Annotated in this window: 43 protein-coding genes and 8 pseudogenes (2 of these 51 cut by a window edge); 14 read left to right on the plus strand and 37 right to left on the minus strand. The window is 57.1% G+C overall.

Going from position 1 to position 57,671, the window contains the following annotated elements; all coding sequences use genetic code 11:
* On the minus strand, nt 1–217 hold the 5' portion of the coding sequence (locus tag WN73_RS22735; protein WP_271554909.1) for a hypothetical protein. It extends 23 nt beyond the left edge of the window; the window shows 217 of its 240 coding nt (coding positions 1–217); its start codon is at nt 215–217; the stop codon falls past the left edge of the window.
* Between the two features lie 2,639 nt (nt 218–2,856).
* On the opposite strand from WN73_RS22735, the gene WN73_RS22745 reads away from it, so the two are divergent.
* The gene (locus tag WN73_RS22745; RefSeq protein ID WP_271554910.1) at nt 2,857–3,729 is read left to right on the plus strand and encodes a S1/P1 nuclease; all 873 of its coding nucleotides are present in this window, start codon (nt 2,857–2,859) and stop codon (nt 3,727–3,729) included.
* Between the two features lie 160 nt (nt 3,730–3,889).
* On the opposite strand, the gene WN73_RS22750 is transcribed toward WN73_RS22745, so the two are convergent.
* The 3 genes from WN73_RS22750 to WN73_RS44425 all read right to left on the minus strand — a co-directional run bounded on the left by WN73_RS22750 (nt 3,890) and on the right by WN73_RS44425 (nt 5,918).
* The gene (locus WN73_RS22750; protein ID WP_271554912.1) at nt 3,890–4,303 is read right to left on the minus strand and encodes a hypothetical protein; all 414 of its coding nucleotides are present in this window, start codon (nt 4,301–4,303) and stop codon (nt 3,890–3,892) included.
* Between the two features lie 19 nt (nt 4,304–4,322).
* Entirely contained in the window at nt 4,323–4,523 is a 201-nt protein-coding gene (locus WN73_RS22755) for a hypothetical protein (RefSeq protein ID WP_271554914.1), read from the minus strand.
* A gap of 1,131 nt (nt 4,524–5,654) precedes the next feature.
* Nucleotides 5,655–5,918, minus strand: a complete 264-nt coding sequence (locus WN73_RS44425; protein ID WP_333937983.1) for a TauD/TfdA family dioxygenase — start codon at nt 5,916–5,918, stop codon at nt 5,655–5,657.
* Between the two features lie 70 nt (nt 5,919–5,988).
* Between WN73_RS44425 and WN73_RS22760 the strand changes: the two are divergent.
* The 3 genes and pseudogenes from WN73_RS22760 to WN73_RS22770 form a co-directional block, all read left to right on the plus strand.
* A pseudogene (locus WN73_RS22760) lies at nt 5,989–6,226 on the plus strand (transposase); the annotation flags it as partial.
* 477 nt (nt 6,227–6,703) lie between these two features.
* Nucleotides 6,704–7,459: pseudogene (locus tag WN73_RS22765) on the plus strand (SDR family NAD(P)-dependent oxidoreductase).
* A gap of 199 nt (nt 7,460–7,658) precedes the next feature.
* Nucleotides 7,659–8,573 carry a polysaccharide deacetylase family protein gene (locus WN73_RS22770; protein ID WP_271554977.1) on the plus strand — a complete coding sequence of 305 codons (915 nt, stop codon included), beginning with the start codon at nt 7,659–7,661 and terminating at the stop codon, nt 8,571–8,573.
* A 58-nt stretch (nt 8,574–8,631) separates the two neighbouring features.
* Here the strand turns inward: WN73_RS22770 and WN73_RS22775 are convergent, their stop codons facing one another.
* From WN73_RS22775 to WN73_RS22805, 7 genes and pseudogenes are all read right to left on the minus strand, one after another.
* Nucleotides 8,632–10,551 carry a methyl-accepting chemotaxis protein gene (locus WN73_RS22775; RefSeq protein ID WP_271554915.1) on the minus strand — a complete coding sequence of 640 codons (1,920 nt, stop codon included), beginning with the start codon at nt 10,549–10,551 and terminating at the stop codon, nt 8,632–8,634.
* Between the two features lie 744 nt (nt 10,552–11,295).
* Nucleotides 11,296–12,147 carry a pantoate--beta-alanine ligase gene (gene panC, locus WN73_RS22780; protein WP_271554917.1) on the minus strand — a complete coding sequence of 284 codons (852 nt, stop codon included), beginning with the start codon at nt 12,145–12,147 and terminating at the stop codon, nt 11,296–11,298.
* A 13-nt stretch (nt 12,148–12,160) separates the two neighbouring features.
* Entirely contained in the window at nt 12,161–13,033 is an 873-nt protein-coding gene (gene panB / locus WN73_RS22785; RefSeq protein WP_271554919.1) for a 3-methyl-2-oxobutanoate hydroxymethyltransferase, read from the minus strand.
* A 172-nt stretch (nt 13,034–13,205) separates the two neighbouring features.
* A complete protein-coding gene (locus tag WN73_RS22790) occupies nt 13,206–13,433 on the minus strand; it encodes a hypothetical protein (RefSeq protein WP_271554920.1) in 228 nt (75 codons plus the stop codon).
* A gap of 825 nt (nt 13,434–14,258) precedes the next feature.
* Nucleotides 14,259–14,423: pseudogene (locus WN73_RS22795) on the minus strand (DUF3551 domain-containing protein); the annotation flags it as partial.
* Nucleotides 14,423–14,626: pseudogene (locus tag WN73_RS22800) on the minus strand (CoA-transferase); the annotation flags it as partial. The pseudogenes WN73_RS22795 and WN73_RS22800, both read right to left, overlap by 1 nt.
* A 351-nt stretch (nt 14,627–14,977) precedes the next feature.
* Nucleotides 14,978–15,871 (minus strand): TauD/TfdA dioxygenase family protein, encoded by an 894-nt coding sequence (locus WN73_RS22805; protein WP_271554921.1) that lies wholly within the window; start codon nt 15,869–15,871, stop codon nt 14,978–14,980.
* Nucleotides 15,872–16,828: 957 nt separating this feature from the next.
* Between WN73_RS22805 and WN73_RS22810 the strand changes: the two genes are divergently transcribed.
* On the plus strand, nt 16,829–18,016 hold the full coding sequence (locus WN73_RS22810; RefSeq protein WP_271554923.1) for a M24 family metallopeptidase: 1,188 nt from the start codon (nt 16,829–16,831) through the stop codon (nt 18,014–18,016).
* A 774-nt stretch (nt 18,017–18,790) separates the two neighbouring features.
* Here WN73_RS22810 and WN73_RS22815 read toward each other — a convergent pair.
* From WN73_RS22815 to WN73_RS22835, 5 genes are all read right to left on the minus strand, one after another.
* Entirely contained in the window at nt 18,791–19,891 is a 1,101-nt protein-coding gene (locus WN73_RS22815) for an ABC transporter ATP-binding protein (protein WP_271554925.1), read from the minus strand.
* Between the two features lie 11 nt (nt 19,892–19,902).
* Nucleotides 19,903–20,703 (minus strand): ABC transporter permease, encoded by an 801-nt coding sequence (locus WN73_RS22820; protein WP_271554926.1) that lies wholly within the window; start codon nt 20,701–20,703, stop codon nt 19,903–19,905.
* Complete coding sequence (locus WN73_RS22825) at nt 20,693–21,571, minus strand: ABC transporter permease (protein WP_271554928.1); 879 nt, start codon at nt 21,569–21,571, stop codon at nt 20,693–20,695. The genes WN73_RS22820 and WN73_RS22825 overlap by 11 nt, the downstream gene beginning before the upstream one ends.
* Before the next feature lie 94 nt (nt 21,572–21,665).
* Nucleotides 21,666–22,718 carry an extracellular solute-binding protein gene (locus tag WN73_RS22830; RefSeq protein WP_271554929.1) on the minus strand — a complete coding sequence of 351 codons (1,053 nt, stop codon included), beginning with the start codon at nt 22,716–22,718 and terminating at the stop codon, nt 21,666–21,668.
* A 363-nt stretch (nt 22,719–23,081) separates the two neighbouring features.
* Nucleotides 23,082–23,354 carry a hypothetical protein gene (locus WN73_RS22835; RefSeq protein ID WP_271554931.1) on the minus strand — a complete coding sequence of 91 codons (273 nt, stop codon included), beginning with the start codon at nt 23,352–23,354 and terminating at the stop codon, nt 23,082–23,084.
* Here WN73_RS22835 and WN73_RS22840 point away from each other — a divergent pair.
* A complete protein-coding gene (locus WN73_RS22840) occupies nt 23,347–23,832 on the plus strand; it encodes a hypothetical protein (RefSeq protein ID WP_271554933.1) in 486 nt (161 codons plus the stop codon). The genes WN73_RS22835 and WN73_RS22840 overlap by 8 nt on opposite strands.
* Here the strand turns inward: WN73_RS22840 and WN73_RS22845 are convergent.
* Nucleotides 23,829–25,001, minus strand: a complete 1,173-nt coding sequence (locus tag WN73_RS22845; RefSeq protein WP_271554934.1) for a restriction endonuclease — start codon at nt 24,999–25,001, stop codon at nt 23,829–23,831. The two genes, WN73_RS22840 and WN73_RS22845, sit on opposite strands and share 4 nt — an antisense overlap.
* A 182-nt stretch (nt 25,002–25,183) precedes the next feature.
* Between WN73_RS22845 and WN73_RS22850 the strand changes: the two genes are divergently transcribed.
* On the plus strand, nt 25,184–25,447 hold the full coding sequence (locus tag WN73_RS22850; protein ID WP_271554935.1) for a hypothetical protein: 264 nt from the start codon (nt 25,184–25,186) through the stop codon (nt 25,445–25,447).
* Between the two features lie 310 nt (nt 25,448–25,757).
* Here the strand turns inward: WN73_RS22850 and WN73_RS22855 are convergent, their stop codons facing one another.
* A complete protein-coding gene (locus WN73_RS22855) occupies nt 25,758–26,546 on the minus strand; it encodes a hypothetical protein (protein WP_271554937.1) in 789 nt (262 codons plus the stop codon).
* A 496-nt stretch (nt 26,547–27,042) separates the two neighbouring features.
* Here WN73_RS22855 and WN73_RS22860 point away from each other — a divergent pair, with 496 nt between their 5' ends.
* Nucleotides 27,043–27,867, plus strand: a complete 825-nt coding sequence (locus tag WN73_RS22860) for a phosphotransferase (RefSeq protein ID WP_271554938.1) — start codon at nt 27,043–27,045, stop codon at nt 27,865–27,867.
* An 846-nt stretch (nt 27,868–28,713) separates the two neighbouring features.
* Here the strand turns inward: WN73_RS22860 and WN73_RS22865 are convergent.
* From WN73_RS22865 to bioB, 4 genes and pseudogenes are all read right to left on the minus strand, one after another.
* Nucleotides 28,714–29,972: pseudogene (locus tag WN73_RS22865) on the minus strand (adenosylmethionine--8-amino-7-oxononanoate transaminase).
* A 6-nt stretch (nt 29,973–29,978) separates the two neighbouring features.
* A pseudogene (locus WN73_RS22870) lies at nt 29,979–31,129 on the minus strand (8-amino-7-oxononanoate synthase).
* Between the two features lie 21 nt (nt 31,130–31,150).
* Nucleotides 31,151–31,558 carry an aspartate 1-decarboxylase gene (panD, locus tag WN73_RS22875; protein WP_271554939.1) on the minus strand — a complete coding sequence of 136 codons (408 nt, stop codon included), beginning with the start codon at nt 31,556–31,558 and terminating at the stop codon, nt 31,151–31,153.
* A 40-nt stretch (nt 31,559–31,598) separates the two neighbouring features.
* On the minus strand, nt 31,599–32,585 hold the full coding sequence (gene bioB / locus WN73_RS22880) for a biotin synthase BioB (RefSeq protein ID WP_271554940.1): 987 nt from the start codon (nt 32,583–32,585) through the stop codon (nt 31,599–31,601).
* Nucleotides 32,586–33,056: 471 nt separating this feature from the next.
* Here bioB and WN73_RS22885 point away from each other — a divergent pair, with 471 nt between their 5' ends.
* From WN73_RS22885 to WN73_RS22895, 3 genes are all read left to right on the plus strand, one after another.
* A complete protein-coding gene (locus tag WN73_RS22885; RefSeq protein ID WP_271554941.1) occupies nt 33,057–33,362 on the plus strand; it encodes a Dabb family protein in 306 nt (101 codons plus the stop codon).
* A 115-nt stretch (nt 33,363–33,477) separates the two neighbouring features.
* Nucleotides 33,478–34,872: an aminodeoxychorismate synthase component I gene (gene pabB, locus WN73_RS22890; protein ID WP_271554942.1), complete on the plus strand. Its 1,395-nt coding sequence runs from the start codon at nt 33,478–33,480 to the stop codon at nt 34,870–34,872.
* Nucleotides 34,869–35,459 (plus strand): anthranilate synthase component II, encoded by a 591-nt coding sequence (locus WN73_RS22895; RefSeq protein ID WP_271554944.1) that lies wholly within the window; start codon nt 34,869–34,871, stop codon nt 35,457–35,459. Before pabB ends, WN73_RS22895 begins: the two co-directional genes overlap by 4 nt.
* Before the next feature lie 107 nt (nt 35,460–35,566).
* Here WN73_RS22895 and WN73_RS22900 read toward each other — a convergent pair.
* The 5 genes and pseudogenes from WN73_RS22900 to WN73_RS22920 form a co-directional block, all read right to left on the minus strand.
* Nucleotides 35,567–35,994, minus strand: a pseudogene (locus tag WN73_RS22900) (nuclear transport factor 2 family protein).
* Nucleotides 35,995–36,189: 195 nt separating this feature from the next.
* Entirely contained in the window at nt 36,190–36,822 is a 633-nt protein-coding gene (gene bioD, locus WN73_RS22905) for a dethiobiotin synthase (protein WP_271554979.1), read from the minus strand.
* A 67-nt stretch (nt 36,823–36,889) separates the two neighbouring features.
* Nucleotides 36,890–38,145, minus strand: a pseudogene (locus tag WN73_RS22910) (Glu/Leu/Phe/Val family dehydrogenase).
* Between the two features lie 427 nt (nt 38,146–38,572).
* The gene (locus WN73_RS22915) at nt 38,573–39,754 is read right to left on the minus strand and encodes a M20 metallopeptidase family protein (protein ID WP_442870127.1); all 1,182 of its coding nucleotides are present in this window, start codon (nt 39,752–39,754) and stop codon (nt 38,573–38,575) included.
* Nucleotides 39,755–39,891: 137 nt separating this feature from the next.
* Nucleotides 39,892–40,176, minus strand: a complete 285-nt coding sequence (locus WN73_RS22920) for an aminopeptidase P family N-terminal domain-containing protein (protein ID WP_271554948.1) — start codon at nt 40,174–40,176, stop codon at nt 39,892–39,894.
* Between the two features lie 318 nt (nt 40,177–40,494).
* On the opposite strand from WN73_RS22920, the gene tnpA reads away from it, so the two are divergent.
* From tnpA to tnpC, 3 genes are all read left to right on the plus strand, one after another.
* Entirely contained in the window at nt 40,495–40,893 is a 399-nt protein-coding gene (gene tnpA, locus WN73_RS22925) for an IS66-like element accessory protein TnpA (RefSeq protein ID WP_271554950.1), read from the plus strand.
* The gene (gene tnpB / locus WN73_RS22930) at nt 40,890–41,237 is read left to right on the plus strand and encodes an IS66 family insertion sequence element accessory protein TnpB (protein WP_271554951.1); all 348 of its coding nucleotides are present in this window, start codon (nt 40,890–40,892) and stop codon (nt 41,235–41,237) included. Before tnpA ends, tnpB begins: the two co-directional genes overlap by 4 nt.
* Before the next feature lie 71 nt (nt 41,238–41,308).
* The gene (tnpC, locus tag WN73_RS22935; RefSeq protein WP_271554952.1) at nt 41,309–42,940 is read left to right on the plus strand and encodes an IS66 family transposase; all 1,632 of its coding nucleotides are present in this window, start codon (nt 41,309–41,311) and stop codon (nt 42,938–42,940) included.
* 288 nt (nt 42,941–43,228) lie between these two features.
* Here tnpC and WN73_RS22940 read toward each other — a convergent pair whose 3' ends face one another.
* From WN73_RS22940 to WN73_RS22985, 10 genes are all read right to left on the minus strand, one after another.
* Nucleotides 43,229–43,936 carry a hypothetical protein gene (locus tag WN73_RS22940; RefSeq protein WP_271554954.1) on the minus strand — a complete coding sequence of 236 codons (708 nt, stop codon included), beginning with the start codon at nt 43,934–43,936 and terminating at the stop codon, nt 43,229–43,231.
* Between the two features lie 503 nt (nt 43,937–44,439).
* On the minus strand, nt 44,440–45,636 hold the full coding sequence (locus tag WN73_RS22945) for a M20 aminoacylase family protein (protein ID WP_271554955.1): 1,197 nt from the start codon (nt 45,634–45,636) through the stop codon (nt 44,440–44,442).
* A 394-nt stretch (nt 45,637–46,030) separates the two neighbouring features.
* Nucleotides 46,031–47,446, minus strand: coding sequence for an FAD-binding oxidoreductase (locus WN73_RS22950; RefSeq protein WP_271554981.1), 1,416 nt, complete (start codon nt 47,444–47,446; stop codon nt 46,031–46,033).
* 421 nt (nt 47,447–47,867) lie between these two features.
* Nucleotides 47,868–48,830: a D-2-hydroxyacid dehydrogenase gene (locus WN73_RS22955; protein WP_271554957.1), complete on the minus strand. Its 963-nt coding sequence runs from the start codon at nt 48,828–48,830 to the stop codon at nt 47,868–47,870.
* Nucleotides 48,831–48,952: 122 nt separating this feature from the next.
* Nucleotides 48,953–50,041, minus strand: a complete 1,089-nt coding sequence (locus tag WN73_RS22960) for an ABC transporter ATP-binding protein (RefSeq protein ID WP_271554959.1) — start codon at nt 50,039–50,041, stop codon at nt 48,953–48,955.
* A 55-nt stretch (nt 50,042–50,096) separates the two neighbouring features.
* Nucleotides 50,097–51,869, minus strand: a complete 1,773-nt coding sequence (locus WN73_RS22965) for an ABC transporter permease subunit (RefSeq protein WP_271554961.1) — start codon at nt 51,867–51,869, stop codon at nt 50,097–50,099.
* Nucleotides 51,854–52,993: an ABC transporter substrate-binding protein gene (locus tag WN73_RS22970; RefSeq protein WP_271554963.1), complete on the minus strand. Its 1,140-nt coding sequence runs from the start codon at nt 52,991–52,993 to the stop codon at nt 51,854–51,856. Before WN73_RS22970 ends, WN73_RS22965 begins: the two co-directional genes overlap by 16 nt.
* A gap of 679 nt (nt 52,994–53,672) precedes the next feature.
* Nucleotides 53,673–54,773: an alpha/beta hydrolase gene (locus tag WN73_RS22975; RefSeq protein ID WP_271554965.1), complete on the minus strand. Its 1,101-nt coding sequence runs from the start codon at nt 54,771–54,773 to the stop codon at nt 53,673–53,675.
* A gap of 426 nt (nt 54,774–55,199) precedes the next feature.
* Nucleotides 55,200–56,585: an aminotransferase gene (locus WN73_RS22980; protein WP_271554967.1), complete on the minus strand. Its 1,386-nt coding sequence runs from the start codon at nt 56,583–56,585 to the stop codon at nt 55,200–55,202.
* A gap of 10 nt (nt 56,586–56,595) precedes the next feature.
* Nucleotides 56,596–57,671, minus strand: the 3' portion of a protein-coding gene (locus tag WN73_RS22985; RefSeq protein WP_271554982.1) for an NAD-dependent succinate-semialdehyde dehydrogenase. It continues 403 nt past the right edge of the window; only the last 1,076 of its 1,479 coding nucleotides appear in the window; its start codon lies off the right edge, out of view; the stop codon is at nt 56,596–56,598.

Below are 57,671 nucleotides of genomic sequence, written 5' to 3' on the forward strand. Positions count from 1 at the left end.
ACGGGACCGGATCGAGCGGCCTGCGATAGAGTTCAGTGTTTTCAGCGCTGGTAACCCGAACCGAACAGCCTTTAGCTTTCAGCTCCGGATATACAACGGACAGTTCGGTCGCAAGCTGATCCGCACGATCGGTGGCAAGCTCAATATTCTCGAGGATAAGGCCGCCTTGATTCTTGTACTCCTTATCGATTACGAGATCAAAAGAGTAGTACGGCATCCGAATGTCTCCCCAATTCACGAATTGATACCATGAGGCGCATTTCACGAGCCGCTCAGCACTCGTGAGAGGGCGGATCGTTCACATCGAGCGTTATTGGCGCCACGCAAGTTCTTCGGGACTCAGTTCATCTCAATCTCTTGCAATGCCGTTAATGAACCCACGTCCAAGTTTGCTCACGAGGGAAGCGTCTTACCCAAAACGCGCAACCGCGGGATTGCTAAGGTCCTTTGTTCGATCGACGACCGCGTTGGGGTTGTTCGACGCGGGCCTGGCATCGAAATGCCGTTTGGTCGGTACTCGGTTGGAGCTCTCAAGCGGTCGCTGGCACGGTCGACCAGACAAAGGGGCGGTTCCGTGTGGGCTTGGAGCGAGGATGAGCATCAATGGAGAGATCCACCGCTGCGTGGGATGAGGCGGCGACACTGTCAGGCTCGAGTGCAGCACATTCACCGAGCCCGCTCGCAGCGAGATCCCGCGTGCGGGCCGGATGATCACGCGAAGCCGTTCTTGCTTTGTAGATGGGCTCTGCCCTTGACTCCAGAGCGCACGGGACGGTTTCAATCTCTTTCGATCCGCGCTCAAGTGGCTGTCCGGCCGTGCCAAAGGCCCAGTCGGAACACAGCAGTTCGTTCCCGAGCTGCATGAGCTTGCACTGCAATCGGATTCTTCGCAGCGCCTCTTGCTTGCTGTCTCGTACCAACGCCTCTGCATATCTGCACATTCGGAGTCGGTAGAAATGGCGAGACATATCCTACTCCCCCTAGCGCTTGCGTCTCGTGCGCTACGACCGAGACGCTACACAGTAGCGGGATATTGGTACTTATTGGTGCAATGAATGCGGCGTCCACGCTCAAATTCTGCCTTTTAGGTCTCTTTTGGTTTTAGTTTCAGCGCATCGACGATCGTTGCACTCGACGATAAGTGTCGCCTCGACACGCCCGACAGCAACGCCCCAGACGACGCCGTCAACGTCCCTGACCTTTTTCGCTTCAGGTCGAATTATTCCCATTGGCCACTCAGTCCAGCGAAGGCCCGCACATCGAACTGCGCGGACACGTGCTGCCGCCGCAAGGCCATCATACACACACACCTGATCAAGGATCGATTCGATGGCGGTTGATCGTTTATGCCGACCATAACCCCAAATGATTGAAGCGAGGTCCGACTGAACGTCGGACCTTTGTTTTTGCGACCGCGGCGAGATTGACGCTTGCACAGTCGATTGTCACTATCACGTGCCGATACTAAGGGCATGGCATCTGATCGACATACGCTACTTCCGCTTGATGGATCGCTCAACTGAGCTTTTTTGGCCAACAATGTTTGACGTGTACGTAAACGACAAGCATGAGTTGCTGGTGATCGCGAAGGGATCTCCGTTAGCCCGCGTCGGAGCGCCCGGGAAATGGCGACGAAAGAAACACGCGTGATCAGTGTCAGCCAGGAGATTAAGTCGGCTGTTCAGAAGCAGGGCTACTACATCCGAAAGATGACTGACATCAGAAAGCATTAGGCGACCTGTCGGCGCCTTCCGTTCAGCGTGGGCAGTTTATCTCTGCTCTCGAGTGGAAAGGCGCTACTTACGCTGCACGACGCTTCAACGGGGGCCTCGTCAAAATAGGCGCAATCCAAACGCTCGGCGTTCTAGCCATGGTTTCCGCGTCCCAACAAACGCGTGTATTGAGAAGCGGGCGTTGACATCAGGGCGAGAGATACGGCGCGAGGCACACTTGAGCCGGCAAGGGCTCCCCATTCTCCCGCGTAACAGCACTATTGTGAGAGCGCCGCTCTCATTGAAGTTCATCGGCTGACGGAATATCTCGCTTGTCACTAAGAACTCGGTCGATAAGCATTTGAACTCGGCGGACCGCGAGTAATCCTAGCCGCGCTTGAACTCTGCCGGATCTAACCTTGGCCCCGACACTAAAGGAATAGCGCCAATAGCCGACTGACTCCCGTGTAAGTGAGTATGGGCTACCTCGATGTGTCCCCTCGTACTCCTTGGGTTGATCCGTACGACTTGGCACAGCTTGAGCTACAGGCTTCCTCGTCTCACAAGGTAACGAAGCCGCGATCGAGATCGCTAAATCAGTGCAAATGCGACCAGGCTGGAGCAGAGCAACACGACCCCTGCAGCAGTCAGCGCCAAGAGGCTACCTGAGACAAGATCACAATGGTACATGGAATCCCCTCGATCGCCTGAGAGAAAGCGGCCGTTGCTCAGCATTGGTTAAGTGATTTGCAATCAATACTCAAACCCGACGCATTGTTTCTGCTCTTGTGGGGAGACGGTGCATTTTTTCGGCGCGGCCAAGGGACGGTTCGCCGACTTGCGGCGAATAAACACGTTATCGAGTTGGCGCTCATCTCGCAGGCGAGATATTGCTCAGCAATCAGAGCTCATCACCAGTTTCCGGATGTGAGTGGCTTCATAATTTAATTGGGTCATTTCAAGTAGTCTTTTGCAATGCGCGGTCTTCTGATCCTCTTAACGGCCTTTGCCATCATGCTAGCGGCACGCGGCCAGCACCAAAATCGTTTCGAGCCGCTCCCGACCGGTCCGATGCCCCCTGTAAGCGTTCCGTAGCCCGCGCGCCGATGACCTGATTGCGCTTCATCAAAAATGAGGAGGCCTCGTGACACCTCTCAGACTTATACTCCCGATCTGCACGGCAGCCTTCGTAGCAAGCACCTCTTCTGCCCTTGCTTGGGGGCAGCTCGGCCATTCTGTCATTGCAGAACTGGCGCAACGACACTTGCAGCCAGCCACGCAGGCCAAACTCAAGGAGCTCATAGGTGATACCTCTCTGGCAGCCATATCCAACTGGGCCGATGACTACAAATTCACGCCGGAAGGAAAGAGCACCTATCGGTGGCACTTCGTCGACATTGACATTGAAAGATCGGCGTACGACGTAGCACTTGATTGCAAGGAGCAGAACAACCAGGGTACCTGCATTGTCCAAGGCTTGCCGGCAGCTATCGCGACTTTGAAAGATAATGGTCGCAGCAAGGAAGACAGGTTACGCGCGCTCAAACTCGTTGTTCACCTTGCTGGCGATCTCGAACAACCCTTGCATGCGAGCGAACGCAGCAACGATCAGGGCGGCAACAAACTGAACGTCGTCTTGCGTGCGAAGCGCTCTGACGGAACGGCATACACGCGCGCCTCAACATTCCACAGCATGTGGGATGATTCTTTGGTCGACCTGCAAGCGTATTCTTGGGGCAGCTACGCGGACGCGCTTGATGGCAATCCATTGCCGACAGCGGAACTTCCACCATACGATGAAGCACGCATCACTGCCTGGGCGAACGACACGCATGCTTTGGGATTGAAGGCTTATCAACTCCTGCCGCCCGGTACGCCCGACCACAACGATTCGGGCCATGCCATGGAAATCAGTAACGAGTACGCTGTGGCTATCAAAGCGGACCTCGATCGCGCACTGGTTAAAGGAGCAGCGCGCCTGAAAGCCATCCTCGACGATGCGTTTGGAAGCTCGTAGGGCTGACCGCTGGACGTATCGGGGAAATGTTTTCAAGTCAGGAGCGAGCGGGAACCAAGTTTCGCGGCAAGGAAGCGTGCGCTTGTGTCCTTGCCGCATCTAGGTTTGGGCAGTTCGCGCTGGACCCAATATTAGGGAAGGGGCGACGGCGGTCGGCAAATCAGCGTTGCTGAATCCGGACCGCAACCCGTTCGCGGGCGGCGCGTCGTCGCTGGCGGCGTTCGCTTCGGCGCGATGCACTTTGCTCAGGGAGGCTGATCACTAGCACTGACGGAGCGGTTGACCTGCAAGGAGCCGCTTCGGCCACAGACTGTGGACGGCGCGAGCGGCGTTCCATGAAGTCCAGAAGTGCCCGCCCCTTTCCGGTGATCCGCCATCCCCCATTTAGACGCTCCACCAACTTTTGCGAGAAGATGTCCAGATCGGGCACGTGCGCGGCCAATCGTTTGGTTCGATCGGCCCAGTCGCGTCCGCTGGTTGCAAGAATTGCCATGTCGCGTTTGAGGTCCGCCATCACTGCGAAGCCGTCCGGATAGCTTACCAGGATCTTCAATACTGTGACCTGGAAATTCACGTCCCCACGCCTTTCGCAACTATCGCCACATTGTTGGCGCTCCGGTGAGAGCCTCACGTCCGATCTGCTCGAGGCGCTCGGGCGACGTGTCGCCTCGGCTGGCGGCTTCCAGAATTTTTGAGGCGACATAGGCGTGGGCGCCCGTGTCCTGACTGGAGATGTGTTCACAGACTTCATCAAGGACGACGCGCAGAAGCGCGGTGATTGCAGGATCAAGCATAGGACCCCCCAAGGGAAAGCCTATCGTAACGAAATCGCTCTGGCCCGGAATTCAAGATTGCTAAAGTCGCAAATGCCGTCGGGACTCTAAAATCAAAGTTTGCGGTTGGCAAACCCGGAAAACGCTCCCACGCTGCAGTACAGCTTTCCTCAAGGCCCGCGCGTTTTACTGAAACGCACTGTTGGCACAACTGAACCATCTCGCTTGGCTCAGACGTCCCCTCCCACTGAATCACTAAAGTTCATGAAGTCCCGCCGGGCAGAACTCGACCCTCTCCACCCGGTTCCTCTCCCGAGGCATCCGGCAGATCAGACCCGTTTTCCAATCCCTTCATCACGGGCGACGGATTTACTGGCGTCACAAATCCACCGTTTGCCGTGGCGAACGAGGCGGCAGAGGCTGAGCCGGCGCCTGTGGGCCCTCGCCCCCTCAAACATTCGTAGCGCGACGTCATGGCCTTCCCCCTGTTAACATCACGGTGGCTTATGCAGTGGCTGAGAACAGACAAATACTCCTGACAAAGACTCTGCTTGACCGTAGCCGGACTATGCTGGCTCGCATCCCGCCGCGGTCAGTTGTAGGTTCCGTGGGATTGCGATCGCAGCTTCGGCATCTGCAACAGGCTAATCGGACATCGTTCTGCCTCGGCGCGCTGCGTTGCTCTCCGATCGTCAAGGTGATGCATACCTCTCCAACCCTGTGCTTTTCTCAACGATCGCGAACGGTCAACCGATAGGTCCATTTCGGACCATTAGTATCGAGTCCGAAAGGTTGCATGTCGGCGATTTGATCCGATTTAAGGCAGCAATTGTGCGTTCAACCGCCACACTTTGAAGCATTAGCTCGTCAAACGCGACGCGCCTGCTGCAAGTGAGACAACAGCCGGGCTCGATTCGGAAATGGAGCGCGCCCGACCGATCAAGCGTGCCGCCCATTGTCACGGCCGGCGCGCGCGTTGCGCGCAAGACGGCCGCATGAGGAGAACGAGGGGCGCGCCCCTCAGAAGTGACCGCAGCCTGGTCGAGAGTGGGAGCAGGAACCTGATTTCTTTGGATACGCCGCGACCGATCTCAACGCGAGGCTAGGGCTCGCGTCCGGTATGAGGTCGATTCTGGTAGATCCCAGGCGAGTTCAGGCAGCCCTCGCTGCCGGAGGCCTTGGCATGTTACCGCGCTGCCCACCCCGGTGACCATTTACGCTAGGCGACAGATCGCGAGTGAGGTTGTCGCGATATACTAGGCCGCTCTGCTTGTCATCGATCGGATAGTGCCGGGCTGCACGATTGTCCCATATCACCATGTCTCCGACCTTCCAGCTCCACCGAACCGTATTTTGCGGGCAGTGATATAGGACTGGAGCAGATGAAACAGCTTCTGGCCGATCTCCTTGTGTAATCCAACAAAACGCCCTTCGACGTTACCGAGGACAAGGATGCGCTCACCCGTCTGGGGATAGATGCTCACCACGGAGTGATCACTCGGTCGGTGTCGCGGCTCAATATGCCTCGTCGCTTGGCAAAACGGCAAATTGCTAAACATTGGTGTCGCTGACGCTCGCGCGCGGTCAAGTGCTGGCGATGATCGCATTGCGTCCCTTCCTACCCGAGAGCTGGACGAGCGATACCGCACGGTTGAAGCGCGCCGGCGTACCGGTCGAATACCGAACGCCACAAATCCAAGCCAGAGACCGCTTTGGCCGAGATTCGTCCCCTGATTCGGCGATCTGCCCCTGCTTTGCTGCGCGTTCTTCTGCCTTGGCGCGTTCATCCCATCTTACATCCTCACGCAAATGTCAGCATACTCGGGCCTGAACCACTCTGAGGCCGCATCGAACAATATGTATCGAGCCGAAGGGGCAGTCTTCATCGGTATCCGCTTCTGCAGAGCAGCATCCCAAGCCGTGCGATCGATCGGATTCGCTCTTCAACTTTGGTTTTTGATGCAAGCAACCCTCAGAGGGGAGGATCAAAAGATCAAGCAGCTGTCGACTTGCAGCACTTCCGATCCGACCTGCAGCCGACGCTCAGGGCGCAGGTTGCGCTCGAAACAGGACGCCGAGTGAATACCCAGAGGGTGGTGAGCGCCGCGATCCTGCGCATTTTCGCCCGAGAACGCGCGATAACCGCCGTCTGCCTCCTCTATGATCCGCCAAAACGCCCGCCCCATTTCGTGGAGCAGTTGATGGCACGCTTTAAAGGCCAGGTAGTGATTGTAACCGGCGGCGGAGGCGGAATCGGGGCCGCGACCTGTCGACGATTTGCAAATGAAGGCGCAATCGTTGTTGCAGCAGACATATCCGCTTCCGCTGTGCAGCCAGTTATCGCCCAAATCACCGCAAGTGGGGGCGTTGTAGATACCGCTGTTGTCGACCTGGGTGACAAAAACGCGTGCCGGCGAATGATAACTGGAGTTCTCTCGAGACACGAGAGACTCGATGTTTTGGTGAACAACGCCGGTATTTTTAGACGTGGCGATCTGCTCTCTTTGTCGGAAGAGGATTGGCAGCTGAGCTTCGCCACCAATGTTGACGCGATGTTTCACCTGTGTCGCGCTGCTCTGCCGCACATGATCGAACGGCGCGCCGGCGCAATCGTTAACATTTCTTCGCAATGGGGTTTGCATCCTGCTCCAAATTGCATCGCATATAATGTAACCAAAGCAGCAGTCGCGTCATTTACACAAAACCTTGCCCGAGATTATGCCCCCAAGGGCATATGAGTAAATGCAGTTTGTCCCGGCGAGATACACACCCCGATGCTAGAAGAGGGTCTAAGGCGTTCGGGCCGGACAATTGAAGAACTCAATAAGCTGGTACCGTATGGACGTATCGGCACTTCCGAGGAAGTTGCGGCGCTTGTGGCGTTTCTCGCCTCGGACGAGGCGCCCTTTATGTGTGGATCTTTGGTTGAGATTACCGGCGCGCAGGCAGTCGCCTGAGCCACCGCGCCGGCCGTATGCGCGATCCCTGACATTGAACAAGTTGCGATGAGAGACTACGAGGGCAATTTTGCGTCGATGTCCTGCCACGACTTCGAAATGACGATCGGACAGCCTTTTGCCCGCCCACCGGTAGCCTTGGCTCGAGTCTCGGCTCAAGCGGTCACGCAAGCCCTAGCTATAAGAAGGAACGTTGGACGTGATAAAGAATCCGATACCTTGGCCAAATGGTGCGCGGTGCGCGGTCGCCTTCACGTGGGACGTAGACGCGGACAGCGCCGTTCATGCCGCGCGTCCCGACACCGCGGACAACCATGTCGCGACACTTTCCTTCATGCGATACGATCCCGAAATCGCAGTTCCCAGGATCATTGATCTGTTCAAGCGCTATGACGTCCCGTTGACGTTCTTCGTGCCTGGTTGGACGATAGAACACTACCCCGCAGCCATAGAGCTCATGCTCAAGAATTCCCACGAGCTTGCTCATCATGGCTACCTTCACCATGACAACAACGCGATGTCCCGTCAGCAGGAGTTGGACATTCTTCGCCGCGGGATCGAGATAATAAATCGCGTGTCAGGTCGCAGGCCGCTTGGATATAGAACGCCCATGATATCTTCGAATGGTGTTTCGAGGCATACGATCGACTTGCTGATCGAACAGGGCTTTTTGTACGACACCTCGCTGTACGGCGATGATATTCCCTACGTGCTCCGAAATGGAAAGGGATCTTTGATCGAAATCCCATGTATCCAGGGATTGGGTGATTGGTATCACTACATGAGCTGGCGTGATTTTGGCTATAGTGCCGCTATCAAACCACCCGCCCATGCAGTCGAGGTTTTCAAGGCGGAATTTGATGCCGCGTGGGAATACAACGGAATGTGGATGTGTGTGTGGCATCCGCCGGTTAGCGGGCGGCTCGCGCGATGTGCCGCAATTGAACCGTTGATCAAGTACATGATTGAAAAGGGCGGTGTTTGGTTCGCTTCGATGTCTGAAATCGCGTTGCACGTTCAGGGGGTCATATCATCCGGGAAATGGAGACCGCGCGTCGACAAGGTTCCCTACTACGAGAGACCTGCCAGGGACGACGCGGTAAGAGAACCTTAGGGATTTGCTCAGAGCTTTTTTCTGCCGCGCCGAGGGCACCAGAAATCCACCTAATAAACTACGCCGCCTGGATACCGGCTAAGAAGCAATTCAGGTCGTCCTTCAGCCGAGCGCTTTCTTCGGAGAGCAGTTCGGCAGACGTTAGCACCAGCTTTGAAGCCTCCTCGGTTTGCATTGCGCCGCTGGTAACTTCGCTGGCGCTTACCGCCACAGAGGTGGTCCTAGCCGCGGCCTCCTGTACATTGCCTGCGATGCTTTTGCTCGTTATCTCCTGCTCTCCGATGGAGTCGACAACTGTCCTGGCAATCTCCGAGATGCAGCCGATAGTAACTCCTATTTCGGCAATGGCGCCGACCGAATCATTCGTCGCTGCCTGAATCGCGCCGATGTGCCTATTGATCTCATCAGTAGCATGGGCCGTCTGTGTCGCGAGAGATTTCACTTCCTTGGCGACGACGGCAAAGCCCCTGCCAAGATCTCCCGCGCGTGCCGCTTCGATCGTCGCGTTCAGCGCGAGTAAATTTGTTTGATGCGCGATTGCGGCGATCAACTGGACCACGCTGCCGATGCGCTCCGCCGCAGCAGCCAAGTCGGCAATGCGCTCGTCGCTCATTTTCGCCTTCCGAACCGCCTCGCCCGCTTTATCGGCCACCTGTTCGACCTGTCGACCGATATTGGCAATGGCTCTAGCCATTTCGTCCGCCGCGGCCGCCACGCGCTGAACGTTGGTGGACGCATCCTCCGATGAGGTGGCGACGCTTGCGGAGAGTTGCCGGCTGTGATCCGCTGTCCGGGTAAGACTGCGCGCGGACCCTTCGAGCTCCGTCGATGCCGACGAGACAGTGTCGATGACCTTGCCCACGGCGGTTTCGAATTCGCCGGCGAGGCGGGCGATATCGGCCTTACGCTGCTCTGCGGCAGCTCGATCCTGTTCGAACTTTGCCTCGAGCTCTACTGTTGCCCTCTCGCGAGCTTTCAGCTTGAACACTTCGACGGCTTCGGCCATTTCGCCGAGTTGATCTCTGCGGCCAATTCCAGGCAAAACCACATCGAACCGCCCCTCGCCGAGTTGGCGCATGGCCGCCGTCATCGAAACGACTGTTTTGGCAATGCGCTGGCCGAACAGTAGCGCAATCAGACCCACGAGAATGGTTGCAAGTCCGATTACCCAGATGAGCGCCCGCCGGATTTCTTCAGAACGTCCTTCTGCTGCTTCGGAGCTCGCGTCGGCGGCCGTCATAATCTTCAAGAGCGTCGGGCGGACTCGCTGATAATTTTGTCCGAGATCGTCGACTTGGTCGCTCAGTGCCTGCTGCGTCACCATGAATGACGCAAAGCTCGCTTTGTATGTGCGGATCAATTCGAGAATGCGGGATCTGACCTCTGCGGCCAAATTGGACTGAGCGAGCGCGGTCTCGAATTCCGACTCCCGCTCCGCCAGGAGGTCTCCATATTTGTCTTCACCGCGTAAGATGAAATCCTTCTCGTGCCGGCGCATCATCAACATCAACGTCGTGAGCCGTGATTGATCGAGTCCGGTCAGTTGCTCCTCGATCGCGTGGGCGGCCTTGCGCAGCCTCCCTTGGAACCCGTCATCCTCGTTGAAACCCAGGTTGCGTTGCGCCGAGACCACATTGTGAAAGCGCGTCGCATAAAGATTGATCACGGAACGCAAAGAAGTCGCCAGCTTCAGAGGGCCATCCCCAGGGAGATCTGCCACAAACGCTTCGACCCGACTGAGGTCTTCGAGCTGCCGCTGATAATTCTCGCCGTGGCTCTTGATTAATACTTCGCTCGGTTTGCGCAGGAAGTCGCTTGCGATTTGTCGTGATTCCAGGAAACTCTGTGACAGTGATGCGACATCGTCCCTAAATCTCCTGCTGTCGGCCGATTCGCTCTGAACCATGCTCGCGTAGTTTAGCGCAGCCGCGCAGATAGTGCCTGTGACAAGCACTCCGGAAAGGCCGAGCATCGCCATTTGGCTTCTCAAGCCAATGCGAATGGTCCTGGATAATCTGCCGCTCCTCGTTCCAACTTTGCTCATGTTACCCCTTGAATAAGTTCGTAGACCCGGAGGGGGTCATGGCGAGAGTGAGCTAGACGGCGTCGAACAGCTTCGTTCGATCAACGAGACCGGCTCATTAAGTTAGATTGATTGCGAAACCCTGAATTGGAATGCGTATGAGCATCGAGCACACGAGTTCTTCTCGGTGTGCTTGACGTATGCAGTGGGCAAGGCACCTCAGCAGACGGACATTGATGATGCAGATTCACACGAGTTGTCGACGAGGCGCGTCGATTGCGGTACAGCGCGCAGGCATCAATACGCACTTACTGGACAGCGACGGGACACTTGCGAAGACTGCTCGCCCACGGGCCGGCAGACTCAACGCATGAGCGGCCATTGAATTCCATCACGGCGATTGCATTGGCCGCGGCTTGATATTTGATGACGAAAAAGACCCGTCATATCCAAGGAAGCCGCAAGCGTGACGAGCGGCGAGCCGAAGCCAACTTCCGGTTAGATACGGCGACGGGGAATAGATCGCGCATGATTTCTGCAACAACTTGCCGAATTAAGCCGGAAAGCCGCGCCGATACACTTCAATTTGGATCATCATGTGACTGGTGCTCTTACGTCCGCTGGCAGGGTCGACGTCGATCGGCCGGTTGGCGAACTCCGGCACGCTCGCTTGCGTTGTCCCCTGCCTCGCAATCATTCCTATGACGCCGGCAACGAAAGGATCACGTTATCGATCAATCGAGTCGAGCCGACGTAGGCAGCCACACAAAGCGCCGCGGACCGCTCCAAAGGGCTCTCGGCGGGCTTTAGCGTAGTAGTGTCAACGAGTTCAAGATATTGCAGCCGATCCACGGTTTCCAAATGCTTCTTCGCAATGCCGATTAGCCTTTTCGGATCTCGCTCTCCGGAGCGAAATTCCTCCGTTGCGGCAAACAGGCCGCGGCTGATCGCAAGGCTCCGCCGACGCTCTTCCAAACTAAGATACCGGTTGCGACTGCTCATCGCGAGTCCGTCAACCTCCCGAACCGTCGGCACGATAGCGATCTCGATCGGTAGGTTAAGATCGATCGCCATCCGGCGTACCACGGCGCATTGTTGAAAATCTTTCTGTCCGAAATACGCGGCGTCCGGTTGCACCATGTTAAAGAGCTTGCACACGACGGTCGCGACACCTCGAAAGTGTCCGGGCCTGAAGGCTCCGCAGAGCGTGTTTGCGAGCTCGCCCGGTTCGATGATGGTCTCGAATTGAGCCGGATATACCTCCTTTGCTTCTGGAGCAAAGACAATGGCAACCCCGGCAGCACGACATAGTTTCTCGTCGCGGACAAAGTCGCGTGGATAGGCGCCGAAATCCTCGTTCGGAGCGAACTGAGTGGGGTTAACGAAAATGCTGACGATCGTGACGTCGCAATTCGCCAGGCTCGCCTCAACCAACGCGAGGTGCCCGTCGTGTAGGCAGCCCATTGTCGGAACAAAACCAATGCGCTTATGGCTCTTACGAACGTCCGCCACCACGCGACGTAGCTCGCTAACCGATCTTATTGTTTGCATGTAGTGCCTTGGATCAGCTTGGATCAGCGGGTGTCCACTTTGCGATCTCATCCCGAACGTTATCGGGAACGCGATAGGACTCTTGGGGTGTCGGGAATGCGCCCTCACGAACATCCGCGACCCAGCTCGATAATGCGTCCTGCAACAGCTGAAAGCCGTTTGCATAGGCACGAACAAATTTGGGACGATAGCCTTCAATTAGGCCTAGAATGTCGTGGAATACGAGCACTTGGCCGGAGCAGTTGGGCCCGGCTCCAATGCCGATGGTCGGTATTGTCAGGTATTCGGTCGCTCGTGCGGCAAGCTCGGCTGGAATACCTTCCAATACCAGCGCGAAACATCCGGCTTCCTGCAGATGATGCGCGTCGTCGAGCAGGCGCTTGGCCTGATCGGTCGTCCTCCCCTGCACCTTGAATCCACCCATAACATTGACGCTTTGTGGGGTAAGACCGAGATGGCCCATGACGGGAATGTCGCAGTCGACGAGAGCGCGCACCATTTCAACGCGATTGCTACCTCCCTCGAGTTTTACCGCGTCGGCGCCCCGCTGAAGGAATCCTCCAGCGTTTCGGATGGTTTCCTCGGGACTTATATGGAAACTGAGAAAGGGCATATCAGCTACGAGCAATGCGCGTGGTTTTGTGCGCGCGACCGCCTCAAGGTGATGGTTCATCATCGCCACACTGACCGGCAGCGTATTGTCGAATCCGAGGCAGACGTTGCCGACGCTGTCCCCGACAAGAACGATATCCACTATGTGGTGTGTGATGCGCGCCGTAACGGCGTCATAGGCAGTGGTCATCGCAACTCGCCGCCCTTCCTGCTTCCACCGCTGCAGTAAGGGAATGGTGACACGTTCGGGCGGTCGCTCGGAACTGTAGCTCATCTCAAGTTCTCGCGTCGTCGGCTACGGAGCTTACCCTTCCCCCGATACTCGTTTCTCTGACGACCGCGTCGTCTCGAAACAAATTGGTGCCGGAGGTCAGCTCATGCGCGTCAGCGCCAATTGCACACAGAGGGTTGGGCACGTGAGGTTCTAGACAGCTCCTTCGTGGCGCCTAGGATCGCCAAAGGAAGGTGTGGTCCCGCTTGAACACTGGCGGACTCAGCAGGCCAAATGGAACCCAAGCCAGGCAAAGCCAAAATAGACAGCACGACTCGATCGTTTCTGAGATCGAGATAAAACAAGCTGTGTCCTGGGACAGCTTAGCCGAGGCGCGCTTATTCATCTTGTAGGCCTTGAAATCGATGATGATTGCCGAGGTTTGTGTCACTTGATCATCCATGTATCGCTCTTCGGATCCCGCCGGATCTAGTCTCAAGACTATTCGGCACCGCTTCTCGCCGTGAATGCTTTCGCGGCGTTCGCGCTGGCGCTAGACCGTTCGCAACCAGCGAAGCCAGTCGTAGTCGGTGCTCCGCCGCGCCTTGAAGCGATCTACGCATTTCTTGGAGCAAAGGGCTGTTCGCCAGCAGTAGTAGCGGATCAGACCGAATTTTCCGCCGCATATCGCGCAGCACTTTACCGGAGCATGATGGGAAGTATCCTTGCGCATTTTGGCCTCCTGCTGGCTTTACGCGTTTAGTCCCATGCATTTCCATTTCTGCGTTGCCACGCCCGTTGTGGGGCGCGGTGGCGCAATTTCGAATTCTCGGCATGAATGGCACCAGGCGCAAACGCGTGGCGCGGCCTCGCTAGCGGAGTTCCGCATTTCATCGGAGAGCCCTCGCCTAGAACGTCTACTGTAAGGCTTTTCTGATCTTGATTGATGCAATGATCAACGCAGTTACGACTAAATCCTGCGCCCTCGGGGAGTTTTGCGATGAAGTTAATCGAACCGGTTCACCTCAGTGGCGTAGGATTGCCGCACAATCTGCGAAGTGCTGCGACCTGAACATTCCTGCCAGACCTATGAAGCCTAGACCTGTCGCCAGTCGGATTAGGAAGACGTCCGCCACCAATTCTGTGACGATCACAGATGTTATCGAAGGACGAAGCACGCTGTTCGAGCCCACCGCCCTTGTTGCGCAATAGCCCTCACAGGCTTGTCGAGACTGGTGCGTCAGCACGCGTATTCCTACGATTGCCTCATATTGCAATCTGATTCACATCAGCCCGCTTGCCGACTGTGCCGCTCGAAGGCGCAGGTCGGATTTATACCGCAAAAGGCATTTGTGCCGGATGCAGTAGCCAAACACTGGTCATAAGTCGAGAACTGACAATTGCCAGGATATCCACAGCTGCGTTCTTGCTGGCAGTACATGTCATGCCAAGCGTTTCCAGCAGCCGGGAGAGCCCGATGCCGTCGACGCCGGCATTGTTGGAGACGACCGTCAGACCCTTGACGCCAGAGTCGCGGATCGCGTCCGACAGGGCTTCCGCAATGCCGCAGAGGCCGAAGCCGCCCGACATGATCATGATGTTGTCCTTGAGGAGACCCTCAAGAGCCGACTTGGCGTTGGGATAGACCTTGTTCATGGATAACTCGTCCGGTGGAGGATCGCTGTTGTTGGTGATGACCGCAGGGACGAAAGCGGTACAAGATGCTTTGACCGTTCAGGCGCCCCACAGGTGCCATGCAGAGTGATCGCCTCGCGCCCAGCGCACACAAGCTCGCGCGGCGCTTCAACGTGCCCCTCTTCACCAAAACCGAAGCGCGGTCAGCAGCTTGTTCTCAAATAAACACAGGCACCAGCAGGCTCGCGCACTCCAATCAAAACATCGGCTGAGTTGGCAGAAATACGGCGCGCCCATTGGGAGCCACGCGGTTCACCGCTGGTCTGGAAGTCAAATACGAATTCAGCGCGAACGAACCTGCAACTTGCTAACTCAAGCTGCTCGAGCGTTTGGTAGCTGTGGCTTTGACGTCTTAACGCGCGTAACTCCGCGACGGACAGCCACGCTGAGCACGTCTGGATCTTCTATATTTGATTCATCATGCCGGTAGCCATTGACTAACAATGTCGCTCGTTTGTCCCAGATCGCTACGTCGCCCGCCTTCCAGTTCCAGCTTACCGTATTTTGAGGGGCCGCGATGTAAGATTGGAGAAGGTCGAACAGTCTTCGACCGGTATCTTTCTGCAAGCCGACGAAGCGCTTCACTGAATTGCCCAGCACTAGTGCGCGCTCGCCCGTTTCGGGGTGAGTTTGCACCACTGGAAGCTCTGTCTCGCATGGCACTGCCGCTGACTGCAGCCTCTCTTCGTCCGTCGCGGTCGAGCATGCTTTCAGAGCATGGCAGGGGGCGCTATTATGAACGGCCCAAAGTTCATCCGCGAGCATGCGCAGTGACAGCGGAAGGTCCCGGTATGCAGCCGCCGCGTTCGACCAAACGGTCTTCCCGCCATGCGATGTGATTATCTTAGCGGGCAACATGCAGATCAGACGGGTGCCATCGAAGGCGGCAGCCGCTTGCGCCTGATCTTCGTGACCGGTGCCGTGTACCGAAGATGGCGCCTGGGTCGCTGACAATCCACACGTCTCGCGAGATCGAGAGAGTGAGTCTCCCAATCGGGCGGCAAAGCGCTCCTGCTCGCCCTCGTTAAAGTGACGCTGATCTCGGAGGAAGATGACCCTATGCTCGCGCAGCAGCTGGTTGATCGCATGCATGACCTCGTCGGATAAGCCGCCCGATAATCTAACGTTGCTGATCTCGGCGCCAAGTCGGGCCGCGCACTTGGTGATATCCGCGCCCGGAATGACGTTGTTGATGCTCTTGTTCATGATCACCTTCATAGCCGCGACCGTTCGAACGAAACCCCGCCGTGCCGGTCGCGGAAGCGACGTCGGAGATACTCGCAGTTACTTTGAGCAGGACCGTCTCGATCACAACTCGGTTGCCAATGACACTGCGCTGAAGCCTCAGATTGTAAGAGCGCGCGATGCACAGTCAATGAAACGAAATCCGCTTTCTTTTTGACTGCGAGCAATGATCGCTTCACGAGCGAGGCCGATACTGAAATATGCGCGTACGCACGCCTTCAGCGGACCATGCCGCGCAGTTCGCAGACCGGATCAATCACCAATGCGTCGAATAGTTGCCGTTGATTTTTCGATCATTAAGAATACTAGCCCGGTCCATTATCGACGAAGTCATACGGCTTCATGACGATCACTGGAAGTTTACATGGGCGCAACAGCAACGAGAGCGCGCGCGTCCTGACCACGACGACCCGACGTGCACATTTGGTGCACGAGCTAATCCCCCGCTCCGGACTCAAAGATCAACGCATCACCTTTCATGCGAGAATTAGCTTCCTCTGGGCTCCGAGGTGAGAATGTCGGTCGTAGCAGCGTTTGGCATTGCCTTCAGGCGACTAGCGACGTTACCCCCCAGTTGCAGGCATACCTCCAGCGGAAGCGCCAGGGCACACTATCCGCCTCAGCCGGCGTCAGTTCTGCGATTGGAAACAGCACCCGCCGCGACAGATGCCCGATGGCCGTCGAAATCCGTCTTTGGGGAGGCACGCACGCGGGATTTAAGCGCGAGCATGCGAGTGATTGCACTAAATGGTACCGAGACATCGCTACTGTGGGTAAAAGAGCAAGGTCGGAGCTAAATTCGTCCATCTCTCGGGATCGTAAAGTCGCGGGAGCATAGCCGGCAAGGGGACGTCCGCGAACTGCGTGTCCCGACTCAAGAGCGTTGTTACCAAGGATAGCCGAAGAAGGAACTATGTTATGAGCCGGACGGGAGACGGAATACCATTCGAAAAGCAGGAATTTGCCCGTCGCTTGGCCTTGGTCAAGAAAGAGATGGATCGGCACGAGATGGATACGCTGCTCGTCAGCGAGCCCTCAAATATCTACTATCTCACTGGGTACGAGGCCTATTCTTACTACGTATTTCAAATGTTGGTCGTCCATCGCGATCTTGACGAACCCGTCTGGATTGGCCGCTTTATGGATGCAGTGTCGGTTCGGCGCATGACCCATTTGTCGGAGACAGCCATTCGTCCCTACACCGACGAATATGTGCAATCTTCGGAACGAGATCCTGTCGACTTTCTCGTTGCGCAACTTAGAGACATCTGCCCAACTCTGAACTCTATTGGGACGGAGACGGGCTCATTCTACTACACCGCGCGAACGCATACCAAGCTCCTCGGCTCCCTACCGGAAAAGCGCTTCGTTGACGCCGAACTGCTCATCAACTGGATCCGCATCCGCAAGAGCCCGGCCGAACTCGCAATCATGCGCGAGGCAGGCAAAATCTCAAACGCGATGATTACCGACGCGGTCGAGGCAGCGAGGCCCGGGATGCGAGAGTGCGACCTGGCGGCAGTGATTTACCGGCGGATGATCTCCGGCACAGAGGAATACGGCGGCGTTCAACCTTCGAGCCCGACCTATTTGCTCACCGGCGAGCGATCAGGCGAACCGCATGCGCCGTGGTCGGATCGTCTCATCGGCACAGACCTTCCAGTGAATGTAGAGACATCCGGCTGCCGTCGACGCTACCATGCCCCAATTAGTCGCACAATATTCCTCGGCACGCCACCGGACTCATATCTTCGGCTATCCAATGCGGTAGTCGAGGGCATCGAGGCCGCATTGGCAAAAGTGAAGCCCGGCGTCACCTGCGCGGATGTCGAACGCGTTTGGCAGGCTACGATTGCCCGGCACGGCTTTCACAAGGAAGCCAGGCTCGGTTACTCGATTGGTATCGGTTTCTCGCCGACCTGGGGGGAACGCACTGCGAGTCTTCGGAGCAGCGATCTCACTGTTCTTGAGCCCGGCATGGCATTTCACATGATGCCGGGACTGTGGCTCGGCGATAACGGCGTCACGATAACTCAGTCTTTCATCGTAACTGAAACCGGGAGAGAAGATTTGACTTCGTTCCCACGGCAACTGGTCATCAAGTGAAGCGAACTCACGGTCCGTCTTGGCCAAGCTTGACGTCCTGGCAACGCCACGCGCCTCGCAAGGCGAATTCGGCATGACTATCGGTAGCGGTGAATCCGGCATGTGCGGCAAGTCCGCGCATGTCTATCGAGTTATCTTGAACAGCACTGCGGTCGGCACGCCGCCTTAAGCTGCGATACCTCTGCGCGCGACCGCGTTACATGAAATGAATAAGTCGAGCGACGCGCCAGAATGCGGAATTTTCGGCGTGCACCGTGGACGGATTGCATCACACCGTCTTTCGATATTGCTAACCGAGCTTAAGGCCACACAGCCGGGTTAAGCAGTCCGACCGTTCGGCGATTGGACCCTTGCTACGGCTGCGTTATCGGCACTGGAGCAGTTGAAAGCAAGAACAATCGCCCTGCCTATGCCTGGGGCGCTGCGCACTCACTATCGGATGTTTCCCTTCTTTCGAGAAGACGATTTGATATTAGTGCCGACGCCGCCTTTGCGAAGTTCAACAATGCGGAGATGGCAGTGGTTTGGGATGCCCTTCGCGTGGCTGGCTAAGTGGGTTTGGACGCTTGCTCGCCTCACTACGCTAACTCCTTCGAAGCGTAAGAACCTCGATCGTCCCCGCTGATCAGCGGGAACGTTCCTCCGCTGGAAGTTAATACACTGCAGTGAACGTAAGCCATGCGGCCGTGGCTTCTGGCACAAAACACGCAATTGACGCTTGAATATGCGCGGCTGCGATCGTCGCATGTCAATCGTGAGGATCATGTTGTCTCTTCAAGACTGCCCCTCGTTCGCCGAAATCAGCCGGATATCGTTCGTGTTGATGGTGATGCCGAGAAGATCGCCGGGTTTGGGATGATGCCCAAATGGAAAGCGCTCCTGCATCGTTAGCTGCTCCCCGTTGATGTCGAGCACGACCCGCGTTGCGCCTCCGGAATAATGGGAATGGAGGACGCGCGCCTGGTGCGCTTGCCCGGCACTGCCACCCGTTGATAATTTAACGTGTTCCGGTCGGATCACCACGGTGCCAGGACCGGGACTCCAATCGGCCTTTATCCGCAGGCCTGCGGCCGACGTGAAAACGCCTTCAGCGGACACCACTCCCTTCAGCAAGGAACACCAGCCGATGAATTTCGCGACGAAAGGCGTGGCCGGCGTTTCGTAGATTTCACCAGGGGTTCCGATCTGCTCCACTTTACCGGCGTTCATGACCACAATCCGATCTGACATCGCGAGCGCCTCTTCTTGGTCATGTGTTACAAAGAGAGTGGTGACGTTGACGCTTCGGACCACTTCCTGCAGCTCTTCACGCATGCGAACTCGCAACTGCGCGTCGAGATTTGAGAACGGTTCATCGAGAAGCAGCACTGCGGGTCCCATCGCCAAGGCGCGAGCGAGCGCTATGCGTTGTTGCTGTCCGCCTGATAGTTGACGCGGCAGCCGGTCCGCCAAATGAGGCAGTTCGATAAGTTTGAGCATTTCCGCAACGCGCTTTGTGCGCCTTTCGCGCGGCCACCTCAAATTCTCAAGGCCAAACGCAATATTCTGAGCGACCGTCATATGTGGGAACAACGCGTAGCTCTGAAACACCATGCCGGTATCGCGTCGATACGGCGGCTGATGCGTCATATCGATGTTATTGATGTATACGCTGCCCGAAGAGGGCTCTACAAATCCGGCAACCATTCGCAGCGTGGTTGTTTTGCCGCAGCCTGAGGGACCCAGCAGGCAGAGCAGTTCGCCGCGACGCGCATTCAGCGAAATGCTGCTGACCGCGGCAGCGTCGCCGTAGAGCTTGGAAACGGAACGCAACTCCACGACTTGGTCGGAACTTCCCCGCACCACATTCTCATCATCCTTGGACGAGGCGAGCATCTCTACTCCTGCTACGCTAGCTGTTCGGCGCCTATCAAGCGCTCGATCGTCAGGATGACGATCATTGTTACCAAGATCATCAGGCTCGACACGGCGGCAACGAGGGGGTCGTAACTGGTATCTACGTACGTAAATATCTGTACGGGTAAAGTCACGTTGCCGCCGTAGGTCAGAAAAGCCGAAACCGTCACGTTTCCAAACGATGTAACAAAGGCGAAGATCGCGGCAGACATCAAGCCAGGCAGGATCAGCGGCAGAGTGATTCGCCGAATAACGCGAAATGGCGGGGCACGGAGATTCATCGCGGCTTCTTCGAGCACCCGATCGTGCATCGCAAGGCTGGCCATAATGGTGCGCGTTACGTAGGGAATTGCGAGTACCAGGTGGCCCAAGAGCAGCGGAAATACGGTCTGCGTAAGATTCAGCAAAGCAAATAACTGCAATAGCCCTATCCCGAGCACGACGGCGGGGACAATCAGCGGCGAGAAGGCAAGCCCCTGCAAGAATGCCTTTCCTGGAAACGAAAACCTGTTGATCGCGAACGCGCCGGCAAAACCAACAGCTAGCGCGATTGTGGCAACGAGCACAGCAATGTAAGTACTCGTCCAGAGCGCAGTCATGAACACGTCATTCTGCCATGCCTCTCGATACCAGCGCAGAGAAACACCCGCTGGCGGGAAATTAAGGCTATCGCCGCTGGTGAACGAAGAAACCACCACGAGAAGCGCGGGCAGCGCGAGCATCACGTACACGATTGCTCGGATGATCGCTCCTGAGACAGCCATCACGTAGTCAATGAGGTCAAAACGCATGTCGTCGGCCTTTGAAGAGCCGCGACGCAACCATCGCGTTTAGCGTCGCCGTGAAGCCGAGTCCGCTCACGAAGAGAATGAAGGCCATGGCCGCTCCGGATGGCCAATTTAGCTCCGCCATCATGCGTTCATAGATCAAGCTACCGAGCATCGCTACGCGATTTCCGCCGATCAGACGAGGCGTGATAAAAGCGGAGATTGAGAGCACGAACACGAGATTGAAGCCGGCGAGGATCCCAGGAAGCGCGAGCGGAAGAATCACCTTGCGAAACGTTGCGAATCTGTTGGCGCGCAAATTTGCGGCGGCCTGTTCGAGTACTGGATCTATCTGAGTGACGACGCTCATGACGGATAAGATCATGAACGGCAGGAACTGCTGGACCAGAACAGTAAGCACCGCCGGCCGGCTGAAGAGCAGTTGCTTCGGAGAAGAGATGATACCCAAATTGAGGAACAGCGAATTAACCACTCCGTTGCGACCAAGAATGATCAACCAGCCAAACACGATGACTACCAGACTGAGTGTCAGCGGCATGATCACTATGATTGTTCGCCACCGCCGCGCCAACGGCGGAAGCCGCGCGAGCGAGTATCCGGTAGGGATCCCAATCGCTAAGCAGATTAAGCTGACGAGAATCCCATCTACGAAAGTTTCCAACAATACTGACGAGTAGTACGAGTCCGAAAAGAAGCGGACATACTGCTCCAAGCTAAACCCGCTTCCATCGAGAAGATGGCTACCAGGCAGAAAGCTCGACCTGAGCAATCCGAGCGTGGGTATCATTAGACATCCGACGAGAAGCAAGACCATTGGCGCCAGCAGAAGTGCAGGGGCCATGACTCGACGCTTGCCGAAACGCTCCTCCATAGGTGACCTTCCACAATCTGCAACATGCTCCTTCGGTCGTCCGCCTTGAAGCGACGACCTTGGAGAAGCCGCGACCAGCGTCGGCTTCGCCCGCCTAAGTTCGAATTATTTTGTTGAGTTCTTCGATCCAAGAACTTCGGTTAGCTATAAGCTTTTCCCATTCGACTCTCTTTTTCAACGCAATCCGTTCGGGCGAGTTGAACAAGAGATCCTGACGGAGCTCTTCGGGCAATTTGACGTCGGTTGTTACGCCATACCGAAGTGCCTGGGGCACCCCGAGAATGCCTTGGTCGGAGAGCAACTGCTCCGCGTACGCGTATGCGGCCTCAGGATACTTGATACCCTTGACGACATTGATGTAGCTGATGACCGCGTAAACGCCTTTAGGCGGGACAACAGTTGCGACGGGAATACCTTTAGTGCGCAACTCGTGGGCACGCCCATCCCAGAATATGCCGGCATAGACCTCTTCGTTCTGAAACATCTGAACCTCGGCGACGTTTGTCTGCGCAAGGGCGAGAATGTTCGGTTTAGCGGCCCTCATCACCTTCAATGCAGGCTCAACATTCGAGATCGAACCTCCATTTTCCTCAGCCATGCCAAGAAGTGTCAGGAGACTGCCGTACGTAGCCGGAGCCATAATGACCGCGCGACCAGCCAAATCCGCACGCGCAATATCCGAGTATGAGGTAAGTGGCTGTTTGATATACTTCGAATTGTAGACCGGAACGACAGACGCGACGCTGAATGGGACCCCATACTCTCCAAATTCGCGGAATCCCTCAAGTATCCGCTTGACGTTCGGAACCTCCGCCACCTTGATTTCTTCAATTATACCCGCATTGATAAGCTCGACCATGTTGGGACTATCGCCCATGAACAAGTCATACGGCGGGTTCTCTCTATTCGCGATGAGTTTGACGAAATCTGCCGACGTCGTGCCGGGAATGAATTGCACTTTGAGGCCGTACTTCTCCTCAAGCGGCGCGGCTACGCTCTTCTTGAGCGCCTCATCATAAAGGCCACCATATCCGTTGACGCGTAGCGTGATTCCGGAAAACTTCTTTGATTGGCCACGGACATAGGGCGCAGCCAGGGTGCCGGCTGCTGCGACTGTCGCGACCTTCAGAAACGCACGCCTCTCCATTCTGTCCCTCTTCTCTCTCTTGACCACACAAAAGCGAGCGTCGAGATTGGCCCAATGAGCCTCTCACGCAAAGATTCCGAGCACCTACTGATCGAACGACCGCAACGGCTGTTTGACCGACAATCTCTCCGCGCACCGATAAGCACGACGTCTGCATGCGCCGGCACCGTCTCAAGTGACCAACACACCGAGTCCTTCTCAAACCCCATAAGCTTGCCGGCGCCACCCAACTGGCCGCCACAAACCATGACGCACAAGAACTCGTCAGACGTCTCGAGTGCCGCATCCACAGAGGATCAGCGCCCCTACCGTACCGCCTGAACGAGCGAACTCGATGCGACTGAAGCTAGCTACTTTCAGCGGTTATTTGAGCAATAATTGGCTTATGGCAGCAGGAATCCTGCGTCGGGTCCGCCCGACACGCCGTCTGTATCCCTGGAGCGCGCGGTCATCCGCGAGGGGATTGAAGCCAATCGGCCAATCGCGATTGGCCGGGTCGACATAGACGAGGATGTTGCTTCGACGTTTCGGCACGTGGCTCAACGCGGCAAGAGCCAGGTCGCCGTGAGGATCGAACAGGGCGAGACCTTCACCGTTCCGGCCGAACAAGGCAGCAGAAGCTGCAAAATTGAACACCTGTCTTACTCACTTTCCGAACGTGCGCGACGCGTTCGGCGACATCTGGTCCAATTGGAAGCAGAAGCGCGAGGAATTCGGGCCGGGCTTCTATTTGTACTTGGGCACGCGCCGCGGTTTGTCGCTCTACCCGGAGCATCGTTTCGTAAACCTCATCTGGGGCATCGAGGCGTTTCATCGCACTGAGTATGCGGCTGATGCTAAGGCCAGCTTCGAGCGGAAAATGCGCACGTATATCACCGCCTACGCGGCGAAGCAGCACTCGCAATCGTTCGGATGGAAAAGCTTTCGCGTGCTGACGGTGACTACCGACGAATACCGGAAGAAATCGATGATCGAGGCGCTGAACCGGATTCCTATTCCGCGCAGCCCGGGAGCGGCACTGTTTCTGTTCCCCACCCGTGAGGCACTTCTCAGCGCCAGTCCAGTCGGACAAGTGTGGCAGGAAGCAAATGGTAGGCGCACCTCGCTTGCCTAGCTACCGTCCTGCGTCAGCTTCCGAGGGAATTTCTCGACGCGCTTGTCCTCGTCGGGTTGACCGCGTCGCCTTGCATATCGCTCGATTGTTTCGAGCGACAAAGTTACGTAGGTTCGGAATGGGCCATTCTCGGGGTGAAATGCCGTCGTGTAGATGTGCGGTACTTCAGCCCAATCGTCGCCTTTATCGTCAATATCGAGAATGTTTTCGAACGGCAGTATATGCTCGACTTCGAACCACGCCTTATTTTTCTCGGGGAATTTATCCCAAATCTCCATCATGGTGCTACGACGTGCGTACTGATCTTCATCCTCTGCGCACCAGGGGTTCAGGTGCCCTGAGACGATCGAGTCATCGACAGTCTCCGCGTAGTCCCAGTGCACTCCGTCATCGTCAAGGAACGCGAAGTGCCGTTGCGTCACGAAGTGCAGCCCATCATGGAAACACCCGCTGTAATTCCGCACGATCCATTGCCCACGCTCAACCCGAGGCTTACCTTTGTCTTCGTCGAGAAAGGGGTAACGATCATCAGCCGCGTCCCGTATGAGGGCCGGACTGTGCTCATTCAGCATCCGAAGTGCTTTTCGCTTCGTTGTGAGTTTCGCGCGGACATCCGTCTTAAGTTGCCGTCTACGCATCTGCAGCGAGACACCAAAATATGCAAACAGAAGATGATCATTCTTCGGCTGAAAGAGCATGTCTTCGACCTCGCCCTTCCCCCACAAGTAGGCCTCCGCGAATCCGAGTTCACGAGCCGTCGCGCGGAAGCTATCGCGCGCGAGCTTAGAAAAGTCACTCGCGCCGACGAATATCAATCCGTATAGACCGCCCCGCTCGCTCTCCGGAATATCGCGGAGATATCGGACCAGCTTCTTTGGAGGGATTTTCTGCTCGCGCTTGCATTGAACGAGCCACACCCGATCCTCTGCGGACGATGCGCTCGAAACTTCGCCATCGCCTTCTGTTTCATCCGGCTCGACCTGCGCTTCCCCGGAGACCACTTCAAAGCCCCGTGCGTCAAACCCATCGTCCGAACCGGATCGGCCGGTGGGTTCAAGCGCACGCCAATTGCGGAAGTCGTAAATCAACTGACGCACGAGATCCTCGAACCGATGAGGTTCGAGGTCTTCAAGGTGCAGGGGACCAAGGGTGCGAGTCGGCGTTACCATAGCGCCTCTATACCATACCAGTTGCCAAATCCGCTTCCTTGACGAAGCGACGCTCCCGGGTACCCTGCAAACAGACCTCCGCCCATTCTCGATTTGCGAGTCGCGCTGGCAGGCATCAGGCCGTGCGTCCTGACGCCTGCCCACGCAGGACATCGCAATCCGCTCACCAAAGGAGTGTTCACATGGCGGACAATAGTGACGCAAAGCAACCCACGCACCGCGCCTACAGCGTGATCAAACGCGAGGGCCAGGATGACTTCTGGCTGAACCTCGGCCTTGTGTTCCCTCACAAGGACAGCAAGGGCTTGAATATGATGCTGCAAGTCTTCCCGCTCGACGGCAAACTTGTCTGCCGCGAGGTTTCCGAGGATGATCCCGCGGAGCAGAGCGCGCCGCGCCAGCGGGAACCGGATCGGCGAGGTGGCACCGGTCGCAGGGGCCGGTAGTGGCTAGGTCTCAGAGTCCGAGTTCGACTGCCCCAGTGATCAGGAGTGCGGAGTTCTTTAGCATCGAACTCGCGCCACTCGCCGACGGAAGGGGTCTATGTGTCGATGACGGCGACAACCGTCGATGACCAAGAGCCTCAACTCCTTACGCAAGAGATCGTGCGCGGCACAGTCGGAACGATCGATGCCGCACTCGCGGTAATCAAGCGGGGCCTCACAAGCCCCGTGTGATCGCCAGCCATCATCGATACCACCGAGCCCCACGAACTGTGGGGCTCGCTTTCTGTCCGCTTACGCCATTCAAGCTTGATTAGGCAGACACAGAGTCACCAGCCCATTCGGTCATGAGCGAGGCCAACAGCGGCAGATCACATCCATAGGTAATCCGTCGCTGACGATCCCACGAGCTTTGCAACGCAACCACCCAATAGCGCAACTCCTCTCCGTCTTGCCTAAATCCAAAGATCGGTCCACCGCTCATCCCCTCGACACTTTTGAGAGGCAGCTCGGGATTGATCTGCGCAACAAACTGGGGATAGCGAGTAGACGCTCGGTCCGACGGCGGCGCCTCAAGCCGCTTGATGCCAAACATCACCGGCGACACGGTACCGTCGCCCGATGCGGACACCCGCTGCGACGTATACTCCTCCGGAAACCCGAGCATCGCAAAGCCGTCAAATCGAACCGTGTGCTGCCGATTCCAGTTCTCTTCGCCCAGCGCAATGACACCATTCTTTGCAAGGAGTCCGACGTGATGCGCTTCAAGCATGATCACCCCAAAATCAAGACCGTCTTCCACGTCGTCGATATAGAATAGTCGGGCATTCTTAAGGTCAAACGGAATCGGAACATTGCTGACGCGCTTCCATCCCAACGTATCGACCAATGATGCGCTTTCAACCTCGACCTGATCATGGGTTCGAAGTTTATCCAGCGCCTTCAAAACGTGGCCGGCCGTCAGGAAGCAGATCAATCCATGTATTGAAATCAATGTACCCGAACTCACAGAGAAGCGGGCCGGCATGCTGGCATCTTCTGCGTTCTTGTGTCTGTACGTCACGCCCAGGCCAATCAGATGCCGACAGAAAAACTCGAGCATTTTGAGCCTGCGATCTTCGCTTATTTCTATCATGTTGAGACCCGTCCCTAGCCGCCGCGCTAATTTTGCTTTATGGCCTTACTCGTCCGAATCGGTACCTTGGCGCCAATACTACACCGCAACCCCTTGAACGGGCGCGCTTCAGGTCTCGGCTACGTGACATTGCGCTGATGATTCTCCATAGCATCCAAGGCGGCCTGCGCTCTTTCCTCAGCATTCTCGTCCATAGTTCCTCAACATTGAGTCGCCGACTTACACGTCCGCACATTCGCTTAATCTATAATGCGCTCAAATCATCCGGCGCAACGCCATCATCGGCTGCCACGAACGTCCGCCTAAGGCAAAATGTATATTCTCGGTCGAATTATCACGAACTGCGCTTGGCCAATTCGCTCCGCGACACTCCCGCTGCAACCGCATCGAAGAAGTCGACGGCAGCGCTCCCCCTTCTCCGGTGGTAGCGGCACAGCCCGCACGAGCGGATAGAGCGATTCCTTTGGAGGGTACATCGCGTTGCCCGCTTTGTCGCGAATCTCGTTTAAGCGTTCCCGATCTCCTGGCTCTCCTGGGGAACAACCATGAGCCGGTCGTAATCTTCTCGCTCTTGTTGGGTCAACGGATTTTCTCATCGAACGCAACCGCGTGGTACACGCTGAAGAAGGCCAAGCCGCAGCGGTTAGACGACTACTTCTCAAATTCAGAGGAGTACAAGCTATCGAAGGATGACAGAAGGCTTGCCGGTCTACGCGCGGTTCTTTCGGAGGTTGGCGCCGACGAGGGTGTGTCGAGCACTGTATCAACGGATGCCATCCGCTTTAGAACGTTCGAATGCGGATCGCTGCGCCGAACACTTGCAAAGAAGGGGGCCGGACAAATCGAATTGTGCTTCGGTCACGGTGACTTGAACGCAAATAACATCTTTATCGACAGCTCGGGCCGCAATCTCGCGATGATCGATTTCGAGTATTCCGGCCTCGACCACTGCTACAAAGACTTCGTATCCCTTGAATCATCGATACGGCTTGAATTTCGAACGACCGCATTTCCGGATTTCAAACTCATCGATCTTGTTGAGATAGAGATGAAATTGCTCCACGATCCCAATCAGGTCATTGCGGGGGCGCCGGAATATGTCGAGCCGATCCGGGAATTGCGAAAGGCAGCGATTACGCGGTTCAGCACACCTTTGGCTTTAAATTACTTCATCGCGGTCGGACTGCACTCGTTAAAGCTCCTCGGAGTTCCGGCTGGCTGGCGTCCTGACCAAAGGAAAGTCCTCGCTGCTGCCGCGCTCGCTTCAGCGCGATGCGCGGAAAGATAGCGGGCAGGTTTATCCCGACATGGTTACCGCCGGAAAGGCGAAGTAAAAGAACGCTCCGTCTCGTTTTCGTCAATCTGAGAGCAGCTGGCGGCGCGCCAGCGAGGCCTCCATCGAGATGGAGGCTCGACCTTGGATGCCACCATCATTCATGGCGATATGCCCACCGTCGTAACCAGATGACGAATACGCCAAGCATGCGATCTCGATTGAAGAGAACCGTGCCGACTTCAAGCGCGTTGGCTGGTCGCCCACGGCCGAGAAGCGGAATGATCGAGACGTGCACGGATGTCAACGCTTCTTCATATTCTGTAAGCAGATTGATTCAAGCTGCAAACTCAGTTTGCAGTTTCTACTAGCGTGGCAGGCGGTCGATGGCTGCATCAAGGCCGCCTTGCAGATATCGGAGCGCGCTGAGCCATCTCAACGCGCGCAATCACCACGTCGCGATGACCTCGGGGGTCGCGCCGGGTCTTGGTTTGCTCGCCCACACTGATCTCAATCCGCCTTGGTAAGCTCGCTACTGAGGTTCAACCCAAGACCCTTGCGCTGCGGACATGTAAACGATAGCACCGCGCTCGGCGCCTGTGACGCGCCGATACCGGCGACTTTCGACCACGGCGCCAGCGAATTCTATAAGTACTTGAAATAATGGTCGGAGTGGCAGGATTCGAATCTGCGACCCCTGCGTCCGAGGCGACGATGAATTGCAGGCGCGGGAAGTCCGCGAGTTGCTCTGAGTTTGTCTGAGGCCTCTTCTAGGAGTCGCGACGCGAAGCCTGCGACAACGCTGCGCAGAACTCCACTGTCCAACGGAGCGCCCCGTTGCGCTCGCGAAACCCACCGTCCTCAAGCCAACTGGTCGGCCGCATCCAGAATGCCGGCGTATATTTCAACAAGATCCGATTCTGTTGCGCAGTACGGTGGCATCACGTAGATCTTGCCGAGCGGGCGAAGCAATAGACCTCGCTCCTTGAAGAACGTTTGGAGTTTCTGGCCAATCATCGCGAGATAGCCAACATCGCTCGTTTTTAGATCGAGTGCGGTAATCGTGCCGGTCCTACGAACATTTGCGAAACGCGGATCTGCGCGAAACGTTTCGATTGCACGTTCCTGCATCGTGGCGACCAACGCCACGCGCTCACGAGTTTCCTGGTCGCGCCAGATGTCCAGGTTGGCTTTCGCGGCGGCGCAGGCTACCGGGTTCGCGGTATATGAACTAGAGTGGAAGAATGTCCGTGTGCGATCCGTTGAATAGTGAGCATCAAAGATATCTGCGCGACAGAGCGTTACCGCCAGTGGCAGCGAGCCGCCGGTCAGACCTTTCGAATAGCAGGCGATATCGGGCGCAACATTCGCTTGCTTGCATGCGAATAGTGTCCCGGTGCGGCCCCAACCGGTCATAACTTCGTCCGCGATGAACAAGACGATCGAGGCTTCGCAGATTCGCTTCATCTCTCTCAAGACAGATGAGGAATACATCAGCATTCCGCCCGCGCCCATTACAAGCGGTTCTACGATGAACGCTGCTGGTGCTTCGTTTCGGCAAGCCGATTCAAGGGCGTCGAGGGTCTGTTGTTCGCGGTTCGCCGCAGCGAATGGAATTGAGACAACATCGAACAAAAGAGGCGCGTACGCAGCGTTAAACACCCCCCTGGCGCCAACCGACATCGCTCCTACGGTATCGCCGTGATATGAATGCTCAACCACAATGATCCGGTCAGTGGCTCACCAATGTTGCGCCAATAGCCAAGCGCCATCTTCAGTGCCACCTCGACGCTGGTTGACCCGCTGTCGGAGAAGAACACGTAGTCGAGACCAGGCGGAGTAAGCTCCAGAAGAAGAGCCGCGAGCTCTTCAGCCGGATCGTGAGTATGGCCCGCAAAGATTATTTGGTTGAGCTTGCCAGCCTGTTCTCGAATCGCGTTCACAATGTGTGGGTGACAGTGGCCATGAGTCACGATCCACCAAGAGGAGATGGCGTCAATGATACGGCGACCATCCGCGGCAAACAAGTAGGCACCGTTAGCACCGACGATCTTCGTTTCTTCCGACTGAAGCGCGTGTTGCGTGTACGGATGCCAGATTGGCGACCTCTTGTTCAGCATGATTTGCTAGTAGCCACCAACTCGTATTTCCTGACTGAGCGTATCGAGCATTGAACGAATTTCCTCTTCTCCGACGTTGAGCGTTAGCGAAATTCGCAATCTGGCTGTACCTACCGGCACGGTCGGCGGGCGGATTCCGCGGACATCGAAGCCGCGGGCCTGCATCGCGGACGCGAGTCGCATCGCGCGGTCGTTGTCGCCGACGATGTAAGGCAGGATCTGCGACTTCGAAGGACTGTACCAACCGTGCCTTTCCATCTCTCGGTGGGCGAAGGTTACCAGGCTTGCCAGCGCCTGCTGACGCTCGGGTTCTTGCTGTAGGATTAGGAGTGCCTCTCGCACGGCAACGGCTAGGATTGGTGAAGGCGCGGTTGCGAACACAAATGGGCGGCATCGGTTGACCATGAAGTCGCGCATGGCGGTCGTCATCGTGACGAGTGCACCGGCCGCGCCCAGTGCTTTGCCGCAGGTATGAACGACCAATAGATTTTCGTGGCCCTTGTAAGGTGCTGTGAGTCCGCGCCCCTGTTCGCCGTATACGCCTGTTGCATGCGCTTCATCCACCAACAGGAACGCTTCATTCCGATCTGCGATTGCCGCGATATCTGCCAGCGGCGCCAAATCGCCGTCCATGCTGTAAAGACTTTCGACAACGATCCAGATACGGCCCATTCCGCCGTGGGTTCGCCAATCGCGAATTGTGGTTTCGATCGACTGCGGATCGTTATGAGCGCTTATTCGAAATTCGGCTCGGCCGGCTCGTGCGCCCTCGTGAATGCTTGCATGCACCAGAGAATCTAGAACAAGAAATCTCGACGTTGCGGGAGTGTCGCCAGGACGGAAAAATTTGCGACATAGCCTGCGCCAAAGTAGAGCGCGGCTTCTGCTCCAAAAAACTGAGCGGCTTCTGCCTCGAGACGCTCATGCTCCTCGCAATTTCCGCGCAGCAACCGCGAACCGCCCGCCCCGATGGGCGTACCGGCCTCAATTGCGTCGGAAACAGCCTTTCTTATGCGTGGCGCGCTCGCAAGAGCCAGATAGTCGTTCGACACAAAATCGATGCCCGCGCGGGGGCTAAGCGCACGTAATCGGCCGTCCTCCTTCAGGGCATGCAAGGCAGCAATGTACCTTGGCGCTTTCGTATGCGTTCTATTCATTTTTGTCCGCCCGCCACGTAGCTACGAACTGTGCACTGCGGGCAGATCAACAGATGCCGGCCTCTGCTGGCTGACTTCCAATGACAAAACGCGATTGTCGCGATCGACCAGGACGACGCGGGGCCTAAATGTCTCGGCTTCCGCTTTATCGAACAATGCATACGCCACGATGATTACCTTCTCTCCCGGCATCGCCAGTCGCGCAGCCGCGCCATTCAGGTCTATCGTGCCAGATCCTCGAGGCGCCTCGATCACATATGTAGCGAATCGCGCGCCGGTTTCGATGTTGTAAATTTCGACGCGTTCGTTGATTAAAAACCCTGCCGCTTCCATCAACGCTCGGTCGATCGATACCGATCCGTCATAGTGCAAATCGGCTTGGGTCACTGAAGCGCAATGGATCTTGCCCTTCATCAGAGTAACTTGCATTCGACACCCAATCTGGAATTGTGCATACCGGGTGAACCGCTCAAAGCGTGATCCCAAGCCGGTGCAGCAATTGCGCATCGCACTCCCGCTGTCGGTTTTTGGTTGTCAAGAGCACATCGCCGATGAATATCGAATTTGCACCGGCAAGAAAGCAAAGCGCCTGCGATTCGTCGGTCATGTATTGTCGCCCGGCGGACAGCCGAACCACACTCTTCGGCAGCATTATGCGAGCAGTCGCGACCAACCGTACCAGCGCGATGCCATCGAGACGTTCCGCAGTGTCGTTGACCGGAACGCCTTTGACCTTGTTCCACAGGTTGATCGGGACGCTTTCGGGATGGCTTGGAAGATTAGCGAGTAACAGAAGCATGCCAAGTCGATCTTCGACGCCTTCTCCCATGCCGACGATGCCGCCGCAGCAGACCTTGATGCCGGCGGCGCGAACATGAGCAAGCGTAGCGATCCGATCCTGCAAGGTACGAGTCGTGATGATTTTGCCGTAGAATTCGGGCGAAGTGTCGATATTGTGATTGTAGAAATCGAGCCCGGCCTCGGCAAGCCGAGCAGCCTGCTTGGCCGTTAACATGCCCAGCGTGGCGCAGGTTTCCATGCCGAGATTTCTAATTGTGCTGACCAACTTGCAAACCCGATCGAGTTCACGGTCCTTTGGACTGCGCCAGGCCGCGGCCATGCAGAACCGAGTCGCGCCGGCGTGCTTGGCATGCCGCGCCGCGCTGATCACGTGATCGGGATCCATCAGCCGAGTCGCTTCCACGCCCGTGTCATAGTGCGCGCTCTGCGAACAGTAGCCGCAATCTTCCGGACAGCCGCCGGTCTTGATACTTAACAAGCTTGCAGCTTCGAGGCGGTTCGGATTGAAGTTTTCACGATGAACGGTCTGCGCCTGAAACATCAGGTCGGCAAAGGGCAAGTTGTAGACGGCTTCCGCCTCGGCGCGGAGCCAATTTCCACGGGCCATCGGACTCCTGCGGCTTTCGTTTTCGCCCGCCGGTACTTCAGCAATCATGAGCGCCCCTGTCTAAGACCGTAACCTTACCCGTGTCGTCATGAAGAAAATCCTCCGCTTGTGACAAGATGCGAGGTTGTCAGGCAACGTCTACGGACTTTGCGCAGATTTTCGGCTACACCGGGCTATCGCTCGTTTCGAGAACGCCGCACGAGCATATTCAATCCCAACCGAACCAATGGGACCGCGGACCTGTGGCAGTTGCCGACCGACCGTTTGTACACTTCACTTGTCATCGAGGACGGCACGCGAGATGCGGGACGACAGTTTCGGCATGTCAGATGAACTTTTCACGGCTATCCACCATTGTGGCCGACACTCTTGGCTCCTTGGCCCATGAATGGAAATTGCACGAATTAAGCCATAGCTGCGACAGGCCCCCCTTTTTGCAAGCTGGCGCTGTACGTATTGCAGCCCGTTTGATCTTCAGATAGTCATGCGCCTCACTCAAGCGACCACCCTCGAGTGCTCATGATTCGCCACGTCGTCTTATTCACCGCCAAGGATGAGGCTCGCATCCAAGAGATAGTCGAAGGTCTATCGATACTGGCCAGAATCCCCCATGCACGCCGGCTCGAGGTTGCCCGCAATCGCAAGGCCGATCAGCTCGGCAACGACGTCGACGTCGTGGTTTATGGCGAGTTTGATAACGAGACGCAGCTCGCAGCTTACAAAGCGCATGAGTTATATCAGGAATCGATCAGGCGGGTCCGGCCGCTCCGCGAACTCCGGTTGGCAGCTGACTACGAGGCGTCACCGGATTCCGATCGCACGTGAACAGCAGGGCGCCTGCGAGATCGAGTGCACTGGCCCTGTTGAGCCAGAGAAACAATCCGTTGATGAATAGGGCGACGCCCATCTCCCAACGGCCCCGTTCTTAATTTCAAGCCCGATGCACGTCCGCGAATTGAAGTGGGTTGAACCTGTCACAGCGATGCGATGTCTCGCGCAGCGGGCGCATCTCACATTCCTAGACAGTGCTTCGAGGCACGGCTCGCTTGGGCGCTACTCATATGTGACCTGTGATCCGTTCGGCACCTATATGGTCGCGGACGGACAAGCGACCTGGAACGGAATTTCTTTAAAGGGCGATCCCTGGAATGTTCTTCGCTCGCTACTTGCGAAGTATTCCCTGCGGCCTCGTTCCGCGCTCCCGCCCTTCCAGGGAGGCGCCGCGGGCTTCTTTTCTTACGACCTCAACAGGACATTGGAACGGTTGCCGGCGATTCCAAGTTTTGATCAATGCGTGCCACAATCCATACTGCATTTCTATGACGTGGTCATCAGCTATGACCACACCGATAAACGATGCTGGATCATTTCTACCGGCTGGCCGGAACACGACCCTGAGCGTCAAAAGTATCGTGCACTTCGTCGGGCCGATGAATTTGCAACTCTCCTCGCCAACTCGGTGCCGCTGCGGGGTAGTTTGTCCAGTCCGGTAGATGGCTGGCTGTCGAACTTCGGTCGGGAGACCTACGTAGCCGCGGCTCGGCGCGTGATTGACTTGATTCTGGCCGGCGATATCTTCCAAGCAAATATCGCGCAACGGTTTAGAACCAGGATACCGGCTTCATTCGATCCGGTCGCATTCTACTGTAGGCTGCGTTCAGTGAACCCGGCACCTTTCGCGGCGTTCCTGCGTTACGGCCAACTGACAATTGCATCGAGTTCGCCGGAACGTTTCCTAAAGCTAGATGACCGAATAGTCGAAACGCGTCCCATCAAGGGTACTATCGCGCGCTCCGCCAATTCTGCGGAAGACCAGCGGCTAGCTAGCATTCTCGTTCGGTCTCAAAAAGACCGGGCCGAGAATGTCATGATTGTCGACCTCTTGCGTAATGATCTGTCGCGGGTTTGCACTGCGCATTCGGTCGAAGTTCCGGTGCTCTGCGGCCTCGAATCCTACGCCTCAGTGCACCATCTGGTTTCGACCGTTACGGGCGAGCTTGCACAAGGCGAAGACGCTGTTAGCCTGCTCCGCGCTTGTTTCCCGGGCGGCTCCATCACCGGTGCGCCCAAGGTACGGTCGATGGAGGTCATTGCAGAAATCGAGCGCGTTGCGCGCCAGGTCTACTGCGGGGCCATCGGCTTCATCGGCTTCAACGGACACATGGATACAAACGTTGCGATCCGCACGGTAACGATCTGCGATGACGTAGCCGAATTTCATGCTGGCAGCGGGATAACGGCGCTATCGGACCCAGAAGCTGAATATGAGGAGACGCTTGCAAAGGCCCAGCGAATCTTCGACGCATTTGCCGCCGACACATTTGGTGTATCTTGATTGTGATCATCGACAACTACGATTCCTTTGTCTTCAACATCACCCGCTACTTTCGCAGGCTTGGTGAGACAACGGAGGTTATCCGAAACGACGCAGTCACTCTCACTGAGATCGTTGGTCTCAAACCGCGCGCAATAGTGATTTCTCCTGGGCCCTGCACGCCAGGTGAAGCGGGAATATCCACTACCATCGTCTCGGAACTTTCAGGCCGTGTCCCAATCCTCGGGATCTGCCTCGGACACCAATGTATTGGAAGTGCTTTCGGTGGACGGGTTGTACGTGCACGCCGCCCTATGCACGGCCGTTCTTCGTACATAATGCATGATGGTTGCGGGCTGTTTTTCGGGCTCCCGTTTCCGCTTTGCGTAGGGCGCTATCACGCTCTTATCGTCGAGATGGACGAGTCTTGCGGACAGACTCTTTCGGTGACGGCTCGTTCCCAGGAAGGCGAAATCATGGCGCTCGCGCATCAATATCAACCAACCTATGGAGTACAGTTCCATCCGGAATCCGTACTTACAGAACAAGGGCAAGCATTGCTTGAGAACTTTCTCCGGCTCGCTGACAATTTTCGAGCTCAAACGTAGGGGGTCAGGCTCCGCACCCAAGCGGGTGGCCAGGTGAATGCTGCTCGCTTAGCCAAAGGCTTTATCAAATACCAGAGGCAAGCAATCCAGGGCATCATCGAGGCCATTTATCCTCCGGGAACGCGAATGTGCCGACCGAGTGCCTGCTCGACCAGATCAAGAGTGTCGACGAGCACGTGCATCTTGATAAGTCTGCCCGCCTGAATTGGGCGAACTGCGCCGCGCGAATCGAGATCGGCCTGTCGGAATCCCGCGCCGTTAAGCAACAGCGCAGCATGGACGCGGCAGATTCGACATCAAGCATGACAATCTCGCGGTCGAAACGGCTGATTCGAACGCGGCTTGAGATGTGGCGGATCACGTCTATCGCGGCATCTCTACCATGCCGCGGGCCGAGGAATGGAAACATGTCGATCGGACCATAGAGCGCCCAGTCGACATTCTCGTCGATGAGGACCGCGACATCCTCGAAATGCCGATCGTTGATCGCACGAACCAACGTGCGCGATAGACGCCAGAAGCAATGCTCTGCCAATTTTCATTACTCTCTCAGGAGGAGTGCTTCGTAAACGTCCAAAGACAGTTCAAGGTGGCGCCATAACGGCACAGCCGGCCGAAAGGAGCAGGAAAGGCGCGCTGACTTGGCTTCCGGGACCACCATGGTCCCCGCCCGCAGCGAGGTTAGGATCCCGCCGCACCACCGAAGCAGCGGGATCCGCCTTGCTCGGGCTCATCTGACAAAATCATCAACACGAAATGAAGTTTTGAACGCCGCCTGGAGGGTGTTTGGCGTGAGGGGGGAGAGCCAAGGCAACCGGCCCAGCCAGCGCACCCGGCCGATTTCGCAGATTGAGCTCTCCGTATCGGCATTACGTTCGCCGATAAATGCGATACCAAGAATCCTGACCTGGCGCTTTCGTAGCGCTTCTATCGATAGCAGCGAGTGATTGATCGTGCCAAGTGCCGTTCTTGCACAGAGCACGACCGGAATGCGCCATCGCTCAAAGACATCAGCATAGACCGAGCTCAGCGTAAGCGGCACCATCAGCCCGCCGGCCCCCTCGATCACTAGCGGCCGTTCGCCGGTATGGCTGACATCGAGCGTGTCCGGGTCAATGCGAACTCCTTCTATCTCCGCAGAGTGATACGGAGAAGCGGGCGTCCGAAGCCGGTAACGCTCCGGCACTATCCGATCGGGTGAGAGTTCGCCCAGCCGTGCAACGCACTCGGCATCCGTTTCCTCTTCGAGGCCAGCCTGAATGGGTTTCCAGTAATCGGCGCCGAGAAGGTTGACGAGCCCGGCGGAAAACACGGTTTTTCCAATTCCGGTATCCGTACCGGTCACCACGATCCGCTGGCTCATCATCGACTTTTTATCTCTCGTTATTCGATTGCACTATCGAGGTGTCTAGGTCGTGAAGGACGCCTGATCAGGGAAAAAGACCTCTGGTTCGCTTGGCACCTTGCACCACGCCAATTCCGATTGCCGTGGCTGCCGTTCGGTTTGAAATCCGATCCCGTTTCGCGCGCGCTATCGTTTGCTGGAGGGACCGTTCGAGGATTCGGTAGAGACGATCGAATACCTCCGCCTGCTCCCAAAACAGTCGCTGGAGATCCTGGACCCACTCAAAATAGCTGACGATGACGCCGCCTGCGTTGCAAAGAATATCGGGCAGCACCAAGATCTCGTCGCGTCGTGCATCCAAGATCGCATCGGCTTCGGGCGTCGTTGGACCATTCACTCCTTCGGCAAGAATGCGGCACTTGAGTTCGGCGGCATTTCGGCCCGTAATGACCTGCTCGATTGCGGCCGGTACGAGGACATCGCACTTCTGGACGAGCAACTCCGAAGGCTCAATGAGGCTCTGAGTGGAGAAGCCGGCAAGGCGCCCGTGTTCGGTGATGTGACCGCGTAGCGCAGCAACATCGAGACCGGCGGATCATAGTATGCGGCGGTGTGATCGCTGACACCCACGATTTTGAGACCTCTTTCAGCCAAGGCATACGCTGCCACGTTGCCAAAGCCCTGTACAATGGCCGTTGCTCCATCAGCTCGAATCCCGCGGTTGTCGAGCGCGCGACCGACCAGATAGGCTACGCCGCGTCCTGTCGCCTCGCGCCGGCCAAGTGTGCCTCCTGCGGAGATCGGCTTCCCGGTGACAATTTCATTGATCGTCTGCCCCTGATACATCGAATAGGTATCCATGAACCAAGCCATGACCTGTTCGTTAGTGCCCATATCCGGAGCCATGACGTCGGTGTGGGGGCCAACGAACGGGATCATCTGCTGCATGTACCGCCGCGATAGAGCTTCGAGTTCGCGCGGCGACAGCGCATAAGGATCAACGGTAATGCCCCCTTTTGCTCCGCCATAAGGAAGGCCTGCCAGGGCGCATTTCCAACTCATCCAAATGGCCAGAGCAGCGACCTCGCCGATATCGACCGACGGCGCGAAGCGCGTTCCGTCCCTTGGTCGGCCCGAGCGTCAGGTGATGTTGTACCCGGTACCCTTGAAAGACCTCCGTCCGGCCATCATCCCTGTGATGGGGCACGATACCGCGATTGCGCGCTTGGGATAGAGTAGTCGATCTCTGTCCATTTCAGGTATTTGCAGGTGATCGGCGACATGCTCGAATTGCTGCTTGGCCATTTCGAAAACGGGGCCGGCGTAAATCGATCTGTTCATGGGCACTCATCGGAGGATGTCGGCGTTACGCCGATTGGAGATCTCCCATAGCGATAGGAAAAATGGCCGCCCCAAACGGGGGCGGCCAGTGCGTCCGCCGCGGGAGGAGAGTTACGACGAACGTGTTCGAGGGAGGTCTGGCGGTGTTGTCCCACGCAGAGACGCGCTGTGGCCTGACGCGGCTTCACGAGGCATTGCGAATGGTGACCGCCCTCACAAGGCTGAAGCCGCAGAGCGTCTCAAGTTCTTTTTCACGGGGCAGCGCGGCGAACTTTGATGAAAAGGAGGACGGACACGCCGCTCCTCCGCCCCACAGGTCGGACAATCGGTCGGCAAACCAGGCATGGTGCCCTCGCATGCAGCATAGGTACTCTCGCGCACTACCATCGCGAGGCGTTCAGCCTCGGCTTGCGGATGCGACCGATTGTCAGGAGTTCAGCAAATCGAGGATATATTTGACCGCGAGTTCCGTCGCCGGAAGGACGAGGTCATCCGAAGCTCCGAATGTCGGCGTGTGTACGGGTGATTCATTGCCGGGCGCGTGACTACCAAACCAAAAATAGATCGAGGGAACGCACGCCGAGTAGAAGCCGAAATCGTCGCTGCCTGTTACTTCCTTGCTGGCATTGAAGCCATCCGGGCCAGCCGTTTCCTGAACGAGTTGGCGGAAACGCCTCACCATCTCGGCATCGTTGATGACAGGAGGCTCACCTGAGCGGATGACGCACTCGGCTTGGCCACGGTGCATTGCGGCGGCACCTTCGGCCACTTCCCGGACGCGCTGGCACAGCCGCCCCCTACGTTCTGGGCTTCGAGTTCTGATCGTTCCCTCCATAACGACGGAAGGGCAGATGATGTTGGTCGCCTCGCCTCCGTGAATGGTACCGATTGTGACAACCGCCCCGTCATCGGCCGGCATTTCGCGCGAGACGACCTTCTGGACTTCGTTGACGAAGGCAGCGGCGATAGCGATGGCATCGACACCCTTATGTGGCGCCGCGCCATGGGCCATCTTGCCGGTAATGGTAAGCCTGAACTGGTCGGCGGACTTAGTTACCGCGCCCTCGCACGCGCCAAATTTGCCAGCGGGAATCTCGGGAGCGACGTGGAAGCCGACGGCATGGTCGAAGCCGTCCAGCAGTTTCTCGTCTTGCACCGTACGTCCTCCGAGCGGCTCGGCCTCCTCCGCCGGCTGGAAGAAGACGCGCACCTTCCCGGCGAAGTTGCCGCGCATTCGATGGAACGCGAGTGCAGTGCCGAGCGCGATCGAGCCGTGCATGTCGTGACCACACGCATGCATAACCCCGTTGACCCGTGATGCGTAGGAGAGATCAGCGCGCGCTTCCTGAATCGGTAGCGCATCGATATCGCCGCGTACCGCGATGGAGCGCTTTGGGCCGGAGGCGGTGCCTTCAATGTCGATGTACAAACCGGTCTTGTGGAAGGTTTTCGCAGAATTAAGACCAAATTGCTGGAGCACGCTGCGTATCCGCTCCTGCGTTTTCCATTCCGCATTCGAGAGTTCGGGCTCGCGATGCATCGCATGCCGCAATTCGATCACTGCGTCGCGCTCGGCATCCGACAAAAAGCTGTTGGTGCGCGCTCGCATTTCGGTGTGCTCTCTCATCCACGCCTTCCGACCGGTCAATTCACAGACGAAACTTAGCCCGTTATGATGAAGAAATCCGACCACTTTCGGCTCAATCACGCATGTTTCAGGCAATTTCGGCGGTTCGACGTGGAAATTCACACGCCAAAGTCGCAAAGGCGGTGGTCCAAAAATGTGACGCCCCTCGCCGCAGATCCCCGCCGTAGTTGCCCTGACTTCGGGCGATACAATTTGACTTCGCGACTGGCGGGCGCAAAAGCCTCAGCGCCCCTTGGAACGCGCCGAACGCATATAACTTCGTGTGGCTCGACGATGAGTGGGCCGACACACGGGACGTAGGCTGATTTTGCTGTGTATCCAGTAAGATAAGTGATGTTCGATGAGTTCGTTGCGACAAATGCGTCGATGTCGCGCCGTGCCATTTCCAAATTCACCCGGCGAGCCTGCGCAGGTACTCTGATCGCGGGAATACTTGCACCCCTTGCTGATAATCATGGTCTCGGCTCCATCGAATTTGTCCGTTGGGGTAGGCAAAAGGTCCAATTTGGCCGGAACAGAGTTCCAGTGAAAATGGCCAATGGCATGCCGCTGCACGGCTCGCTCCGCGTGAGATCTCCCGATCTGGCGCCGCGATCTTGAGATCGCAATCTACGTCTTCGTCGGGACCGCCCCATGCGCGCGGTCTCCCTCCGGTGACGGCCGCCTTGTCAGGTTAAGACGAGTGCTGTGTAACAGCCCTTATGGACAGCAATAAGTGCAGTGCTCAGGTCGGGCGGTTCGAGGTTGTTGAGACTGGCCGGCGTCGTCGATGGACCGAGGATGAGAAGCTCAAGATCGTCCTGGAGAGTTTGCAGGCCCCACGGGCCGTTTCATCGACAGCCCGGCGATACGGCATCTCGCGCTCGCTGCTCCTGACTTGGCGGCGATCGTTTGGTGCCCGGGCGAGCGGTGATGAGGAGCCTCGGCCCGGCTTTGTGCCGGCGATGGTGATGCCGGATCCTCCGCCAGTGCAGTCGACAGCTACGTCGGCGAGCGGACGCATGGAGATTGTCTCCGGCAAGGCTTATCGCGTGATCGTTGATGCCGGCGTCGATATGACCGCGTTGTCTCGCGTGTTGGATCTGCTGGAGCGGCGATGATCCCGGTCGCAGCAGGGGCGAGAATCTGGATCGCAACCGGTGACACCGACATGCGCAAAGGCATGCAGGGTCTGGCATTGCTGGTGCAGGAGGGGCTGGGGCGAGATCCTTTTGCCGGCGACGTCTTTGTGTTCCGTGGTCGTGCCGGCACGCTGATCAAAGCGCTTTGGCACGACGGGGTCGGGCTGTCGCTTTACGCCAAGCGACTGGACCGTGGCCGCTTCATCTGGCCGGCGACGGTGGATGGCGTGGTGTCACTTACCGCAGCTCAGACGAGCTATTTGCTGGAGGCGATCGACTGGCGCAACCCTCAACATAGCTGGCGGCCGCAGAGCGCCGGATAGGCTGCGCAATAATCCCATGAGATTGCAAAAAAGCCCGCGCCAAATCGCGGCTTCTGTGATTCCATTGGGGCATGGGTGACGCTCCCGAGAAGCTACCAGAAGACATTGAGGCGCTGCAGGCGGCTTTGCTGGCAGCGCGCGCCGAACTTGCCAGCGTTCGTGCCGAACAGTCTGACGACCAGGCGCTGATCGCTCACCTGAAGCTGCAGATCGAAAAGCTGAACCGTGATCGTTATGGCCCTCGCTCGGAGCGTACCGCGCGGCTGTTGGACCAGCTCGAACCGACGCTGGAGGAGCTCGAGGCCTCCGCGACCGAGGATGAACTGGCCGCCGCCGAAATGTCTGCGGCCAAGACTACGAAGGTAGCCTCGTTCACGCGCAAGCGACCATCGCGCCAGCCGTTCCCGGAGCATCTACTCCGCGAGCGCATGATCGTCTCAGGGCCGACGTCGTGCGCCTGCTGCGGCGGCTCGCGATTGTCCAAGCTCGGCGAGGACATCACCGAGACGCTGGAGGTGATCCCAAAATCCTGGAAGGTGATCCAGCACGTCCGGGAGAAGTTTAGCTGCCGGGACTGCGAGAAGATCAGTCAGGCCCCGGCGCCGTTCCATGTGATTGCCCGCGGCTGGGCGGGGCCAAGCTTGCTGGCGATGGTGCTGTTCGAGAAGTTCGGCCAGCACCAGCCGCTGAACCGGCTGGCCGAACGCTATGCCAAGGAAGGCGTACCGATCAGCCTGTCGACCCTCGCTGACCAGGTCGGCGGTTGTACGGCCGCGTTGATGCCCTTGTTCCTGCGCCTCGAGGCCCATGTGCTGAGCGCCGAGCGATTGCATGGGGACGACACTACGGTGCCGGTCCTGGCCAAAGGCAAGACCGACACCGGCCGTATTTGGGTCTACGTGCGCGACGACAAACCTTTTGGCGGGCAGGCCCCACCCGGGGCAGTATTTTATTACTCACGCGATCGCGCCGGCGAGCATCCCCAAGCCCACCTGGCCGGCTACAGCGGCATCTTCCAGGCCGACGCCTATGGCGGCTATGGCAAGCTTTACAACCCGGGCCGCAACGCGGGTCCGATCCTGGAAGCCGCGTGCTGGGTCCATGCCAGACGGCCCTTCTTCGTGATGGCTGATCTGGCGGAGAATGCGCGCCGCAAGGTGCAGGGTAAAAAGCCAGCGGTGATCTCGCCTTTGGCGCTGGAAGCAGTCCGCCGGATCGACGCCTTGTTCGAGATCGAACGAGGCATCAACGGCGAGACGCCCGAACGGCGCTGGGCCGTCCGCCAGGAGCTCAGCGCGCCGCTGGTGGCCGATCTGGAGGCCTGGATGCGTGAGCAACGCGCCAAGCTCTCCCGGCGCAACGATGTCGCCAAGGCGATGGACTATATGCTCAAGCGCTGGACCGCGTTCACCCGCTTCCTGGACGACGGCCGTATCTGCTTGTCGAACAACGCCGCCGAACGAGCCCTGCGTGGCATCGCCCTGGGTCGGAAGTCGTGGCTGTTCTGCGGCTCCGACCGTGGTGGCGACCGCGCCGCGATGATGTATAGCCTGATCGTCACCGCCAAAATGAACGACCTGGATCCACAAGCCTGGATCGCTGATGTCCTGGCGCGCATCGCTGCACATCCAGTCCAACTCATCGACGAACTGCTGCCCTGGAATTGGCGAGACCAAAATAAGAAAGTCAATCAGGCAGCCTGAGTGACCGCCCCGCGGTCCTCACCGGATGCTTACTGCGCGCGCTCTTGTCGAGCCACATCTGATCATCCAAAAACTGTATGACTTGGCCGGTTCGGCCCGCGTCGAAACCCGCACGGCGGATGGAACAATTGCCCCATGCCGTGCTTATGGCCCACCCGAACTGCGCAACCATCCGAAAGTGCTGGAGGATCCGCTAGCGACACGGGATAATCCGACCTGCGATATATCTGGAGCTATTCAGAATGATATCGAGGTCGACCATGGAAACTCTTCAGGCCAGCCAATGTCCTATGGAACGGACGCCATCATCAGCCGACAGAGGCCCACGATGTCATAAACGGGCAACCTCGTAATACGACGAATTGCTGGCGCGACGATCGGGAACGCAGCGCATTCGAGCAGGATGACCGCGATCTCCGGGTGCGCATCGCGGAGCCGCGCAATGCAGCTGGCTACGTCGGCTTCGACTGCAGCCACATCGGTTGGAGGTGCTGGACGCTTTAGCTCGTCATGCCAAAACTTACCGCCTTCGATGCCACCGATTACAACCCTCGCCCCTTCGTCCGGACGATCGAGCCCGAGTAGATCTTCGCCGCAACACTTGGAGTCGTAGGTTAGAACAGCAAGCTTGGCCAGTGGCGGCAAGTGCCGGAGCAAAGTCGGTAACAACAGCAGGCTAGACATGCCGACTGGTACATTTACCGACGCGGCTATCGCTGCCTGATGTCTGATAGAAAATCCACAAGTCGAGCTGATTGCGACGGCACCTCGTTCTGCCAGGCGCCGTGCGGCTGCAATGAAAGCCGGCTCGAGTGCTGGGTCACCGCGTACAACGTTCTCGACCCAGGCACCTTCGACCGTCTCGTAGACCACGGGAAAGTCGAAGCTAGCTGGATTAAGCATCGAGCCCAACGGCGGCGTCGGCGGCGTGGCACCCGGTTGCAGCCCGCGTTCGAGCTTAAGAATTCCCAGTGAGGGTGGAGCTTGTGATGTCATGGATTAAACATAGCCCGCTTCATGGCCCGAATCCCATCCGTGCACCCCTCCCGCAGCCGGAATTCTGCAAAAATACGCCAAACTCGAGCCTTCCCGGCGATCAGCGACACACGGCTCGATGCTGCTTTCCACCATAAACTCTTGTCTCATTCGAACTGATCTTTTTCGAATAGCTCGGAAACGCATACACCCGGCGGATCGATTGGTAATAGCCACCAGTAGCGACACGGCAATCGTGCCGTGCCTCTTGGTTCAGATCAAATCTGCCGCAAAAGGTGCTTATGAGGCGACGGCGATTAATCCAAAATCAGCACGACAAAGTAAGCTATATCGTTTGGAGGCTTCTCGCCCGGAGCTATGGCTCGCCTCCGCCTCTGGCCATCCCTCATGTGATCCATCGCACATTCGACCGAGATCCGAGCCAGTTATGCCTATTTTTCGCAACTCGCTGCCTCGTACTCCGCGCTGACATTGGTTGAGCGCGAAAAAATACGCATGATCAATTAGGCCGCGGGTCCTTTCAGCCAGCGTCGTGACAATTTCACCCAGTATGTCGATCCGAGCGCAAGTATTTCGTCGTTGAAATCGTAACTGGTGTTGTGAAGAGCGCATGGACCCGGCCCGTGGCCCCTCTCGCGGTGCTCCCCATCTCCAGCTCCCAAAAATGCGAAGGCGCCAGGGCGTGCCTGTAGCATGTACGCGAAATCCTCGGATCCCATTGTCGGTACAACGTCTGTGTCTACTTTCGCTTCGTCGACAATCGATTTCATTACTTCCGCTGCAAAGCGTGTTTCAGCCGACGTGTTCACCGTGGGAGGATAGCGCTTGATTACTAGCTCGGCCCTGCATTCCTGTGCCCCGGCAATATTTTGAACGATCGTACGCATCCTGGACTCAATTAGGTCCAATGTCTTTTCGTTGAATGCTCTTATGGTGCCGGCAAGCATAGCTGTATCTGGGATTATGTTTCTTGCCTCGCCCCCATTGAATTGAGTGACAGACAGTACTGCCCTATCCATTGGATTCTTGTTGCGGGTGATGATGCTTTGGAGCGCTGCGACGATCTGTGAGCCAGTCAAGATGGGATCCTTTCCGTCTTGCGGAAAGGCGGCGTGTGCGCCGACGCCAATGATCTGAATGTCAAAATTGGTGCAGCCGGCTAAAATCGGACCTGGCCTAAGGCCGAAGCTATTTACGGGGAGACCTGGCCAATTATGCAAACCGAAAACTGCGTCGACCGGAAATTGCCTGAAGATGCCCTCATCTACCATTACCTTCGCGCCCGAGCCATTTTCCTCTGCCGGAGAGAAGATGAACACTATTGTGCCATTGATATCTCGCGTACGTGCCAAATGGCGGGCGGCCCCCAGCAACATCGCCATGTGACCGTCGTGACCGCAAGCATGCATTTTTCCGGGATATTGCGATCGGTGCGCGAATGTATTGAGTTCCTGCATAGGCAGGGCATCCATATCCGCACGCAATCCGATAGAGCGTTTTCCGTCACCGACCCGTAACACTCCAACCACACCCGTGCGACCGAATCCGCGGTGCACCTCGATGCCATATCCTTTCAATGTCTTGGCAATGAGATCAGATGTTTCTGTCTCCTCGAAAGCGAGCTCTGGATGAGCATGGAACCAGCGTCGCAATGCCCTCGTTTCTTCTTCAGCGGCCTTTATCTCTGGTATGGTTTGCATTCACAAACTCCGGTGGAGGTGGTCTGCACTTGTGGTCTGGTCTTATTCCCACCGACGACGTTCAATTCGAGCAGCGGACGCGGCATGCGCGGACTTCAACTGAGAACAGCTGGGTCTGCGTGTACGGTAAAGAAGTTAGCGACACCGGAAGACTGATTTGTGCGAAAAATCGCATGCCGGCGCTCTAATCCCGTCTCAAGGCGCACTTCTTCAGCGGATTTGCGCCCACATGTGACTGATCAGCCAATCGGATGACACTGCAACTGTCAGTAAGAACGAAGCCTCGTCGGTTCCTCCGAATGGAAGCGTCGTCTACGCAACTGCTGCTGCGAAGAAAATATGTTACCTCATCGTCTGCGTTGACTCGGGATTTCTGTCCCCTGCTGAGGAGCGTTCACAGGACTTTTCCGGGGTTCATGATGCCGAGAGGATCGAGCATGGCCTTGATTGACCGCATCAGATCGATCGCGGTCTTGTCTTTTGCGTCAGGCAGTTGGTCGCGCTTGAGCACGCCGATGCCGTGCTCGGCCGAGATCGAGCCGCCCATGCGCAGCACGATCGCGAACACCACCGCGTTCATCTCGTGCCAGCGCGCCAGATAATCCGCGCTGTTGGCGCCGATCGGCTGGCTGACATTGTAGTGCAGATTGCCGTCGCCGAGATGGCCGAACGGCACCGGCCGCGCGCCCGGGATCAGCTTCACCACCGCTTCATTGGCCTCGTCGATGAAGGCGGGCACGGCAGCGATCGGCACGGAAATGTCGTGCTTGATCGAACCGCCCTCCGGCTTCTGCGCCGACGACATCTCTTCGCGCAGCTTCCAGAAGCCGTTGCGCTGGGTGAGGTTGGCCGCGATCACGGCGTCGTCGACGATTTCTTCTTCCATCGCGCGGGCCAGGATCGTCTCCAGCGGGGTGCGGGCGTCGTCGCCGGGGGAGGACAATTCCATCAGCACGTACCAGGGATGCTTCTCGGCGAGCGGATCACGCACGTCGATGCCGTGGCGGACCGAGAAGTCGACCGCCATCTCCGACAGCAGCTCGAAGCTCGTCAGCGCATTCGCAGCCTCGCCTTGTGCGATCGTGAGCAGCTTCAGCGCCGCCGCCGGCGACTTCAGGCCGACATAGGCGGTCTCGATCGCCCGCGGTTTCGGAAACAGCTTGAGCGTCGCCGCGGTGATGATGCCGAGCGTACCTTCCGCGCCGATGAAGAGATTGTGCAGATTGTAGCCGGTGTTGTCTTTTTTCAGCTTCGACAAGGAATTGAGCACGCGCCCGTCGGCCAGCACCACCTCGAGCCCCAGCGCCATCTCGCGCGCGACGCCATAGGCGAGCGCCGCCGTGCCGCCGGCATTGGTCGAGAGATTGCCGCCGATGGTGCAACTGCCTTCCGCACCGAGCGACAGCGGAAACAGCCGGTCCACGTCCGACGCCTTCTGCTGCGCGATCTGCAGCACCACGCCGGCCTCGCAGGTCATGGTGTTGGAAGCGGTGTCGACCTCGCGGATCTCATTGAGCCGGCGCAGCGAGACCACGACCTCGCCATTGTGCGGGGTCTGGCCGCCGACGAGCCCGGTGTTGCCGCCCTGCGGCACCAGCGCGATCCTGTGCTCGGAGGCAAGCTTGCAGATGTCGGAGACTTCCGCCGTCGAGCCAGGGCGCAGCACCAGCGGCGAGCGGCCGTGGAACAGGTTGCGCTCCTCGGTGACGTAGGCCTCGATGTCGGCCGCGTCGGTGACCGCATATTTGGCGCCCACGATGGCGCGAAATTTCTCGATCAACTCCGGCAGAAGCGGCGCTGCGGGAAACATACTAATAGTCACGACTTTTCCTTCGAAGCGGCACCGACACGTACGGTTGTCGGCAACAACACAATTGCCAAAATGCGGCGTTTGATGAATGAGTGGAAATGGACTCAGCCGGCAAGTCGTCCGCCCAACTGGTCCGCCTGTGCCACTGAACCGATGAAGCAGAGCACAAGGCAATTTTCACCTAGGAAGGGCGACGGAGGTTGCGAGCGCTTCCTTTCAATTCCTTTCGCTTAAGCGCTTCCGCTTAGGCCGGCCGCGCGGCACTGCCGGTCGCCTCAATGTCGGTGAACAAGTCGGCTTAGCGGCACCGGCGTGCGCTTGTCGAAAAGACCAGACACAGCCAGTGAAATCGTCAAAAGCTAAACGACGGTTCAAACAACTCAATGACCGCATCAGGCCGGTTCTTGGCATTCAGCGCGCCTCAATAGCCGCGCCCCATGTCCACGGCGTTCCTCATCGGCTCGTTCTTCAGGAAGTGGCCGATGTTGTCGCCAAAGATGGAGAACACCCGCTCTGTATAATTCGTTGGACTTCCCGCCACATGAGGTGTCGCAATCACGTTTGGCATATCCCATAGCGGGCTTTCCTGGGACAGCGGTTCGTGCTCGAAGACGTCGAGCATCGCTCCGGCGATTGCACGCGTCTGAAGCGCCTTGATCAGTTCTGCTTCCACCACGACGTTACCCCGGGCGATATTAACGAGAAAGGCATCCCGCCGCATGCGTGCGAGTTCCGCTGCGCCGACGAGACCAATTGTGTCTGCCGTTGCCGGCACGGCCAGAACCACAAAGTCGCAGAGCGGAAGCAAATCTGCGAGCGCGTCCGAAGCGAACAAGTGGTCGACACCCTCGACCGGTACGGAGGTATCTCGTTTTGAACCTACGACCGTCATCCCAGCGTTCTTGGCGCGGCGTGCGATGGTCGCTCCGATGGAGCCCAGTCCGACCACTCCGAGGGTCTTCTCGGCCAGGGGCGCCACATAACGCGGGTTCCACTTTCGCTCGGCCTGCTCTTGCAAGAACCTCCGGAAATCCCAATGCAGCATCGTTACGCCGGCCATGACAAAGTCCGTGATGATATCACCGTGAATTCCGCGCGCATTGGTGACCGTAATGTGACCGGCCCTATCGCGGATCGGCAACATTGAATCGACCCCGGCATTGGTACATTGAAACCAGCGCAATTTCTTCGCCTTATCGAACAACTCGACAGGAAAGCGAGACGCAAGCAATGCATCTGCCTCGCTTATGTAGCGCTCCAGGCGTTCGGGATCGGGCGCGCTGATTGCGCGAACCTGCGGGAAACGCTCTCCTATGAGTCGAGCGTAGGTTTCCGCAGCAGGATGGTTAAGCAGGACGGTGAGTGCAGGACCATTAGCGGCCATTTTGATCTCCGAAGCTCGACGAGAGTTGATGCGCAGTTGTTGCCGTGCGTCGCGCAGTATTCGGCGTGCTCATGGCGCCGTAACGCATCTTTGGTTCAACCTCGCAAAGTTATATCGACAATTTAGCCCTTCAGAACGCTTGCGTCGTTCGCGGCCCAGGAGGCAACACACGCATCGCCGATCGCGGGTAGTGATTCAGCTGTAATGTTGAGGACTTTCGACGTTAGCTGCAATCCATAGTCGGTGCGAAACTCGATGATGGTCGCATCACCAACGAACGTCATATCGACGATGCGCCCCTGAACTCCTCTTGCGCTCTCGACGGCTTTGTCGAGGCGCAAATGTTCGGGGCGTACACAAAGCGTCGCATCCGTATCCGCCTCAGGTCGCTGATCGGCAGCCAAGTTCTCACCACCAGGACCGTGAATGACGCCAGACCTGAGCTTGACGGGGATAAGATTCACCTCACCCACAAAACTGGCCACAAATAGATCGGCTGGCCTGCGATAGATGTCCTGCGGTGCGGAAACCTGCCGTATTCGTCCCTCATGCATCACTGCTATACGATCGGACATGGCGAGCGCCTCATCCTGATCATGGGTGACATAGATCATCGTCTTGCCGACTTCCTTATGCAAGGTCTTGATCTCATTCCTGAGATGCTGGCGCAGCTTTCTGTCGAGCGCACCGAGGGGTTCGTCGAGAAGCAGGACGGGCGGCTCGAACACCATTGCTCTGGCAATCGCCACTCTCTGCTGTTGACCGCCAGACATTTGGTGTGGGTACCGGGATGCGAAGGCACTCAGGTGCACCTGGTCAAGCACGCGGTGCACGCGGGCTTCGACCTCCGCCTTAGGCATACGTCGCATACGAAGGGGATATGCGATATTCTCGGCGACGGTCATATGCGGGAAGAGAGCGTAGTTTTGGAAGATGACGCCGAGTTCGCGACGGTGGGGCGGCAGTCGCGTGATATCCTCGTCATCCAACAAAATCTGACCGCTGTCCGGCATCTCGAAACCAGCGATCATCATCAGAGTTGTCGTCTTTCCTGATCCGCTTGGGCCTAGTAACGAGATGAACTCTCCAGGCGATATCGAAAGGCTGACACCATCGACGGCTGTTGCGCGACCGTACCGTTTGTGCAGGCTATGCAGCACAATGCCTCCGGTCTTCAAATCAGTGCTGGTCAACCCGGCTTTCATCAGCATTTCGGCTCCAATTGGTGCTCTGCGCTCTGTTCGCTGTTAACGTACTCTCGTAGCCTCAGACGCTTTTTCTGCGCCGCAGCAGGGCACTGACGACGATAACAGTCGCGGCCAATAGTACCTGCAGCGTAGCCACCGCCGAAATGGTGGGATCGACGCCCTGCGAGATGCTCTGCCACATCAGCATAGGCAGAGTGGTGATCACTCCGATGCCGAGGAACAGTACGTACACGACATCGTCGAAAGAGTGCAGGAATGCAAAGAATGCAGCCACGATGAAGGCTGGCGTAATCAGTGGAATGATGATCGTACGAAATGTAGCCGCTGGCCCTGCGCCAAGGCTGCGAGCCGCCCGCTCGTAGGCAGGGTTGAGGTCTCGGAGATTCGCGACAATAAGGACCACCACGTAGGGGATCGAGTAGACTGCTTCGCCAAGAGCCAGTCCGAACTCAGTGCCCTGAAGTCCTACTCGAGCGAGCAGGAAATAGGTGGCAATCGCCACCACGATGGTCGGCAAAATGATAGGGGAAAGCACGAGAGCAACTATTGCTCCGCGACCGGGTACGCGGCCGCGCGCAAGACCGAAAGCAAGTGTCGCCCCGAGGACAATTGCCATGGAGGTCGCCATCAGCGCGACGCGTATGCTTGTAAATGTCGCATTTATCCATCCCGTATCGGAGATAAACACCTGATAATTGTGGAGCGAATAACCTGGCGCGGGGAACTCGAAAAAAGCGGAGGAGCTGAACGAGAGATAGACCACGACCAGTATCGGTAAGAGAAGAAGCGCTCCCAGCAGGGACGAAACGATGGATACACTACACCCTCCCAGAGAGGGCAGCCAGCGGTCGAGAACATTAGCCGCGGAGCCAATATGCATCAGCCACTGCTTTCGCATGCGGGGATTGGCAACGGTTTCCCGACCTTCTTTGTCGTCGGACAACCCCAAAAGCTGATTGACTGGAAAGAAGCGGGATCCAACCCACAGAGTCGCCAGCACCGAGACAAGAAGTACGATTGATAACGCGGATCCGGAGCCCCAGTTAAGATGATCAACCACCTCGCTATAGATCTGCATCGTGATGGTGAAATCAGACAAGCTACCGAGGAGTGCCGGCGTGATGTAAAAGCCAAGGCAATTGACAAACACGAGCAGCACTGCGGCCATCACGCCCGGTAAGCTGAGCGGCAGGAAAACCGTCAAGAAAGCAGCAATCGGGCTCGCACCGTTCGATCTGGCGGCGCGTAGAAGCTTTTGATCAATACTCGACATGACAGTGTACATAGGAAGGATCATGAGTGGCATGACTATTTGGGTCATGCCAATGATCACGCTTGCGCGGTTGTAGAGCATTGAAATTGGTTGGGAGATTAGGCCGAGCTTGAGCAGGAGATCATTGATAATCCCGCCGCGCCCAAGCAGAACGATCCACGCAAAAGTGCGAACCAATACGCTCGTGAAGTACGGCAACACAACTGCAATGAGAAGGAATGTGCGCAGGCTCGATGATTTGCTCGTCGTCAACGAGTAGGCGATCGGGTAGCCAAGCACCAAGGCCAGCGCGGTCACTGAAAGGCTTATCTGTAACGTGGTGCGCAATACGGCCAGGTAAACCGGATCCCCACCGATTCGTACAAAACGCGCGAGGGTCCAATTGGGCATTCCGAGCGAGAGCATCAGGAGCCCGGCGAGCGGCACGAGAAAGAGCAGCGCAAGGAAGAAGCCGCCCGGAAGCAGGAGCCAAGCCCATGGCGTGGGCCCGGTCGAGTGCGCAGCTACTGAGGGCTCTGACGTGACGTTGCCTGTCGAGAGGATCACTGTACGCGCCATGCCAGCCACCGATCTCCAATGTGCTCGAGATTGGTCTTACCATCGGGACGCTTGGCCGCGAGCCAAGCAGAATCCTCGTGCAACACTTTGGAGGAATTTTCAGGATTGATGCTGAGCAACGGAACCTGATCAGAGGGCAAATGGTCGAGCTGATTTATGTTCGGGCCGGGATATCCTGTTCCTATCGTGAAGTCAGCAGCAACTGCTGCTCGATTTACGAACGCAATCAGCTTCTGCGCATTCTCACTGTTCGGGCCCCCTTTCAGAACTGTCCAATACGTGTAGTTCACGTATGCTCCATCCCACATCATCTGAATGGGGGCACCTTGGCGAATTGCGCTGATCGCACGACCGTCGAAGCAACTCGACATTGCGATCTCCCGGTTGAGAAGCAATTGAGGCGCTTCGCTGCCCGCACTCCACCATTTGGTGATGTGCGGCCTGATTTCGTCGAACTTCTTAAGGGCCCTATCGATCTTGTCGTCGGTAAGCGGCCAAATATCAGATTTCGGCATCCCATCGGCGAGCAACGCGAACACGATGTTGTTTTTTGCATTGGCCGGCAACTGAGTGAGACCGCGGGGGCCAGGAAAGGCCTTGACGTTCCAGAAGTCTCCCCAGCTTTTTGGGCCATTGTTTCCAAACGCCCGCTTATCGTAGGCCAATGTCATGGCAGATGCGATCACCGGGACCGCGCTTTTGAGACGAGCCGATTGCTCTGTCCCCTTTATGGATTCAGCATCCCAAAGGTTATAAATGATCGGAAGAAACATGCCAGCTTCGTCCATCGATGGAAAGGTTGATGCCTGTATGAAGGCCGTATCCCAATCGACACGTCCGGCTTGGTTCATCGCCTTGACCTGAGGCTCGGCAACATCGGCAACGACGTCGACCACCTTGATCCCGGTTGCTTGGGTAAAGGGCTCGTAGACATATTTTCGAATACCCTTGGTAAACAGACCGCCCCACGAGAACGCGATGACTTGGCCACTGCCGGCGAGCTTGTCCTGCGCAAAGGCAACTGTCGATCGCGCGAGTGCGGGAATAGCCATCGCGGCGGCGGCGGCACGAAGCATGCTCCGGCGGCTAAAGCCGGACGGTTGATGTTTGAATAAGTCGCTCATAGCTTCCCCTTCCTGGTTTCGTTCCGAGAATACCGCTACGAGGGAACGTATCCGCCCTCGGGAACGGACCTATGCCTTCAGTCAAAGTTGGCTCCGAGAGCGCTTGCCAAGGCGCTTCCCGAAGCGAACGGGATACGGGCGCGCACATCGCAATTGAGCGAGGTGTCGGTTCTGGAAGGCGCGCAAAGCGCTGCACTTGCGCGCCTTTGATTCCCATCTCCTACGTCCGCCGCTGCGCGAAAGCATACGCCAAAGATTTATTGAGCATAGGGAAGTCTTGATATGAAAACCTGCGATGGGAGGGGAAAATGATCCTCAATTCTTCAACTATCTGACGAAAGTTGATGTTTTCCTGCACAATTGTAGCACCGCCGGGACGCAATTAGCTGCGTACAAATCGCGGGCATCCGCGGACTGCATTAGGCAATCTTAGGCGGCCAAACTCGATCGAAAAGAATGAACGATTTCTGACCCGCAAAGCATACCGACAGGCCCCATACAAACGCAGGGCAATCGCATGTGACCTTGAAAAGCTGTTCGGGACGGAATCGGACGGTGAACGAAGTGGAATCGGATCGCGAACGTTCGCATCGTTTTCTGTCGGTTTATCCGAATTTTTGGCCGCATGCGTTGCCCTGCATACAAACGGGCAATAGCGGGATCGTAGGAACGCTGCTGATTAGGGACCAAGAACCTGCGACCTGATATCCGGCAGATCTTTTGGTTCTGATGACGGAGCCGCACTGAACGCGAGCTTCTGCTTTAACCAACCGAAGATGCAATCGTCCAAAGTCACGAAGTTTTCGATGCATCCGCCAGAGCTTTTGATCATCCGCGGCATAGCCAGATCCAGATCAATGCGTTCTTCAATACACTCGGTCTGCAGTTTCATCGCCTCCGACACGCTAACAAAGCCCCGCCCGCCCGTGACCACGAGAACTGGGCATCGCAATCGTCGCATCAATTGCGTGCGATGTGCCGTGACTCTCCCCTGCTCCGGCGCGTCTGCAACTCCAGTCATCCAGCCGACAGACGCTCGCATGCGGGTCCAATTCCAAAGGCCTCCATCACAAACCACCGCAGCAAGACGTCGATCAGAGGCCGCGAAGTCAGTAGCCAACGCAGCGGACATTCCTTCTCCATAAACGCCGATCCGAGCGGCGTCGACGCCGGGACGAGCAGAGAGGTAGTCCAAGCAGGACGACAACAAAGCTTGCGAAAGACCCCACGCGGGATTTGAGACGTCGCGGTGAGATACGACGAGGAGCGACATGCCCCGATCAATCACCGCCGGCAGAAGCCTTGCAAGCAAGGTGGTTTCTGACTCGTCTTCCATACTAATGCAAATGACTGCGGGTGTAGGCAGACGATCATTACCCGCAGGAACATAATAGGCTAGAAGCTCGGTGTAATCGCAGCTTGCAATCTTTACTCGCTCGACTTTCGCCAGGGCGACCTCAAGGCATTGAATTCCAGCTTCAATCTTGGCTGTCACTTCCCCGCATTGAGGATCGTTCTCGTCAAGCAGTCGCCTGGCCACTTCAAAAGCAGTTAGCGCACAAAGTCGCGCCTCGGCCGCCTCGTTGCTGTCGCCTTTCCCTGCCTTCAGATCACCGACGCGACATTGTTCTTCGCCGATTTTTGTCCACTTGATGATCCAGCTCTGGCGAGCTACAGGTCCCCGGCTTTCCTCGCCACTTAAATTGTCTAGAAACGCTGCCGCGCGTCGCCTTACTGTCGCGAGATCGCCCCCTTTATGACTGCAAGCAGCGTACTCCATGCAATTGGTCCCCCTCGGCGCTGACCCTCACATTTGCGCGAGGTTCGTCAGCTAGTTCATTCCCGTATGGAGAGGCAGGAGCCACAGCGACTGTATCGGCAGAGAGGCGGCTTTGCTCATCCCAATTTTTCAAAAATATTACGGGACGACTAAAGTCGAAGTTCCTCAATATAGCCCTTTGCAAATTCTAAATTCTGCGCCTGACGGCGGAAACCTGCATGTTTTCGTTGGACTCTTTCGCCGGGTGAAACCGGATGAGCTTATGACCTCTGAACAAGCCTCATCTTAACGAGAACCGCGTGGGCGGCCTTAGCAAGGATAGTGGTCTAACGCACATCGCTATGTGGACCCTGGCCGACCTGCCTGTCCAAGAACGAACAGACGGCGGGGTCCACATAGGAGCACATTTTTTAGTTGGGAGCCGGCTTACTTCGCGAGCTCATCCATGACTTGCTTAGTAGCCTTGTAAGCCAGATCAACGATCTCATCGATTTCGGCTTCGGATACGACAAGGGGAGGAGCAAATCCAAGGATGTCACCGTGCGGCATAGCTCGTGCAATTAGCCCCCGATCGCGAGCAGCCTTGGAAATTCGCGCTCCCACCTTGAGTTCTGGATCAAATCGGCGCTTCGTCTGACGGTCGGCGACAAACTCCACCGCGCCGAGCAAGCCCACGCCTCGAACTTCGCCTACGATCTCCAGCTGCGCGAATTTTTCCTTGAGCCGCTTCTGGAAATGCGCACCGACGGTCTTGGCGCGGTCGCTGAGACGCTCCTGCTCGACAATATCAAGGACCGCATTAGCAGCAGCTGCCGCAATCGGGTGGCCGGAATAGGTGTAGCCGTGTGAAAATGCTCCCACCCGATCCGCCGCCTCCTCCATCACGGCATATACCTTCTCGCCAACAATGGCAGCCGAGAGCGGGACGTAGCCGGATGTCAGGCCTTTTGCGACTGTGACAAGATCCGGTTCCATCTCGTAAAGCGTGCTGCCAAAATCAGCGCCGGTTCGACCGAACCCGCAAATAACCTCATCTGCGATCAGGAGAACGTCATAGCGCCTAAGCACGGCCTGAATTTCGCGCCAGTAGCCGGCAGGCGGGGGCGTGATCCCGCCCGTACCAAGCACTGGCTCGGCAATAAACGCCCCGATCGTTTCTGGACCCTCCTTAACGATTAGCTCTTCGAGTTCTGCCGCACGCCGACGAGAAAAGGATACCTCTGTTTCGCCTGGCTCAGCTCCCCAATAATGGTGCGGCGCGCCGGTATGCAAAATGCCCGGAAAGGGAAGATCCATATGATCATGATAGAACGACATGCCAGTCATTGACCCCGAAATGACCGAGCAGCCATGATAGCCTCGCTCGCGAGAGATAATCTTCTTCTTCTTAGGCTGACCGCGTAGATTGTTGTAGTACCAGACCAGTTTCGCCTGCGTTTCGTTCGCATCGGATCCGGACAGCCCGTAGAAAACCTTGCTGGGCTTACCAGGGGCCATGCGCACGAGACGGTCAGACAAAGTCGCTAGTTCTTCGGTCGTGTGCGCGGCATATGTGTGATAGTACGCCAATTTGTAAGCCTGCCGCGCAATGGCCTCGGCCACTTCGGTCCGGCCATATCCGATATTTACGCAGTACAGTCCCGCAAAACCATCGATGTAGCTATGTCCTTGCGCATCTTCAATGCGGATACCCTTTCCTCCCGTGACGATCGTCGGATCCCCCATCTTGCCAGTAGCGAAGTCCTTGAGCTGAGTGAAAGGATGGAGAACAGTTGCGCGATCTCGTTCGGCAATAGTTTTTATTTCGTTCATTTCGTTTCTCCTAAGCCGCCAAGTCGCCGAAGCACACGTACTTCAATTCCATATATTCCGCTAACCCATGCCGCGATCCTTCGCGGCCGAGTCCTGATTGCTTCCATCCGCCGAACGGGATAGGAGAACCCGTGAATGACGCCGTATTGACGCCGAGCATGCCGCATTCGACCTTCTCGGAAAGCCGGAGCGCACGACGTAAGTTGTCCGTGTAGACGTAGCCAGCCAATCCCATTTCGCTTGCATTAGCTCGAGCGACGACCTCTTCCTCAGAGTCGAACGGCATTATTGCGGCTACCGGTCCGAATGTTTCTTCGCGCGTTATGAGCATGTCTTCGGTGACTTGGCTGAGCAGAGTCGGAAGAACGAAGTTCGGACCCAAGCTTTCGTCTCTTTTCGCCGAAGTAACCCTCGCTCCCTTTTTCACCGCATCTTCGATCTGGATTCTGCACTTGTCGGCCACGGACAGCTTCGTCATCGGCCCGATATCCGTTGCTGGCTGCAGGCCATGGCCAACCTTGAGCTTAGCCATCGCCGTGCCGAACGCCTCGACGAAGGCCCCGTAGATTCCTCTTTGTACGTAGATACGATTTGCCGCCAAACAGTCTTGACCCGAGGTAGCAAACTTAGCGGCCATGGCCCCTTTGACAGCTTTATCAACATCGACGTCATCAAAGACGAGAAAGGGAGCGTGCCCTCCAAGTTCGAGCGACACCTTCTTTACGCTCTGGGCGGAACCTTCAAGAAGCAAGCGACCGACCTGGGTAGAGCCTGTGAATGAGAGAGCTCGCACTCTCGTGTCGCGCAAAAGAGGCGTCGAAAGCTCGATGGGATCACCTACGAGCGCTTGAAAGACGCCGGGCGGCACGCCCGCTTCCTCAGCCAACCTAGCCACAGCAAGAGCAGAGAGCGGCGTCTCCGGGGCAGGCTTCACAATAACCGGACAACCCGCCGCAAGAGCCGCGCCCGCCTTTCGCGTAATCATGGCGACGGGGAAATTCCATGGAGTTATAGCCGCCGCGACGCCGATCGGCTGCATCCGCACCTGAAGTAAGCTATCAGCCTTATGGCTGGGAATCGTCTCTC

The organism is Bradyrhizobium sp. CCBAU 45394 (assembly GCF_028128655.1).
Lineage (GTDB): Bacteria > Pseudomonadota > Alphaproteobacteria > Rhizobiales > Xanthobacteraceae > Bradyrhizobium > Bradyrhizobium diazoefficiens.

Excerpts from the sequence above, each read along its gene's own strand:
- WN73_RS22980 (WP_271554967.1), bottom strand. The coding sequence starts at position 56,585 with ATGAACGAAATAAAAACTATTGCCGAACGAGATCGCGCAACTGTTCTC.
- WN73_RS22845 (WP_271554934.1), bottom strand. The coding sequence starts at position 25,001 with ATGGTAACGCCGACTCGCACCCTTGGTCCCCTGCACCTTGAAGACCTC.
- WN73_RS22955 (WP_271554957.1), bottom strand. The coding sequence starts at position 48,830 with ATGGCCGCTAATGGTCCTGCACTCACCGTCCTGCTTAACCATCCTGCT.
- WN73_RS22965 (WP_271554961.1), bottom strand. The coding sequence starts at position 51,869 with ATGGCGCGTACAGTGATCCTCTCGACAGGCAACGTCACGTCAGAGCCC.
- WN73_RS22915 (WP_442870127.1), bottom strand. The coding sequence starts at position 39,754 with ATGCGAGCGCGCACCAACAGCTTTTTGTCGGATGCCGAGCGCGACGCA.
- WN73_RS22830 (WP_271554929.1), bottom strand. The coding sequence starts at position 22,718 with ATGGAGAGGCGTGCGTTTCTGAAGGTCGCGACAGTCGCAGCAGCCGGC.
- WN73_RS22920 (WP_271554948.1), bottom strand. The coding sequence starts at position 40,176 with ATGGCACGGCGCGACATCGACGCATTTGTCGCAACGAACTCATCGAAC.
- WN73_RS22790 (WP_271554920.1), bottom strand. The coding sequence starts at position 13,433 with ATGGATGATCAAGTGACACAAACCTCGGCAATCATCATCGATTTCAAG.
- WN73_RS22975 (WP_271554965.1), bottom strand. The coding sequence starts at position 54,773 with ATGGAGTACGCTGCTTGCAGTCATAAAGGGGGCGATCTCGCGACAGTA.
- WN73_RS22815 (WP_271554925.1), bottom strand. The coding sequence starts at position 19,891 with ATGCTCGCCTCGTCCAAGGATGATGAGAATGTGGTGCGGGGAAGTTCC.
- WN73_RS22810 (WP_271554923.1), top strand. The coding sequence starts at position 16,829 with ATGAGCCGGACGGGAGACGGAATACCATTCGAAAAGCAGGAATTTGCC.
- tnpA (WP_271554950.1), top strand. The coding sequence starts at position 40,495 with ATGGACAGCAATAAGTGCAGTGCTCAGGTCGGGCGGTTCGAGGTTGTT.
- tnpB (WP_271554951.1), top strand. The coding sequence starts at position 40,890 with ATGATCCCGGTCGCAGCAGGGGCGAGAATCTGGATCGCAACCGGTGAC.
- panB (WP_271554919.1), bottom strand. The coding sequence starts at position 13,033 with ATGAGCTACAGTTCCGAGCGACCGCCCGAACGTGTCACCATTCCCTTA.
- WN73_RS22755 (WP_271554914.1), bottom strand. The coding sequence starts at position 4,523 with ATGCTTGATCCTGCAATCACCGCGCTTCTGCGCGTCGTCCTTGATGAA.
- WN73_RS22945 (WP_271554955.1), bottom strand. The coding sequence starts at position 45,636 with ATGCAAACCATACCAGAGATAAAGGCCGCTGAAGAAGAAACGAGGGCA.
- bioD (WP_271554979.1), bottom strand. The coding sequence starts at position 36,822 with ATGAGCCAGCGGATCGTGGTGACCGGTACGGATACCGGAATTGGAAAA.
- WN73_RS22960 (WP_271554959.1), bottom strand. The coding sequence starts at position 50,041 with ATGCTGATGAAAGCCGGGTTGACCAGCACTGATTTGAAGACCGGAGGC.
- pabB (WP_271554942.1), top strand. The coding sequence starts at position 33,478 with ATGCACGTCCGCGAATTGAAGTGGGTTGAACCTGTCACAGCGATGCGA.
- WN73_RS22820 (WP_271554926.1), bottom strand. The coding sequence starts at position 20,703 with ATGCGTTTTGACCTCATTGACTACGTGATGGCTGTCTCAGGAGCGATC.
- panC (WP_271554917.1), bottom strand. The coding sequence starts at position 12,147 with ATGCAAACAATAAGATCGGTTAGCGAGCTACGTCGCGTGGTGGCGGAC.
- WN73_RS22850 (WP_271554935.1), top strand. The coding sequence starts at position 25,184 with ATGGCGGACAATAGTGACGCAAAGCAACCCACGCACCGCGCCTACAGC.
- WN73_RS22825 (WP_271554928.1), bottom strand. The coding sequence starts at position 21,571 with ATGGAGGAGCGTTTCGGCAAGCGTCGAGTCATGGCCCCTGCACTTCTG.
- panD (WP_271554939.1), bottom strand. The coding sequence starts at position 31,558 with ATGCAAGTTACTCTGATGAAGGGCAAGATCCATTGCGCTTCAGTGACC.
- WN73_RS22855 (WP_271554937.1), bottom strand. The coding sequence starts at position 26,546 with ATGCTCGAGTTTTTCTGTCGGCATCTGATTGGCCTGGGCGTGACGTAC.
- WN73_RS22940 (WP_271554954.1), bottom strand. The coding sequence starts at position 43,936 with ATGACATCACAAGCTCCACCCTCACTGGGAATTCTTAAGCTCGAACGC.
- tnpC (WP_271554952.1), top strand. The coding sequence starts at position 41,309 with ATGGGTGACGCTCCCGAGAAGCTACCAGAAGACATTGAGGCGCTGCAG.
- WN73_RS22885 (WP_271554941.1), top strand. The coding sequence starts at position 33,057 with ATGATTCGCCACGTCGTCTTATTCACCGCCAAGGATGAGGCTCGCATC.
- WN73_RS22805 (WP_271554921.1), bottom strand. The coding sequence starts at position 15,871 with ATGAACAAGAGCATCAACAACGTCATTCCGGGCGCGGATATCACCAAG.
- bioB (WP_271554940.1), bottom strand. The coding sequence starts at position 32,585 with ATGATTGCTGAAGTACCGGCGGGCGAAAACGAAAGCCGCAGGAGTCCG.
- WN73_RS22970 (WP_271554963.1), bottom strand. The coding sequence starts at position 52,993 with ATGAGCGACTTATTCAAACATCAACCGTCCGGCTTTAGCCGCCGGAGC.
- WN73_RS22775 (WP_271554915.1), bottom strand. The coding sequence starts at position 10,551 with ATGGCGATGCTCGGCCTTTCCGGAGTGCTTGTCACAGGCACTATCTGC.
- WN73_RS22950 (WP_271554981.1), bottom strand. The coding sequence starts at position 47,446 with ATGTTTCCCGCAGCGCCGCTTCTGCCGGAGTTGATCGAGAAATTTCGC.